Origin of the sequence: Arabiibacter massiliensis (genome assembly GCF_902386925.1) — a bacterium.
GTDB lineage: Bacteria > Actinomycetota > Coriobacteriia > Coriobacteriales > Eggerthellaceae > Arabiibacter > Arabiibacter massiliensis.
The window spans coordinates 1-57,671 of sequence record NZ_LR698996.1 but is presented as its reverse complement, the minus strand read 5'-3'; the positions used below and the strand labels follow the sequence as shown (position 1 = coordinate 57,671).

At 61.3% G+C, this 57,671-nt stretch carries 41 protein-coding genes, 3 tRNA genes, 3 rRNA genes, 1 other RNA gene and 1 riboswitch (1 of these 49 running past the window's edge); of the genes, 15 read left to right on the top strand and 33 right to left on the bottom strand.

The window, feature by feature from the left end:
* Positions 1–656 carry the 5' portion of an acyltransferase family protein gene (locus tag FX134_RS00245; RefSeq protein WP_172623318.1) on the bottom strand. The gene continues 583 nt to the left of window position 1, outside the view, so 656 of the gene's 1,239 nt are visible here — the first part of the coding sequence; the start codon lies at positions 654–656; its stop codon lies off the left edge, out of view.
* Positions 657–805: 149 nt separating this feature from the next.
* Between FX134_RS00245 and tagD the strand changes: the two genes are divergently transcribed.
* Entirely contained in the window at positions 806–1,198 is a 393-nt protein-coding gene (gene tagD, locus FX134_RS00240) for a glycerol-3-phosphate cytidylyltransferase (protein ID WP_080796989.1), read from the top strand.
* Between the two features lie 101 nt (positions 1,199–1,299).
* Here tagD and FX134_RS00235 read toward each other — a convergent pair whose 3' ends face one another.
* The gene (locus FX134_RS00235) at positions 1,300–4,602 is read right to left on the bottom strand and encodes an N-acetylmuramoyl-L-alanine amidase (protein WP_080796988.1); all 3,303 of its coding nucleotides are present in this window, start codon (positions 4,600–4,602) and stop codon (positions 1,300–1,302) included.
* Between the two features lie 134 nt (positions 4,603–4,736).
* Between FX134_RS00235 and FX134_RS00230 the strand changes: the two genes are divergently transcribed.
* On the top strand, positions 4,737–5,594 hold the full coding sequence (locus FX134_RS00230) for a LicD family protein (RefSeq protein WP_080796987.1): 858 nt from the start codon (positions 4,737–4,739) through the stop codon (positions 5,592–5,594).
* A gap of 11 nt (positions 5,595–5,605) precedes the next feature.
* Here the strand turns inward: FX134_RS00230 and FX134_RS00225 are convergent, their stop codons facing one another.
* The 7 genes from FX134_RS00225 to FX134_RS00195 form a co-directional block, all read right to left on the bottom strand.
* The gene (locus FX134_RS00225; protein ID WP_080796986.1) at positions 5,606–7,153 is read right to left on the bottom strand and encodes a lipopolysaccharide biosynthesis protein; all 1,548 of its coding nucleotides are present in this window, start codon (positions 7,151–7,153) and stop codon (positions 5,606–5,608) included.
* A gap of 5 nt (positions 7,154–7,158) precedes the next feature.
* On the bottom strand, positions 7,159–8,274 hold the full coding sequence (locus FX134_RS00220; protein WP_080796985.1) for a glycosyltransferase: 1,116 nt from the start codon (positions 8,272–8,274) through the stop codon (positions 7,159–7,161).
* Between the two features lie 7 nt (positions 8,275–8,281).
* Positions 8,282–9,313, bottom strand: coding sequence for a glycosyltransferase family 2 protein (locus FX134_RS00215; protein ID WP_080796984.1), 1,032 nt, complete (start codon positions 9,311–9,313; stop codon positions 8,282–8,284).
* 3 nt (positions 9,314–9,316) lie between these two features.
* Complete coding sequence (locus tag FX134_RS00210) at positions 9,317–10,708, bottom strand: Gfo/Idh/MocA family oxidoreductase (protein WP_080796983.1); 1,392 nt, start codon at positions 10,706–10,708, stop codon at positions 9,317–9,319.
* Positions 10,709–10,722: 14 nt separating this feature from the next.
* Positions 10,723–11,775 carry a pyridoxal phosphate-dependent aminotransferase gene (locus FX134_RS00205; RefSeq protein ID WP_197735955.1) on the bottom strand — a complete coding sequence of 351 codons (1,053 nt, stop codon included), beginning with the start codon at positions 11,773–11,775 and terminating at the stop codon, positions 10,723–10,725.
* Between the two features lie 17 nt (positions 11,776–11,792).
* Entirely contained in the window at positions 11,793–12,632 is an 840-nt protein-coding gene (locus FX134_RS00200; protein WP_143412100.1) for a LicD family protein, read from the bottom strand.
* 225 nt (positions 12,633–12,857) lie between these two features.
* Positions 12,858–14,573 (bottom strand): O-antigen ligase family protein, encoded by a 1,716-nt coding sequence (locus tag FX134_RS00195; RefSeq protein ID WP_172623317.1) that lies wholly within the window; start codon positions 14,571–14,573, stop codon positions 12,858–12,860.
* Between the two features lie 299 nt (positions 14,574–14,872).
* Between FX134_RS00195 and FX134_RS00190 the strand changes: the two genes are divergently transcribed.
* From FX134_RS00190 to FX134_RS00155, 8 genes are all read left to right on the top strand, one after another.
* The gene (locus FX134_RS00190) at positions 14,873–16,687 is read left to right on the top strand and encodes an aminotransferase class I/II-fold pyridoxal phosphate-dependent enzyme (RefSeq protein ID WP_080796979.1); all 1,815 of its coding nucleotides are present in this window, start codon (positions 14,873–14,875) and stop codon (positions 16,685–16,687) included.
* Positions 16,688–16,739: 52 nt separating this feature from the next.
* Positions 16,740–17,804, top strand: coding sequence for an NAD/NADP-dependent octopine/nopaline dehydrogenase family protein (locus FX134_RS00185; protein WP_080796978.1), 1,065 nt, complete (start codon positions 16,740–16,742; stop codon positions 17,802–17,804).
* A 28-nt stretch (positions 17,805–17,832) separates the two neighbouring features.
* Positions 17,833–19,395: an amidohydrolase gene (locus FX134_RS00180; RefSeq protein WP_080796977.1), complete on the top strand. Its 1,563-nt coding sequence runs from the start codon at positions 17,833–17,835 to the stop codon at positions 19,393–19,395.
* 87 nt (positions 19,396–19,482) lie between these two features.
* Positions 19,483–21,276 (top strand): NTP transferase domain-containing protein, encoded by a 1,794-nt coding sequence (locus tag FX134_RS14705; RefSeq protein ID WP_232050791.1) that lies wholly within the window; start codon positions 19,483–19,485, stop codon positions 21,274–21,276.
* Positions 21,263–22,072: a sugar phosphate nucleotidyltransferase gene (locus tag FX134_RS14700; RefSeq protein ID WP_232050790.1), complete on the top strand. Its 810-nt coding sequence runs from the start codon at positions 21,263–21,265 to the stop codon at positions 22,070–22,072. The genes FX134_RS14705 and FX134_RS14700 overlap by 14 nt, the downstream gene beginning before the upstream one ends.
* Before the next feature lie 105 nt (positions 22,073–22,177).
* A complete protein-coding gene (locus FX134_RS00165; RefSeq protein ID WP_080796976.1) occupies positions 22,178–23,701 on the top strand; it encodes an MBOAT family O-acyltransferase in 1,524 nt (507 codons plus the stop codon).
* 22 nt (positions 23,702–23,723) lie between these two features.
* Complete coding sequence (locus tag FX134_RS00160) at positions 23,724–24,995, top strand: DHHW family protein (RefSeq protein ID WP_172623316.1); 1,272 nt, start codon at positions 23,724–23,726, stop codon at positions 24,993–24,995.
* A 26-nt stretch (positions 24,996–25,021) separates the two neighbouring features.
* Positions 25,022–26,263 (top strand): glycosyltransferase family 4 protein, encoded by a 1,242-nt coding sequence (locus tag FX134_RS00155; RefSeq protein WP_232050789.1) that lies wholly within the window; start codon positions 25,022–25,024, stop codon positions 26,261–26,263.
* 54 nt (positions 26,264–26,317) lie between these two features.
* Here the strand turns inward: FX134_RS00155 and FX134_RS00150 are convergent, their stop codons facing one another.
* From FX134_RS00150 to FX134_RS00135, 4 genes are all read right to left on the bottom strand, one after another.
* Entirely contained in the window at positions 26,318–28,147 is a 1,830-nt protein-coding gene (locus FX134_RS00150; protein ID WP_080796974.1) for a polysaccharide biosynthesis protein, read from the bottom strand.
* Between the two features lie 203 nt (positions 28,148–28,350).
* A 5S ribosomal RNA gene (rrf, locus tag FX134_RS00145) occupies positions 28,351–28,465 on the bottom strand.
* A gap of 128 nt (positions 28,466–28,593) precedes the next feature.
* Positions 28,594–31,561 (bottom strand): 23S ribosomal RNA (locus FX134_RS00140).
* A gap of 298 nt (positions 31,562–31,859) precedes the next feature.
* Positions 31,860–33,367 (bottom strand): 16S ribosomal RNA (locus FX134_RS00135).
* The 16S, 23S and 5S rRNA genes sit together here, the layout of an rRNA operon.
* A 277-nt stretch (positions 33,368–33,644) precedes the next feature.
* Between FX134_RS00135 and FX134_RS00130 the strand changes: the two genes are divergently transcribed.
* The 3 genes from FX134_RS00130 (at position 33,645) to FX134_RS00120 (ending at position 36,263) form a co-directional block, all read left to right on the top strand.
* Positions 33,645–33,926: a hypothetical protein gene (locus FX134_RS00130; RefSeq protein WP_143412099.1), complete on the top strand. Its 282-nt coding sequence runs from the start codon at positions 33,645–33,647 to the stop codon at positions 33,924–33,926.
* Positions 33,927–33,989: 63 nt separating this feature from the next.
* Positions 33,990–35,408, top strand: a complete 1,419-nt coding sequence (locus FX134_RS00125) for a CCA tRNA nucleotidyltransferase (protein WP_080796973.1) — start codon at positions 33,990–33,992, stop codon at positions 35,406–35,408.
* Positions 35,409–35,513: 105 nt separating this feature from the next.
* Positions 35,514–36,263, top strand: coding sequence for a CDGSH iron-sulfur domain-containing protein (locus tag FX134_RS00120; RefSeq protein ID WP_080796972.1), 750 nt, complete (start codon positions 35,514–35,516; stop codon positions 36,261–36,263).
* Positions 36,264–36,340: 77 nt separating this feature from the next.
* Here FX134_RS00120 and FX134_RS00115 read toward each other — a convergent pair.
* Positions 36,341–36,417, bottom strand: a tRNA-Glu gene (locus FX134_RS00115).
* Positions 36,418–36,448: 31 nt separating this feature from the next.
* A tRNA-Gln gene (locus FX134_RS00110) sits at positions 36,449–36,522 on the bottom strand.
* A gap of 358 nt (positions 36,523–36,880) precedes the next feature.
* Between FX134_RS00110 and FX134_RS00105 the strand changes: the two genes are divergently transcribed.
* Positions 36,881–38,527: an amidohydrolase gene (locus tag FX134_RS00105; RefSeq protein WP_080796971.1), complete on the top strand. Its 1,647-nt coding sequence runs from the start codon at positions 36,881–36,883 to the stop codon at positions 38,525–38,527.
* 17 nt (positions 38,528–38,544) lie between these two features.
* On the opposite strand, the gene thiD is transcribed toward FX134_RS00105, so the two are convergent.
* The 14 genes from thiD to FX134_RS00035 all read right to left on the bottom strand — a co-directional run bounded on the left by thiD (position 38,545) and on the right by FX134_RS00035 (position 52,752).
* Complete coding sequence (thiD, locus tag FX134_RS00100; protein WP_080796970.1) at positions 38,545–39,330, bottom strand: bifunctional hydroxymethylpyrimidine kinase/phosphomethylpyrimidine kinase; 786 nt, start codon at positions 39,328–39,330, stop codon at positions 38,545–38,547.
* Positions 39,327–39,989 (bottom strand): thiamine phosphate synthase, encoded by a 663-nt coding sequence (thiE, locus tag FX134_RS00095; RefSeq protein ID WP_080796969.1) that lies wholly within the window; start codon positions 39,987–39,989, stop codon positions 39,327–39,329. The genes thiD and thiE overlap by 4 nt, the downstream gene beginning before the upstream one ends.
* An 8-nt stretch (positions 39,990–39,997) precedes the next feature.
* Positions 39,998–40,834, bottom strand: coding sequence for a hydroxyethylthiazole kinase (thiM, locus tag FX134_RS00090; protein WP_080796968.1), 837 nt, complete (start codon positions 40,832–40,834; stop codon positions 39,998–40,000).
* A 166-nt stretch (positions 40,835–41,000) separates the two neighbouring features.
* Positions 41,001–42,299, bottom strand: coding sequence for a phosphomethylpyrimidine synthase ThiC (gene thiC / locus FX134_RS00085; protein WP_080796967.1), 1,299 nt, complete (start codon positions 42,297–42,299; stop codon positions 41,001–41,003).
* A riboswitch (TPP riboswitch) is annotated at positions 42,288–42,416 on the bottom strand. It overlaps the preceding gene by 12 nt.
* A gap of 134 nt (positions 42,417–42,550) precedes the next feature.
* Positions 42,551–42,626 (bottom strand) — tRNA-Glu (locus tag FX134_RS00080).
* Positions 42,627–42,634: 8 nt separating this feature from the next.
* A complete protein-coding gene (gene hemL, locus FX134_RS00075; RefSeq protein ID WP_080796966.1) occupies positions 42,635–43,933 on the bottom strand; it encodes a glutamate-1-semialdehyde 2,1-aminomutase in 1,299 nt (432 codons plus the stop codon).
* Complete coding sequence (ahbB, locus tag FX134_RS00070) at positions 43,930–44,976, bottom strand: siroheme decarboxylase subunit beta (protein WP_080796965.1); 1,047 nt, start codon at positions 44,974–44,976, stop codon at positions 43,930–43,932. Before ahbB ends, hemL begins: the two co-directional genes overlap by 4 nt.
* Positions 44,966–45,958 carry a porphobilinogen synthase gene (gene hemB, locus FX134_RS00065; RefSeq protein ID WP_080796964.1) on the bottom strand — a complete coding sequence of 331 codons (993 nt, stop codon included), beginning with the start codon at positions 45,956–45,958 and terminating at the stop codon, positions 44,966–44,968. The genes ahbB and hemB overlap by 11 nt, the downstream gene beginning before the upstream one ends.
* A gap of 22 nt (positions 45,959–45,980) precedes the next feature.
* Complete coding sequence (ahbC, locus tag FX134_RS00060; RefSeq protein WP_080796963.1) at positions 45,981–47,180, bottom strand: 12,18-didecarboxysiroheme deacetylase; 1,200 nt, start codon at positions 47,178–47,180, stop codon at positions 45,981–45,983.
* A gap of 10 nt (positions 47,181–47,190) precedes the next feature.
* Entirely contained in the window at positions 47,191–48,759 is a 1,569-nt protein-coding gene (cobA, locus tag FX134_RS00055) for a uroporphyrinogen-III C-methyltransferase (protein WP_080803584.1), read from the bottom strand.
* 8 nt (positions 48,760–48,767) lie between these two features.
* Entirely contained in the window at positions 48,768–49,751 is a 984-nt protein-coding gene (gene hemC / locus FX134_RS00050) for a hydroxymethylbilane synthase (RefSeq protein ID WP_080803581.1), read from the bottom strand.
* On the bottom strand, positions 49,739–51,154 hold the full coding sequence (gene hemA / locus FX134_RS00045; RefSeq protein ID WP_080796962.1) for a glutamyl-tRNA reductase: 1,416 nt from the start codon (positions 51,152–51,154) through the stop codon (positions 49,739–49,741). Before hemA ends, hemC begins: the two co-directional genes overlap by 13 nt.
* Positions 51,151–51,819, bottom strand: coding sequence for a precorrin-2 dehydrogenase/sirohydrochlorin ferrochelatase family protein (locus tag FX134_RS00040; RefSeq protein ID WP_080796961.1), 669 nt, complete (start codon positions 51,817–51,819; stop codon positions 51,151–51,153). The genes hemA and FX134_RS00040 overlap by 4 nt, the downstream gene beginning before the upstream one ends.
* A gap of 303 nt (positions 51,820–52,122) precedes the next feature.
* Positions 52,123–52,752 (bottom strand): thiamine diphosphokinase, encoded by a 630-nt coding sequence (locus tag FX134_RS00035; protein WP_080796960.1) that lies wholly within the window; start codon positions 52,750–52,752, stop codon positions 52,123–52,125.
* 356 nt (positions 52,753–53,108) lie between these two features.
* On the opposite strand from FX134_RS00035, the gene rnpB reads away from it, so the two are divergent.
* An RNA gene (rnpB, locus tag FX134_RS00030) (RNase P RNA component class A) lies at positions 53,109–53,456 on the top strand.
* 60 nt (positions 53,457–53,516) lie between these two features.
* Here rnpB and FX134_RS00025 read toward each other — a convergent pair.
* The 4 genes from FX134_RS00025 to nirJ2 are packed head-to-tail and all read right to left on the bottom strand — an operon-like array spanning position 53,517 to position 57,383.
* A complete protein-coding gene (locus FX134_RS00025) occupies positions 53,517–54,320 on the bottom strand; it encodes an ABC transporter ATP-binding protein (RefSeq protein WP_232050788.1) in 804 nt (267 codons plus the stop codon).
* Positions 54,313–55,320 (bottom strand): FecCD family ABC transporter permease, encoded by a 1,008-nt coding sequence (locus tag FX134_RS00020; protein WP_080796959.1) that lies wholly within the window; start codon positions 55,318–55,320, stop codon positions 54,313–54,315. The genes FX134_RS00025 and FX134_RS00020 overlap by 8 nt, the downstream gene beginning before the upstream one ends.
* 16 nt (positions 55,321–55,336) lie before the next feature.
* The gene (locus FX134_RS00015; RefSeq protein ID WP_232050787.1) at positions 55,337–56,338 is read right to left on the bottom strand and encodes an ABC transporter substrate-binding protein; all 1,002 of its coding nucleotides are present in this window, start codon (positions 56,336–56,338) and stop codon (positions 55,337–55,339) included.
* 40 nt (positions 56,339–56,378) lie between these two features.
* Positions 56,379–57,383, bottom strand: coding sequence for a putative heme d1 biosynthesis radical SAM protein NirJ2 (nirJ2, locus tag FX134_RS00010; RefSeq protein WP_080796958.1), 1,005 nt, complete (start codon positions 57,381–57,383; stop codon positions 56,379–56,381).
* Positions 57,384–57,671 lie beyond the last annotated feature (288 nt).

The window sequence follows — 57,671 nt, the reverse complement described above, 5'->3', positions numbered from 1 at the left end:
GAAAGAATAACTGGCGCAAAAAGAGCGAGAACCGAGAGGACGAGCACACCCGCTATAGACTTCGTCGTGAGAGAAAGCGGGTGGAGTCGAAAGTATGCCGCAAGAAAATAGCAATAAAGCAGCCATGTGACGGGGTAGGATATCCAAGGCGTATCAAACAGCGTCTTGGAGATTGAGAGGAAGAAGAACGCTACCCCGAGGAATACTCGATACGCATCGCGAGAAAGCGCCCTTGCCAATTTATTGAGAAAAGGAGAGAGGGCGTAAATGATCACGTAGACAAGAACGAACCACGAGGAGGCCGTCAGAATAGGGAACACCGAACCGATTATATCGGACGAGTCAACTGCATGATAATCCAGCAGCAAAACCACCGCCAAGATGGTGAAAGAATAGAGCCATACTTCGAGGAGGAGTCGCAGAAGCGAGCGGATTTTAAACGACGAGGAAACTTGGAAGTAACCCGTCAGCATGATGAAGCAAGCCACGCCCGCACGCGAACCCAGCTGCATTGCATCAAGGACGAACCGCATCGAAGGATCTGTCGTAGCCGTCCAAGGCCCATGTACCGAAAAATGAGAAAGAACGATGGCAAGCATACTCAAGATTCTCAGTAGCTCAAGCCCCGACTGCCGAGGCATCCGCTTATCCACCATATTCCCCTCCATCACTCGACTTAACCTCCCGTTATCTTCGATCTACCGAAAAACGCATGAATCTGTAGTTTGCAGACATAGCGTATGCCGCGATCAGCTTTATATGTTAGCCTATAGAATCTCGTTACCTTTCAAAATCGAGGAGCCCTATGAGAAGAGTAATTACATACGGAACTTTCGACTTGCTACACTACGGCCACATAAATCTTCTTCGCAGGGCCAAGGAGTTTGGCGATTATTTGATCGTCGCATTGTCCACCGACGAGTTTAACTGGAGCGAAAAGCAGAAGAAATGCTACTTCCCCTACGAGAAAAGGAAGATGCTCCTCGAATCCATCCGCTATGTCGATCTCGTCATACCCGAATGCTCATGGGATCAAAAAAGAACCGACATCCACGAGTATCACGTTGATACGTTCGTTATGGGCGATGACTGGAAAGGGAAATTTGACTTTCTAAGCGAAGAAGGGTGCGAGGTAAAATACCTTTCTCGCACCCCCGAGATCTCAACAACGCGGATTAAAGAGGATCTCAATGCTTAAAACCTTAGGAAAGCACTGATCATGCAGGGGTGCGCCCGTTTTGCCGCACTCCCCCAGACGAACCTCAAGGATCTGCAAGAACCCTTCTCAACCTCCCGTTCCTAGGTTGCTGCGAGTTCCACCATAAGCTTGGCGATACTTATGCCGTAGGCAGCATTGCTGGCCCATTTGCCTGACAGCTGCTCAACGGAAGGCGCACTCCCGCGTTCAACGTATTTGAAGCGGACGTCGACGAGATCGTTAGCGAGCGGTTCCGTGGATGCATAGGCTTTCAAATGCTGAACCTGCGCCCTTAGACCGATGCGGACGCCGTTTGCGCCGTAGGAGGAGAAGTCGTTCCCACCTTTTCCTTCACCTACTGCGCCCAGCCCTCCGAAATTGCACTGCTCGGCCAAGACATCATTCCCGAATTGGAGCCACCCGGTCTCATGCATAGCCTGACAAAACAGCACCTCCGCTCGAACTCCCTCAGTCCTTGCCTCTTCGTACACCAGTTGACAGAAATCTTTCAGCGTGGGTGCGCCGTAGCGCGAGTACGTCGACGACGGGTACGCTTTACCCTTCCCGGTGTAATAACGTACCATCTGGTCAACGGAGGCGATCGTCGCTCCCATTATGGGTGAGTTCTCCACCCGAAGCCTCACGTCGGATGACTTGGTGCTCTCGCCCGTCGCACGGTCGATGACGTCGCACCACACGACGTAGTCGCCGGGGGCCGGCGGCGCCCACGACACGCTCGAGGCCGGGACGGGGTCGTCGCCCTGCTGGAGGTGGCCCCAGCTCTGCCACGAGGGCAGGTCCGTGCGCATCCAGCAGTAGTTGTACAGGAGCCCCTGCGAACCGCCGGAAGCCGTGGCCGCGGCCGTCACGGACTGGCCGGACTTGATCGACGAGGCCGACAGGGAGAACGACGAGAGGGTCGGGGCGTTGCTCTCCACCCGAAGCCTCACGTCGGATGACTTGGTGCTCTCGCCCGTCGCACGGTCGATGACGTCGCACCACACGACGTAGTCGCCGGGGGCCGGCGGCGCCCACGACACGCTCGAGGCCGGGACGGGGTCGTCGCCCTGCTGGAGGTGGCCCCAGCTCTGCCACGAGGGCAGGTCCGTGCGCATCCAGCAGTAGTTGTACAGGAGCCCCTGCGAACCGCCGGAAGCCGTGGCCGCGGCCGTCACGGACTGGCCGGACTTGATCGACGAGGCTGACAGGGAGAACTCGTCGAACGCGAACGTTGCGCCCACAGATACGCGCACATCGTCAGATTTCGTCGCTTTTCCGGCAGGGTCAATAGCATCGCACCACAGAACATACGTGCCACCAGATACGGGAGTCCACGTGATCGTAGATTCCGTCGAGTACTCCCCCTCTTGGATATGCCCCCATTGCTCCCATTTCGGCAGGTCGGTACGCATCCAGCAGTAGTTGTACTTGAATCCTCTCGTAGCACCGGACACAGGCATGGAGACCCGTATGGTAGATCCGGCAAGATCGATAGAACTCGGCGAAACGGAAAGTTTGCCGACGTTGTAATCTCCAACTCTAACCGTAAGCTTCGCCGAGGCGCTCGTTTTCGTCAATCCCGACGGCTCGACGGTATCGCACCAGATCGAATAAGTGCCCGGCTCGGGGGGCTCCCAAGAAATCTTTGACGACGGGACGAAGCCGTCTCCTGTCTGAATGTGACCCCATTTCTCCCAAGCAGGCCGGTCAGTGCGCATCCAGCAGTAGTTGTAGAGAAGATCGGCGACGTCACCGCTTGCGTTTGCCGTCACATCGATAGACATGCCGTACTCAACAGCAGAGGAGGACAATTGCACCTGGCCGAGTGTGTAATTCGGCCGAACGACATAAGCCACATCGTCCGTCTTGATTGTACGACCCGAGGGGGCAATCACATCGCACCAGAAAACGTAGTTCCCCTTTACAGGAGGCGTCCACGTAATGTTCGGGGAGGAAGCGTAGCCGCCCCCCGATTGCAAATGACCCCAGCTCTGCCAGGCAGGCAGGTCGGTGCGCATCCAACAGTAATTGTACTTGAACCCTTGCGTTTGATTAGCATTGACAGAAACGGTGACGGAATCCCCTTCTGTACAGGAGCCGTTCGGCGAGACGGAAAGACTCGCCTTTCGAAGTATCCCAGAATCCAAAATCCCAGCAGCATCCGCTTCGCCCAAACTCTTCAAGAACGACTCTCTGCTTAGTTTCTGGGCGTCTTCATAGCGGTCAATGAACGCATGCTCGACGATTATCCCCGGGATGCCGTATTCGCGAGAAGTGGCTATAACCGTATAATAGTCCTCCAGGGATCCATCCTCGTATCTGGCGTCGTTCGTACAATCCTTCACTTTCTTGCCACGGTTATGCAGCCCCAGGGCAGAAAGCTTTTCAAGGATCTTATCCGCAAGGTTCCCGCCAGCAACATGGGTCTCCTCGTACTTCCAGCTGCTCCCGTTCGGATACCAGACCTCTGCGCCCGTCCCCCCGCCAGAATTGTTGTGAATGCTGACAAATAACTGCGCCCCATGAGAGACAGCCCGTTCAACTCGTTCATTCAAATCCGGACACTCGTCTTCCGATCGCGTCAAGCAAACAGATACCCCATTCGCTTCAAGCGCACTCTTGCAGTAATTCGCGATTTTCCAATTCAGGTCCTTTTCCAAGAGGCCATACCCCGTCGCTCCAGAATCGTATCCGCCATGCCCAGGGTCCAGCGCCACGACGGATGCGCCGGACGACGACATGCTTCTGAAGGAAAAGCGGGAGGCGGGGGCGGCGGCTTCTGCCGAATCCACGGCGTCTTGGAAGCTCGATGCCTCAGTCATCTCGCCATTTTCCCCTAAAGTGAGGATGGTGGCGTCGGCGCTCGACAGCGGCTCTGACGCCTCAGGCATCCTCTCGAGCGATCCGATACCCTCAACTTCAAAGTCGACGACCTCAAAGCCACACGGCTCCACGTCATCGGAGGCAAGGTCGATATGAATCGAACGCTGATCCACTCCGGAGCTGTACGTCACATCCATGCCGATAATCCGGCAATAGCCCGTGCGCACATCGTAAGCGCTTGGGAGGAACGCGAACAGAACAGCGTTCTGCGACACAGTCTCGGCTTCTACGGCGAAAATACGCGAATCAGAAACCTCCACTTGCAAGGAGGCAGTCAGCACCGTAACGGCCTCGTCATTCAGGATGACCGCGACGTTCTGTAGCGCCTCCGCAGCCACCTGAGCCTCGTCCACATAGACGTACGCAACTGACTCGGACGCCTCTTCGGCCAACATTTGACCTTCAACCTCATGACCAGCGGCACCTTCCGCGCCGAATGCCTGAAGAGGGAGGGCGAGTGTGCAAAGCGCAATTGAAAGCATTATGCGCACAAGCATCCCGACGCGTGTTGAGGTATTCATAGCACTTTCCTAGCGTGTTCAAGCTGCCATTGTATGTGATAGTATAACGCAGAACAAAGAGGGGCGGCAGATACCATCCTGCCAAACATCTAAAAACGAGCCATGAGGACAAGCTTAGAAGGCGGAAACCAGCCATGAACACTATCAGCCTTGAAGAGACGAAATCACTCCAACTTGACATCCTTCTCGCTTTCGACGAGTTTTGTAAGAAAAACGAGCTTTCATATTGGTTGATTTATGGCACGCTCCTGGGAGCCGTCCGACACGAGGGGTTCATTCCTTGGGATGACGACATCGATGTCGTCATGCCTTACGGCGACTATCGCCGGTTCATCGACATAGTCAACGAGATGGGCACAGGCGGGATGATGACCCAACGCTACCGAGTCGCGGATTACTTCATCGACAGCCCGATTCCTTACCATCAGATTTTCACTAAGATATATGACACGCGGACGATCGCGACCAAGTCGACTCTATCCCGGTCGCTGGGTTTCAAAGAGGGAATTTTCATTGACGTGTTCGCCCTGAAAGGCGTGCCGGAAGACGCCGAGACATGGAAAGCGCAGCAGGAGCAGCTGCAATATCTCGCTGACAAGGTATTCTACGCAACTGAGTCTCTTGCCAACATAGGGATCAACCATCCAAGAACGCTGCTCAAGCATGCAACTGCAAAAGCCGCGTCGCTTAGAAAGCCCTACCGCGAGTGGATAGCAGCTTTCAAAGAGCTTGAGTCGGGGCTTCCCGATCCGCATCCCTCGAGGAAGACCGTTGAGGCCGCTTCTTCTTGTTACTCGATGTATGCGAAGGGCTTTGTATACCCGGCAGCAGAATGGCTGCCCACGCTTCGAGTTCCTTTCGAAGGGCACGACCTTCCCGTCCCCCACTGCTATGACGCGCTTCTCAGGACAAACTACGGCAATTACATGGAGCTTCCCCCGGAAGACAAGCGGAAGCCGAGCCACACGCAGGATTTCATTTTTTGTGAATAAAGACAGGCGCATCACTGGCGGGCATTGCGGGCTCGAGCCACTTTTCCTACAATTCGCGAGACTATCGAAGAAAGTTCCTTGAACTCCCTCGTTCGATGGAAGAGCGCGAGAAAGGACGCTACCGCGACGCCGACACCTATGCAGCCCTGAGCGAGAAAGCCTGCAACTCCGCCGAAGGGCACAAACTGGCATAGCCAGAAGGAAAGTCCTGAGACAGCAACCACCAGACAGAGGTAAAGGCCGAACTTGAGCAAGTAGCGCCGCAAAGGCTTCCGGAAGCCGTGACGATAGACGGCCCAACCCTCGTAAGGGGTAGAAATCATCACCGAAGAGATCGTACCCGCAAGCAGCACACCGGCAACCCCGAAGGGGAAAACGAGGAGCAACGAGAGTAGCGGCAAAAACACTGCTTCGAGAACCGCCTTCCAACGCGTATACCAAAACAAACCGTAAGCATTTGTGAATGCCATAGCCGCAGAGCGCATGCCCTTCACAAAGAACAGCAGGACTATCAAGGCGACGATATGCGCAGGGAACTCCCACGACTCACCGAAACACAGCGCGATGAAGGGATTGAAGGCGCAAAACAAACCCGATGACATCACGGTGTACAGAAACGCATCGATGAAAAACGTCGTCTGAAACACCTGGTATTGCCGATCCTCCGATTCTTTGACGCCGAGATTGCCCACGCTCGCCACAATCGAATCGAACACCTTATCGAGCACGCGCGTGACAGCGTTGATGACCAGAAGGTAGTTGCCGTAGAGCGAGGTAGCCGCCAAGCTGACGAAGTTCGTTATGACGAGGTTGCTCACCGGCGTAGAGGCGACGCCGGCCACCTTATGCATCATAAGACCGATGATGTTCTTCTTTATCTGAGACAGCACGCCTTTATCAATCGGCTTGACATCCTTCTCCTTGAGGTACGGGTACATCCTGTTAGCCTTGTATGCGATGCAAACGTTCTGCAGCAACGTGGAGCAGATCATGCAGACGAGAAAGAGGAGGTAGTCATGGGTCGCCAGCAAAACGACCACCTGAGCGCAACACATGAGTATCTGGAAGGCATACTGGATCACGTACACGATATAGTTCTTCTGATCGGCCATGATCAGAGAGCCTTTGTACGAGAAGAAATACGATATGCCTGTGTTCAACACGAAGCAGAAGAAATACAGTTGCAAGTGGGGAATGTCAGGAGGGTCCTGTCCAAGGAATATCTCGATATTAGGCGCAAGGATCAAGCCTATGCATATGATGGCTATGCCAATTGCCACATAGGCTCGCTTGAAGAGCCGCATAAGCGACTTGACAAGCTCCTTGTCGTGCTCGGCCAACGGCTTGTAAAGGCTGAACACGATGGCGCTGCCCACTCCCAGGTCAGCGAGCGAGAGGATGGTCAGCAAGCTGGAGAACAGGCTCTCCAAGCCCACGTACTCCTGCGCCAATACGGACACGAAAACCGCTCGAACGACGAACGTTCCGACAGCGTAAACAACCTGCCCTCCCCAAGCGGCGAAGACGTTCCGAATTGAGTTTTCCACCCGCGTAGCCATGAAGATCAGCCCTCGATCCGAAGCTCGTCCACGAGACGGCACCATAACCCGTATACCTGACCCTCAGAAAACCGTTCTATCGTCTCGGGATTAGCCTCTGACATCCGCATGCGCAGGGCATCGTCCTCCATAAGAAGAGCGAGCTTACGCGCATACTCCTCGCAATCGTACGGCTCGATCAAATACCCATCCACCCCGTCTTCGAGTATCTCACGAGGGCCTGTATCCACATCGAAGGAGATCAGCGGAAGCCGGCTCGCTTTTCCTTCGAGCAGGAAGAGCGGCAATCCCTCCCGGTACGAAGTGAGCGTACCGATGGAATAATCGGCATACCGCTCGTAAAGGTCGTTCGTGTTGCCGAGAAGATTCAGTCGACCGACCAAGCCGGCTTCTTCGACCGCTTTCTGAAGGTCGAACCCTCCCGTGCCCAGAATGGCACTACCGAACACATCCCAAGACCATCCCTCGTGACTCGGAAGGACCCTCTTTGCCACATCGAAGAGAAGGTCAGTGCCCTTTTCCCGATCAAGTCGGCCAGCCCATAGTATTCTTTTGATCGATGGGTCGTACGAGCAAGCCCGATTCCTCAAATCGTCCGGGATCCAATTTGGAATGCAGACGACCTTCTTTTCAGGAAGGTGGAAGATCCTCAAATAATCCCTTTTCGACGCCTGCGTGAGCACAACGGTTCGATTGCATATTCGTGATAAAGCGAATCGCAAGAACGTGGTCTTTTTCTTGTCGATCTCGTTTATCAAAGCACCGTGATCGCAGAACACGAGCTTCGTTCCCGCTGCTTTCGCAGGGAGAACCGCAGCACATGTCTCGTCGACGGCAATCCCGAAGAGCACGTTGACCTTATGCTCGCGCAGGCATCTTGAAAGAGGAACACGAAGAGCTTTGACTTTCTCCGCGATACTCTCGGCCTCCACCCCCAAACCGATCCTCGCCACTCGATCATCCAGCGGAAAGAAGCTCTCCCCTCTCGATGAAAGCTCGACGAACACCACCCGATAGTCTTCGCACAAACGGTTTGCCAGCTGCGTGGCCACACGAACGGAACCCCCCATGTCGGACAAGGATGAGACTATGAAAGCGAGGGTTGTCACCGCGTCTGCCACGAAACTCCTAATTGTAGTAGTTCGTTCTTTTGCCTTGCGCCACCACGAGAAGGCGGTACAACCGCTCGCTCACCAGCAGCGCGAGGAGAGAGAGCTTGCGACCCTTCGTCAATACCGAATGGCGGAGAATGCCCGAACGATTATCCTTCAGATATTCAATCACTTCCCTTTTCCGCTCGGGATCGACCTTCCCTTTCTCTGCGACGACCATCTTGTCGAGGACCTCGAAACGGGATCGATAGCAACGATACGCAAGCTCCTCGCCCAACCCTGGAAAGCGCTCTCTGACAAGCTCAGAGTTCCTATTCCACGCCTCGATGAGATCATCGTCGCGGGGCCCATACGGCGCAGAGGTGATGGTTCCCTCGTTGTGCCAATAGTGATACAACGGACGCGAGTCCACGACGACTCGTTCGATTCTCATGAAAAGATCCACGACCATGAAAGAGTCTTCATGAGCCTTGCCAACCGGGGAGGGCACCTCCCGCATAAGGGAGGTCGGGTAGAGTCGGGCCGGAATGCAAACCATCATGCTTCTATTGACGAAAATATCCGAAAGAGCTTCGGAAGGCGACATGACCGCGTACACCGTCTCTTTAGGACCTTCGGAGCGATTGACGAATTGATCGCATATGCCGCAAACGGAGATATCGGCATGCTCTTTGACGAGGTTGCCGTACAGAACCTCGATCATGCACTCGTCGATGTAATCGTCGCTATCGACGAAGGTGACGTACGGCGCCTTCGCCTGTGCGACCCCTGCGTTCCGGGCATCGCTTAGTCCGCCATTCGCCTTATGCACCACGACGATGCGCGAATCCCTCTTCGACCACTCGTCGCAAAGCTCGCCGCTCCCATCGGTCGACCCGTCATCAACAAGCAAGACCTCGATCGATGGAAACGTTTGACGGCAAACGGACTCGAGGCACCTATCGAGGTATTCCCGCACGTTGTAAACAGGGACGATCACTGAAACGAGCGGCGATGCACCGGAAACCTCTACCTCAACCGCCAACAATTCATTCTCTTCGCTTCCCATGCACTACTCCTTGACTGCCTCTCCCCCGCCGAAGCAGAAGCGGCCAGTAGAAAGCCGAACCACGTCGTTCGAGGAGAACCGCTCCACCAAACGCGAGACGGCGCGGACCCTTTCCACCTCTTCAAGCTGCGATGCAAGGCAGTCTTCCCCACTGCCAATTCGTCGAACAAATTCATGAAGCTCGTATCGCATGCCTTCGCCGCAGCACTCGTAGTAGTATTTCCTCGTATCCCTCAAATCTTCAGATCTGACCTCGAAATATTCGGTTTTCCACCACGGAGCGGGAACGTACACGTAACCGTCCTCGCCGGTGATCGTCATATCCCCTTCGGTCTTCATGCCGCGGCCAGCGCGAACCGTCGCCGAAGCAGTGGGATAGAGAAGCTCGCACTTGGTCCAGGCGCAGAAGTCCCCCCGATAGCTCGCGATCAGGCGAGCGTCCGAAAAATCGGTGCCAACGAACTCCAACACCGGCAAAAGGATATACGATGCCATGTCGTAAAAGCTTCCCTGATACTTATTCGTCACGTCAAGATCGGGGATCACCTGACTGAAAGACGCATCAATGTCCTTCACTTCACCCACGATGCCGCTTTCGAGCATGAGCTTTAAATGAGAAAAGGCTGGATAGTACTTGGTTTTGACGCCCTCCATAAGGACGACGCCCTTGTTCTCCGCCAACCTGAAAGCCTCGTCGGCATCCTCGGGCGAGAGGAACAGCGGGCTCTCACACAGGACGTGGCGTCCTTTGCCCAACGCGCTCAATATCAGCTCTTTATGTTTGTCGATCGATTGCGCAATGTAGACAGCATCGCACGATTGAAACAGCTCATCGCGCGTCTCACACAGCTCCAGTCCATGCGATCGGCAGAACACGGCAGCTAGCTCATCATCCTCGTCGAATCCACATGTCACATCGATGCCGCCGACCGATTTGCTGTCCTTCGCAAGACGATGTGCCAGGTAGTTCAATCCGATGCAGCCAAGCCGCAGCTTCGCCGAACGCTCGGCGCGAAGTTCGGTACTCGACACCCCCTGGGTCCGATCAAGATACACCACATCGCAGTACTTCCGGAGGTAATCGAACTTCCCCTCCCAATCGGAACCGACCGTGAATACGTCAACGCCGTATTTCACAATATCGGCGATCTTCTGGCCTTTGTACTCCTCGACGATGACCTTGTCAGCAAGGCCCAACTCTTCAACTGCACGGAGTCGCTCGGGGAGCGATTGGTGCACGTTGAGCTTCCCGCGCTCCTTATCGAAGGCGTCAGACGTCACCCCTACGATAAGGTAGTCGCCAAGCTTCTTTGCACGCTCCAAGAGGGCGACATGCCCATAATGGAGCAGGTCATAGGTTCCGTATGTAATAACAACCCTTTTCCGCTCGCCCATCAACCCACTCCCGTCTAGGCTTGCTCGTCGGATTCGAGGAAAGCCTTGAGGAAAAGCTCCATGGCGCTTCGAGAACCGACCGACACTCGAAGATACGGGGCTAGGAGCTCATTGCCAAACGAGTGGACGAGCACCTTCTTCTCCTCCTTCAAACGACGAGCAACCTCGCTTGCGTCGTTGCGGGGCCGCACGAACACAAAGTTCCCACGGCAATCCCTCGTCTCGTAACCGCACTCGCCAAGCTCATCGAGCAAATACTTCTTCCCCTCCTTCTCGGAGGCGATAAGCTGTTGAGTGAGATCCGGATTGTCGAGAATCCTTTCGCCGAACAGAAGGGCGATCGCGTTCGTGTCGAAGGTAAGCCGAGCTTTCTTGACGTATTCGATAATCTGCTCGTCGGCGATCACCACTCCAAGGCGGCACGCGGCTATAGAATATAGTTTGGAGAACGTGCGCAAAACTACGACGTTTTTCCTCGACAGCGCATACTCGAGGAACGTTCCGTCGTAAAAATAATGGTAAGCTTCGTCGACGACAACGACGGCGCCCGCGCTTTCCGCAGCTTGAATCACCCTCTCGACTTCGGAGCGAGTGTACACGTTGCCGATAGGATTGTTGGGGTTGAGGAGCACGACGACCCGCACGTTCTCGTCGATGGCGGAAACAATATCCTCGACATCGATCGTCAGGTCGGAAGAGTACGCGACGGGAATGTGTTCGAGCCCCAAGATCGAGCAGTTGACTCGATACATTTCGAAAGAGGGGGATACCGTGACAACGCCCTTCCCCTCCTCGCCGAAAACTTCGAGAATGTAACGAATAGCCATATCGGAGCCGTTGGTTGCAAGGACATTCTCGAACTTCGCGCCAATGAAATCGGCGTATTTGCGGAGAAATCGGTCCGGTTCCGGGTAGATGGAAAGAAATTCCGGGGTGATCTCCTTCAGCACAGAATCGACGAACTCCTGGGGCAGCCCCTCGGGGTTTTCATTCATGTCATAACGGAGGAAACCGTATCTCCCTTGGTCGGGGAACACGCGCGCGGTGCTCCTGACGTGCTCGTTCACGTAATATCCTGGCTCGTTCATTCCATCGACTCACTTTCTTCCAGCACCTCTGTATTATGCCAATTCCGTTCACTCTCCGGAGGAGGCGTCATATAGCCCGGTCCGTAAATCGCTTGGAGCACCGGATCGGGGTCGAGCGGCCCCCAAACTTGTCGGCCCTCAAACAAATACAGGCGCCCCTCCCCATAACATGCGCGAGGGAACTTCTCGGAAAAGCCAATACCCCCGTCGTAGTTGATTGCGATTTTGGACTCATCGTAGCCATACGCCTTCAGGGCGTGGTCAAGGTTTTTGAAGTAGCGGTTGTAATCTGAAAAGCAGCGAAAAACCGGTAATGCGGCGCATCGGACAAGGAGGGACTCGAAAAAACCCCTCTTGCGCGTCACATCGACAGCGTCCTCGAACTGGGCGACCCGGCTCATCGCCCTCCAGAAGAATAGCCTGAGTTTATGCGGAGCGCCCAAAATAGGGTTTGAAGGAAACCCGTCAAGAGGAAACACGTCGATCCAAGCATCATCGATCCGCTCATTCGAGATCGCATGATTCAGCACCCGCATCTCGCTCGTGCAGAGACGCGCGAACCCGCTCCTATGGGCAACGTTGTTGTAGATACTGGAGAAATACATGCCCTCAGGCAACTCGCCCTCAACTACCTCGAGGAACTTTTCGTAATCCTCGCGAGGCATGCACATATCCACATCATCATCCCACGGAATGAACCCTTGATGGCGCACAGCTCCCAAGAGCGTGCCACCGATCATGTAATGCCTCAACTCATGTTTTTCGCATATGAAATTAAACTCGTCGAGCAAACGCAGCTCAACAAGTTGCAAATCCCGTAATTTCGAAGAACTCACGAAAACCAGATCCTCCAAGGTAGAAGCATTGCGGATAACAATCGGATCATTTTATAGCAAACACGGCCAGCTAAATGCCCTGCCACAATTAATCCCTTTTCATTCAGCTTTTCCCTAGCGCAAGATCAGACAACCAAGCCCAAGGATGTCCGTAAGCAACAGACGGTGTCCTAGATGCTGCGCAATGCAGCTTGAGGAGGCGGATGCCGCACTCGCCCCCCCCCGCTAACGCATTGTTTTTGCTCTTCTCGACTCCCGGACCTCACTGTTGCTTGCAATAAAGCCACCCAACATCCAAAACACGACAGAAGTGCTTGTCATCCTAAAGAACAGATCTGAATCGAAGAACACGGCCACAAGAATAAACGCCAAAGCCGATATCATCACAAGCAACGATGCGTCCAGTGCTTCGCGATGGAAATAAGCCCGCAAAGCGTCGGAGATCAGCCGATACAGGAAAATGAAAACGAGCACGAAACCAATAAGGCCCGACTGCACCAAAATGCCCAGATAGCCATTATGGACATCGTAAATCAGCCCCTGCTCAATCATCTCCGGGTAATTTTCTTCAATATAATCGATAATATACAGGTTTTCACTTTCATATTGGCTGTATATGACAGGCATATACCCGCCAGGCGATAAGCCGATAAGAGCATTGCCGATAGACCCGGTAGCAATGGTGAGATAATCGCGCCATATGGGGATCCGGCCGTTAGAAGCTTCCGCAGACTCCCCCACATCCGAACGCCTCGTGGTAAGTGACGACGAATAATCGGGATTGTCATGAATATTCACGAAAGTCGCGCCATCGAGCCCTTTAAAATAGTCCAAGCTGCGCTCATCGAATGGAGGGTTGCTACCCTCCACCAAACCAAGCATCAGCTTCCCATCGAGGTACGATGCGACTATCGGGTACGATGACTTGTCTTTCCCTCCCGACGGATCGTACAAGACAAAAGTTTTTGACGATGAGTCATCTGGGTTATTCTTATTTTTTGCGCTAGCCGACTGCTCGGCAGCATTGCCCTCGGGAATCATCTGCAGCAAGTTGCCCGCCACCAGATAGACGCACGAAACCCCTAAACATATAGCGAGGGAGAGGGTCATAGCCGAGACAAGATAACGAGCTTTTCCCTTCTTGCGACCCCGATAAGACAGCAGTAAAAAAGCAAAGATGAAACTCGCTGCAATCAAGGCAACAAAAACGCTACGCGTTCCTGAAAGAATTGCGTACAAGGCGTAAATCAGTCCCAAAATGGAGTACAGCACTTTACCGCCAATCATTTTCGCGCGCACGGCAAAATAGATTGAAGCGGCAGACAGAAGCATCGACATCGTTCCCGCCGCAAAAGCCCCCATCATTAATCCAAATAGGCGACCCCCCTGAAAGCCCTGTCGCGTTGCGGTAAAAGACGGGCCGTAAATGGCATCGTAGCCGATCGAGAAACCGTATTGGTATAACGACACGATCAAGCACGGAATGAACGCTATAGAAACAAGCCAGAAGAGGATTCGCGTCATTTTTTTAATTTGTGGCTTTTGCATGCTTGCGCAAAATGGAAAAATCACGAGCATTTGGTCGATTTGCCATAAGATGATTTTTGCATTTGCAACTATGCTCGATCCGGCATCAACAGCCGAGCCAAACCTGAACAAACAGAGCGAGGAGACCGTGAGTGTGATTACAATATAGACGAGCCAGCGGGAGTATCGTTTCTCTAAACACCGTCTCGTTGTCAGCAAATCAACAATTAGTAGCAGAACACCAAACGCTCCCAGCACTTCTGACACAACATTAAAGCGATACTCGACAAGCAGAAAAGCAAACGGAAATGTCAAATACAGTAATCGGCAAAAAACCATTGACACAACGTAGATGAAAACGACTCGGTTCATCCAAGTTAAAAATGCATTCGATTTTGACAGTCTTTCAATCATGAAGCGCTCCATTGCTTGTCTCAGCTCACCACGCATATGCAAAAAATGCTTCTATGGGGACGTAAGAACCCAGCCCTGCCCATCCAATCTTCAAGCTAAGGAATATAGCACACACTTTTTTCACTGGAAGGATTCTGTACCGAAAATCTGGTTTTCGACACTAGACAGCGCTTGCCGATTCACCGCCCATACCCAACTCAAGCACAGTCCGCTCATGGTTATAGGGAGCGTGTCAATATAAAACAAGTTATACTTTGAAGACACAGGGATAAAAAACGAGGCACGGAGGAGCGCGGCGAATGCAAGCAATTATCTTGGCTGCAGGCATGGGTAAAAGGTTGAAGCACCTGACGGCAAGCAACACGAAGTGCATGCTGAACGTCAACGGCATCACGCTCATAGAGCGGTTGCTGGCTCAGCTCGAAGGCCTCGAACTCAAGAGGATTGTCATTGTGGTAGGCTACGAGAGCGGCAAACTCATTGATTTTATTGATGAACTCGGCATCTCAACCCCTATCGAGTATATCGTCAACCCCATTTTCGACAAAACCAACAACATCTACTCACTGTTCCTTGCAAAAGATCGTTTAATAGAAGATGACACTCTGTTGCTCGAATCGGATCTCATCTTTGAGGACGGCATTCTGCAAGAACTAGTTGATGACCCCCGACCCACCCTCGCACTTGTCGACAAGTACGAAAGCTGGATGGACGGCACTGTCGTTAAAATCGATGAACATGACGACATCGTTGCCTTCATTCCCGGAAAAAAGTTCGTATTCGACGACATATCCGAATACTACAAGACGGTCAACATTTACAAATTCTCTCGTTCCTTTTCGCGCACTCATTACGTTCCTTTCCTTGAAGCATATTCACAAGCCCTTGGAAACAACGAGTATTACGAGCAAGTCCTGCGAGTCATCACCATGCTCGACGATGCCGAAGTCAAAGCAAAAAGGCTCGCTGGCAAGCTTTGGTACGAGATCGATGATTTGCAGGATCTTGATATAGCGGAATCCATGTTCGCTCCGAACGACGAGGAGAGACTCTCTCTTCTTCAAAACCGCTTTGGTGGATATTGGCGCTATCCAAATCTTATAGATTTCTGCTATTTGGTAAATCCGTATTACCCTCCCCAACGACTCATGGATGAGATGAAGAGCAATTTCGAGAAGCTGTTGACGCAATACCCCTCCGGAATGAGGGTGAACGCACTGCTGGCTGCTAAGAATTTCGGTGTCAATCAAGATTGCATACTCGTTGGCAACGGCGCAGCCGAGCTCATAAGGTCTCTGCTGAGCGTCATCACGGGCCGTATCGGTATCGTTCGTCCGACGTTCGAAGAATACCCGAATCGTTGCACCGAGGCGTCCGTTGTCGTTTTTCAGCCCGACAACGAGAATTTCTCGTACACCGAAGAGGATCTTATCTCGTTTTACTCTATTAATAAAATCGATATTCTCGTGCTCATTAACCCAGACAATCCTTCGGGCAATTACCTACCGAAAAAGCACGTCGAAAACCTCGCTTCCTGGTGCGAGGACAACAGCGTACGACTCATACTCGATGAAAGTTTTGCTGACTTTTCCAACGAAACTGACTGCTCGTTCATTCGTGACAAGCTGCTTGAACGTTACCCGCATCTCGTTGTCGTAAAAAGCATATCGAAGTCGTATGGGGTACCCGGTGCAAGACTTGGAGTCCTAGCATCCTTTGATAAAATCCTCATCTCCGCCCTAAAGAAGGACTTAGCCATTTGGAACATAAACTCCTTCGGTGAGTTCTACCTGCAGATTGCCGAGAAGTACAAATCTGATTACGCTCAAGGTCTAGATCGATTCAGATCGGCACGCGACCGCCTGACGGGCAATCTTTCCCGCATCGGCAATCTTCGCGTAATACCCTCCCAAGCGAACTACCTCATGGTAGAGGTGCTCGGCAGCATGACGGCGACACAATTAACGCGAAGGCTCCTGAGCGAAAGATCTCTTCTCGTGAAGGATCTTACTGGAAAAATCGACTACAAGGGACGGCAGTATATCAGGGTAGCCATCCGCAATGAAGAAGACAACGACATCCTCGTGGCCGCATTAAGAGAACTGCTCGAGTAAATACGCTGAATCTCGGAGTTGATACGCGAACGATCAGAGACAGGAGCGCTCTATGAACATCACCGTTATTGGCGGGGGAAACGTGGGATCGCTGCTTGCAGCCGACTGCGCAAAAAAAGGGCATGCGGTGACAGTGTTCGCGTCCGACGCCCCAAATTGGAGTGCTAATATGGACGTCTTCGACGCCGATGAGCGCCTCCTTTTCTCAGCCCAACTCGGCTGCGTAACCGACAAGCTCGACGAAGCGGTTCGCAACGCAGACCTCATATGGGTGACGTACCCTCTTAACGCTTTGGGTTCGATCGCCGAAGAGCTTTTCCCTTACACAAGATCAAGTCAAATCATCGGCATTACCCCTGGCGCATGCGGAGAATTCTTTTTCGCCGAACATGTTAGGCGGGGGTGCACCCTTTTCGGACTGCAGCGCGTCCACTCCATCGCCCGAATAAAAGAGCGAGGCCGCAGCGTTTACGAGCTAGGAAGGAAGCCCGAGGTCCAAGTGGCGACAATTCCCTCCAGCGCCGTTGGGGATATTGGAGTGCTTGTAGAGGAGCTATTAGACACGCCAGCCGTTAGGTTGCCTAACTATCTTGTGGAAACGCTTACGCCTTCGAACCCCATCCTGCACACAACTCGCTTAAAAACGATGTTCTCAGATTGGGAGCCCGGCAAAACCTACAATCGAAACATTCTTTTTTATGAAGAATGGGACAATGAGTCGTCTGACCTTCTTATCGCCTGCGACGAGGAGGTTCAGAACATCTGCCAGAGCTTGCCTCTCGACCTTTCCGGAGTCGTGCCACTCACCGAGCATTACGAAAGCCCGAATGCTGAAGCGATGACGAGGAAAATCTCGGGCATACCGGCTTACAGAGGCCTTACTTCACCTATGAAGCAGATCCGCCCAGGGGAATGGGTCCCGGATTTCGACTCGCGCTATTTCAAGGCTGATTTCGGATTCGGCTTAGCCGCTATTCAAAAAATTGCTCGACTGGCCGAAGCCGATACACCCTCGATTGATGGCGTGCTGGACTGGTATCGCCACGTAGCCGAATATGAAGAGGCAATGGAAACGTTCCCGGCAGTGCTTGGCGAGCTCATCAACCTCTATTCTTAGCCAACCGAACTGGAAGAGCCGATTGCATATGAAAGCGTATCACGGAAGCATTATTACCGTTGACCCCTCCGATAGCGAAGTCGCCTGGCTCGTTGAGGAAGAGGGGCGGATCGCTTACATAGGAGATACCCTGCCAAGTCGCTATGCGCATAGCGAGATTGTCGAGCTTGGAGAACGCGCGCTCTGTCCGAGCTTCGTCGACACTCACGAGCATTTCGCCAGCTTCGCCACATTCAACGCAGGGCTCAATGTCATGAACGCGTCTTCGAACTCCATTATCTCAAACAGAGTGAAGGAGTATGCATCCGAATGCTCCGATCAGACAATCATCGCCTTCGGGGCCTCGCCTCATTCTGTCAAAGAAGGCCGCTTGATCACCAAAGCAGAGCTGGATGCAGCCTGCCCTGACAAGCCGGTTATGGTGGTAAAGTACGACGGACATGCTTGCATAGTCAACACCGCGCTTCTCGAAAAGGTGGCGAAACGCATTGACGGACTCCGCGGATTCCACCCCGATACCGGAGAGATGAACCAGGAAGCCTTTTTCGGCGTTTCCAACTATATCACCGGCTCCTTGTCCATTTCACAACTGGTGAAGAACATGCAAAGGGCCATGGATTACCTCGCAGAACGAGGAATAGGGATGGTCCATACGGCAAGCGGCGTTGGATTCGCGGGAAACTTGGACATATCGTTGGAAAAGTGGGTCGGAAAGAGCGCGCAAAACGGCTTCCAGATCCGAGTTTATCCTCAATCAATGGATACAAGGGTCGCAGTCGAGCGAAAGATTCCACGCATAGGAGGCTGTTTCGCGTGTGCTCTCGACGGCTGTTTCGGCTCCATAGACGCCGCGATGAACGAGCCTTATGCAGGGGTCGATGAAAGGGGCGTGCTCTACTACACGGACGAGGAAGTCATCACCTTCTGCAAAAGAGCTAACCGTGCAGGCCTACAAATCGAGATGCACGCGATCGGCGACGCCGCTTTCGACCAGGCTACTCGAGCCATCAAAGCCGCACTTGACGATTTCCCTCGCGTCGATCATCGTCATGGGATCATTCATGCCTGCCTGCCCACCGACAAAGGCATGGCGATTTGCGCTGAGTATGAAATACAGCTTCCGATGCAGCCGTCTTTCATCGATTGGCCCCAAGAGCCCAATTCTTATCTGGATGGAATTCTCGGAGTCCGTTCCCGCAGACTCAACCCGCTTCGCGAACTTTGGGATGCGGGAATCACCCTCTCGTCAGGGTCGGATGCGCCCTGCACCGATCCCAACCCCTTGCTTTGGATTCAACGAGCCTGCAATCACACCGATCCCTACATGTCGCTCAGCATTCGGGAGGCGCTGCGCATGTGCACATACAACGGCTACTGGACATCTTTCGACGAAAAAGAGCGGGGCTCGCTCGAGGAGGGCAAAATCGCTGACATGGTCGTTCTGTCTGCCAACCCTTACAAAACCCCTGTTAAACTTCTTCATACGTTGCGCGTCGAGGACTTGATTCTCGGAGGCTCGCCCTACCAGCCGCAGAGCCAAGGCATCGCAAGAGCCCTCGCGTTGGGAATTGCGAACCGTGCTAAAGTGTAAGCGCACTGAAAATGACGCGGCAATTGTTGATGCAGAAAGCCGCTTGATGCAAACTGATTTTAGAGTCCAGCTCGGATAGGAAAAGAAGTGCTCAACGCCGAAGAATTCGAGTTCCTGTCAAGTCGCGCGACGCCATCGCCTCAACCAAATATCATCTCAGGCGAAACAAAAGGATGTCCAACCGCTCAAGATGAGTCAACGAAAGCAAGGCTTGCCTCTCGCGGGCTCATCGACGAGAATGGGGATATCACCAACCTGGGTTTGTCGGAGCTCTCTCCGTACAAAGTCGAAAGCGCGGTCATCCTGGCCGCAGGTATGGCCACTCGATTCGCCCCACTTTCGTACGAACGGCCAAAAGCCATGTTTGAGATTCGCGGCGAAATCCTCATTGAAAGGCTCATTCGCCAGCTTAAAGAGGCCGACATCAAAAACATCGCCGTTGTTGTCGGATACATGAAGGAAGCGTTCTTCTACTTGGAGGACGAGTTCAACGTTCGGATCATTATCAATCCAGAGTATTCGAACCGAAACAACCATTCCTCCCTATGGGCCGCACGCGAGCACCTTGGAAACTCCTATATCATATCCTCCGACCAGTTCTATTCCAGGAATATCTTCAGGCCATACGAGTTCATGCCGTTTTGCTCAGCTGTACGCCTTGAAAAAGGGCGCTCTGAGCAATTGATCGAGACGGATGAGAACAACCGAATCATCTACATCGGCTCGGAAAGTGAAAGCGCTTATCGGATGCAAGGACCTGCCTACTTCGACAAGGCTCTCTCAAATCGCTTCCTTGCGATTCTTGAGCAAGAATACAACCGTCCCGCAACCATCGGAAAGCTCTGGGACACAGTCCTTGCGGAGCATCTCGACGAGTTTTCCATCGCCTTGAAGCCCTGGACAGAAGAAGCCATTCACGAATTCGACTATATTAGCGATCTCTGCTCTTTTGATCAGGACTTTTTTGAAAACGTCGATTCAAACATTCTTGATAACATCTGCTCGACGATTAAATGCGCTCGCACAGACATCGAAGGTATCGAGCCTGTAAAGGCGGGGCTCACAAACCTCTCCGTGCTCTTTTCGGCTAAAGGAGACCAATACATTTACCGCCACCCAGGAACAGGAACCGACGAAATTATCAATCGCGACGCAGAAGCCCATTCTCTGAGAGTCGCCAAGAAACTCGGCTTTGACGAGACGTTCATTTACGAAGACCCGAAGACAGGTTGGAAGATATCGAGATATATCCCGAACTGCGTCCCTTTCGATTATCGCAACGAAGGGCATGTGACTCGCGCCATGAGAATCGCGAGGAAATTGCACGAAAGCGGAGAAACGTCGCCGTGGTCGTTCGACTTCTACGAAGAGGCCAAGAAAATCGTTTCCCTGCTTATCGAATCCTCATATCCTCTTCCCCCCGATTTTGACGCCATCTCCTCCATCATCGAAGAGCTTGCATGTTATGAGAGAGAGCAAGAAGCGAGTCCCGTGCTGTGCCATAATGACTTCTATGGGCCCAATTTCCTCATAAACGATCAGGTTTTCTACTTGATCGACTGGGAATATTCTGCCATGGGAGATTACGGCTGCGACATTGGCAACTTCATTGCCCAGGGTTCAGGTTATACCGAGGACGAAGCCGTCCGCGTTCTTGATCTGTACTTTGGTCGGCAAGCTACAGATGACGAAGTGCGACACTGCTTGGCCTGCACCGCCATTGTCGGTTATTATTGGTTTGTTTGGGCAGTGTACAAGGAAAGCAAGGGCAATCCCGTTGGGGAGTGGCTGTATACATGGTACACAGCGGCAAAGCGTTTCGGCACTTACGCATTGTCGCTACACACGCATGCAGAAGGAGGCAGCGATGCTATCGTTTGAAGAATTTGAGTCGCTTACTTTGCTCGCAAACGAGGGCAAAGCCTCGGTTGAGCAGCTGGAGCTTTTGGAGCCCTACCGCGCAAAACGCGCGATCCTCCTTGCCGCCGGATTCGGCAGTCGCATGCTCCCACTCACCCTCAACACGCCGAAGCCCTTAATCAGGATCAACGGACGCCGGATCATTGAATCCATCTTGGACAGCCTTATTGCTGTGGGAATCGAAGATATCGTCATTGTGCGAGGCTACCTTGCCGAAGAATTTGAGGTTCTTCTCAACAAGTATCCCATGATTCGCTTCATCGACAACAGCCTCTTCAATACCACAAACAACATTTCTTCAGCACTGGTGGTACTCAAGGATGATCCCGCCGCTTTTGAAAACGCGTACGTGTTCGAAAGCGATCTTTTTATAAAGAACCCATCCATTATCACGCAATACCAATGGCGGTCAAATTACTTGGGCGTACCTGTAAACGAGACCCCTGATTGGTGCTTCGATGTTGAAGGCGATTTCATTCGAGATTTGCACAAGGGCGGCTCGAATTGCTTTCATATGTATGCCATATCCTATTGGAGTCCGAAGGATGCTACGCGTCTTGCCAAAGACATTCCCGAAGCTTTTGCCAGCGAAGAAAATCGGCAGCGCTTTTGGGACGATGTGCCTTGCGTCACCCATCGCGAAAATTACGAAGTGGCCGTACGCCCATGCACGTTTGAAGACGTTGAGGAGATCGACTCACTATCAGAGCTTGCAGCAATCGACCCAGCATACCATTTCGAAAGGTCGCACGATTGACGTCTTTCACGAACGCCCACGGGTTGCCTGATGGCAGCTCCCGATGGGAGCTGCCGACGAAAAGGCGTTGCAATAAGGCTTCTTTGCATCGATAATAAATAAGCTATGGTCTTTTCCTCATCAATATTTCTGTTCGCTTTTTTTCCCGTTGTTCTCATCGGCTACTTTATCGTACCTTCGAGAGCTCTCAAAAACACGTTTCTCCTCATCGCCTCTCTATTGTTTTACGCATGGGGTGAGCCCGTCTACATTCTTTTGATGCTTGCGTCGATCTTCTGCAATTGGCTTCTCGCTCTTCTGATCGAGGACAAAAAATTTGATGAGCATAGAAAGCTTTTGCTCGTAGTCTCAGTGATTTTCAACATTGCCGTCATCGGTTTTTTTAAATACGAGGGGTTTTTAGCCAATATCGTCAATGGAATGCTGGGGTTCACTCTTATCCCCAACCTTGAACTCCCCCTGCCAATCGGCATCTCGTTTTACACGCTACAAGCACTGTCTTACGTAATCGACGTATATCGTCGAGAAGTTCCTGCTCAACGCAATGTTCTGTACCTTGGCATGTACATATCGTTCTTCCCTCAGCTCATCGCTGGCCCCATCGTTCGCTATCAAACTATCGCAGATCAGATCCGCAACAGAAAAGAGTCCTTCTTCGACGTCTGCGTAGGAATGAGGCTCTTCATCGTCGGACTTGCGAAGAAGGTTCTCCTGGCAAACGTCATGGCCATTTTGGCAACCGACATGCTTTCCTCGGGTGGAGAGAACATCGGCGCAATCGGTGCCTGGCTCGGCCTCATCGCGTATACTTTCCAGATCTTCTTTGATTTTTCCGGTTACTCCGATATGGCTATAGGCCTTGGGCGCATGTTCGGGTTCAGCTATTTGAGAAACTTCAACTACCCTTACATTTCCAAGAGCATCACCGAATTCTGGCGGAGATGGCATATATCTCTTTCGACCTTCTTTCGCGATTACCTCTATATTCCCCTCGGTGGGAACAGGGTTTCTCAAAAGCGCTGGGTTTTCAACATCCTTTGCGTATGGACGGTGACCGGCCTATGGCATGGTGCCGCCTGGAACTACATATTGTGGGGAGCGTTTTACGGCGGCATCCTGCTCTGCGAGAAGCTTCTCTGGGGGGGGGTTCTTTCCAAACTCCCTTCGATGCTTCAGCATTCGTACACTATTCTCATATTCATGCTAGGCTGGCTTCTTTTCTGGATCGAAGATACTCAGGCCCTTACAAGCTACGCAAGCGCATTGATCGGATCGTACGGCGCTACAGGCACATCGACATTTTGGCAATTGGGGGCTTGGGAGTACTGGCCCGTGCTCTGCGCCTGCATAGTCGCCTCCACGCCGCTCGTGCCCTTTCTTCGCGCATGGCTTGCCAAGTGGGGACGTGGGGAAAAGGGAAGGCCCGACCATGTGGATATCGTTGATATGAAGCACCTCTCAACCAATACTCTATGCACGTTCGATATAGTCAACACACTTCCCAAACGTCAAGCAGTTCTCAACGCGATCTCTTTCGCAATCGACGCATTACTCATTCTGCTCTTAGTGTTGAGCGCAATATCGATCGTGTCAGGATCATTCAATCCGTTTATCTACTTTAAGTTCTAACCATGTTTGAGGATGTATGACTATGCGCAAACCGGCGAACGTCTCACAGGCCCAATGGATTTCATCGCTTCTACTTATCACCGTCGTCGGGGGGTTTCTCCTTGCAGTCCCGGTGGGCATCCTTGCGTCGAAGATCGCGCCTTGGACCCTCCCTGATGACGCATACCCCGCCTACGACCTTTCTTATTTGGAAGGTAGAAAATACACCTCAGCTCCGATCCCGTCAGGTGAGAGTATTTTCTCAGGAGCATTTCAAAGTGATGCAGAGTCATTCGTCGCAGACAGCATCCCCTATCGAGACACGACTCTCCTCATCAACTCTACCCTTCAGCGTTCTGTGATCGAAGTCGCAGCGAAACCTTTCCGGTTTGAGACGCTACCTGGCTTTTTCGACTCTTCGTACAATCTTTCGGATAACGGGAAATTTTACATAACAGCAGAAAGTTTGACGCCAAGCGAGGAAGAAACGGTTCGCGAGCAAACGCAGGAGGCGGCTTTGGCGTATGCGAATTTCGCAGCACGCCATCCCTCAAGCACCTGCCTCGTCTACCATGTCGCCTACTCCCAAATGAGTCCGGACAATCGCACAATTCCCCTTGTCTCGAACGCCTGGACATCGGAGGATCGCAAAGAATGCTTCGAGCCTTTCATGGGGGACGCTATTTCGTACTCGGACAACACCGACCTCGTTGATGCCGACTACTACTTCAGCACCGATCACCATTGGACGATTCAAGGGGCATATAGAACCTACTGCGACCTCGCCCTCAAACTCGGTTTCTCCCCACTTGCATTCAGCGAAGACGATCTAATGACGTTTGGCACGCCATTTTACGGAACGCTCTCGCGCTACGCCCTTAATGACGCCGTTTTCCCTGATTTCATTAGCGACTATGCGTTCGATTACCCTGATTACGAGATAACCGTCAATGGTAAGCATGTTGAAGAACGCGGAGACAAGAGTCGCTACCAAAGAGGTGAAGCGGATCCCTCGAAATTCATGGATCGTCACAGTGAGTACTTCGGCTCTAGCGAGACCGAAGTGATCTACAGGAATCCCAACAATCCTCAGGGCAAAACCCTGCTTGTCGTAAGGGACTCCTACATGAGCGATATCGAGCCAATGGTCGCCTACCATTACAGCACGGTTCATTTTCTCGATCTTCGAAACGACGATGCTCCACAGCTGGAAACCTTCTTATCCGAGCACCCTGCTGATGATATCCTCTTTATGGGCAGCAGCATGCTCACCTGGGAAAGCGTTATATCAAAGATTAATCTAGAAAACAATTAGCACAGTAAAACGGAAGGCCGCCTCACATGACTGCAGACGTCAGATCAATTAAGAAAATCGCCATCGTCACCATGGGCGTGAAGCTCGGGAACGAGACCAAGGGTTACGACCGCTTCAAGTACCTCGCCAACATGCTCGTCGATCATGGATTCGAAGTGGACCTGATCACTTCCTCGTTTCAGCATTGGGAGAAGAAGCAGCGAAACACGGCTGATCCCTGCTATGCAGACGAGCAGTTCAACGTCGTGTTCATCGACGAGCCCGGCTATCGCAAGAACGTCGACCTCCGCCGCGTGAAGAGCCACGCAATCGCCGCCAAGAACCTCACGGAGCATTTCAAAGTGCACGACGACTACGATCTCATCTACTCGGAGATACCCCCGAACGACGTCGCGCTCTCCTGCGCCCTCTTCGCGGAGGTGAAGGGCATCCCCTACGTGTGCGACGTCAACGATCTCTGGCCCGAGGCCATGCGCATGGTGCTCGACGTGCCTGTTTTGAGCGACATCCTCTTCCACCCGCTCGCGCGCGATGCGAAGGCCGTCTACTCGCGCTGCAGCGCCGTTGTGGGAACATCCGACGAGTACGCCCAGCGCCCCCTCAAAGACGCGCGAGAGGGCATAGAGCACGTCACCGTGTACGTTGGAAACGAGCTTGCGTCTTTCGATGCCGAAGTCGATGAATACGCCGGCAGCATAGAGAAGCCCGATGGCGAGTTCTGGGTGACTTATGCGGGTACCATCGGAACCAGCTACGACATCCGCACCATGGTGCTTGCTGCCGAGGAGCTCAAACGAAGAGGCCGCAGCGAGATCAAGATGATGATCCTCGGCGGCGGCCCTCTTAAGGATGAGCTTGAGGAACTCGCACGCAGCTTAGATTGCCGCGTCGACTTCCTCGGTTACCTTCCGCACGGTGAGATGGCGGCGTATCTATCGAAATCCGACATACTCGTCAACTCTTTCGTGAAGAAGGCACCGCAAAGCATAGTGACCAAAATCGGAGATTATCTTGCGGCTGCCAAACCGATGATCAACACATGCGTCAGCCCCGAATTCAAAGCGAAGGTCGAGCATGACGCCTTCGGCATCAACATCGAGCCGGAAGATCCTTCCATCCTCGCCGATGCGATCGAGGCGCTGGAGGCCGATCCTCAACTGCGCTCCGGCATGGGCGTAAACGCGAGAATGATCGCAGAAACCCAGTTCGACAGGCCGAAGTCGTATTTGAAGATAGAGGAGCTGATTAACCGCCTCCTCTCTAACTAGTAAAGAGGGCGTCTTCTAAACGCCACAGGCCTCCATTCGAGGAGGCCTGTGGCGTTACCGGTTGTGCACCGTATGCCGGTACGTCGGCACGGCCTCCTCGAGGATGCGCACCGCGTCCTCGTCGCAGCATGAGAGGGCCTCCTCCAGCTCGTCGAGCTTGGCCGCGACCTCCTCGTAGCTGATCTCCTGGCCGGTCGATATCATGATGGACTTGCTGTCCGTGGCGAGCGTGCTCTCCTCGTCCATGAGCAGCTCCTCGTACATCTTCTCGCCGTCGCGCAGTCCCGTGAACGTGATCTCCACGTCGGCGCCGGACAGGCGGATGAGGTTTTTGGCCAGATCGACGATCTTCACCGGCTCGCCCATGTCGAGGATGAAGATCTCGCCGCCGTGAGCCATGCCGCCGGCTTGGATGACGAGGCGCGTGGCTTCAGGGATGGTCATGAAGAACCGCTCGATGTCAGGGTGCGTCACCGTGAGGGGGCCTCCGGCGGCGATCTGCTTCTTGAACAGCGGGATCACGCTGCCGTTGCTGCCGAGCACGTTACCGAAGCGCACCGCCGAGAACACCGTCTTCGAAGCACGCGCGTAGTACTGCATCACCATCTCGCCCATGCGCTTCGTGGCGCCCATCACGCTCGTGGGATTGACGGCCTTGTCCGTAGAGATGAAGATGAACCGCTCGGCGCCGTAAGCATCGGCCGCGCGCGCTACGTTGAGCGTGCCGAATACGTTGTTCTGCACCGCCTCGCGCGGACAGGCTTCCATGAGGGGCACATGCTTGTGGGCGGCGGCATGGAAGACTGCCGAGGGATGATGCTTCTCGAAGAGCTCGTTCACGCGCGGCTTGTCGCACACGCTGCCGATCTCGATGATCACGTCGATGTCGTCGTACTCGCGGATGAGCTCCTGGCGCAGCATATACGCGTCGTTCTCGTAGATGTCGAAGATGACGATGCGCGCCGGCGCCACCTTGGCCAGCTGCCGGCAGAGCTCGCTGCCGATCGACCCGCCGCCGCCGGTGACGAGCACCGTCTCGCCCGCGATGTAGCTCGAGGCTATGCGCGTGTCGAGCACGATCTCCTCGCGGCCGAGCAGGTCGGTGACATCGACGTCGCGCAGGGCTACGTCGCCGAGCTCGTCGATGCGCAGCTCGCGGATGTTCGGCAGGGTGCGGAGCTTGCAGTCCGTCTCCGTGCAGATGGCGTAGATACGCTTGCGCTCCGCAGTCGTTGCCGAAGGGATTGCCACGACGATCTGCTCGATGTCGTAGCGGTCGACGAGCGAGATGATGTCCGCGCTCGAACCCGCTACCTTCACGCCGTGTATCCGCGAGCCGCGCTTGGACGGATCGTCGTCGGTCGCGACCACTGGAATGCCCGGCATGTTGGGATCCTTCGAGGCCATGCGCGTGACCGTGAGCGAGCCCGTCTCCCCCGCCCCGACAATGAGCGTGCGCGGCCGCTCCACTTCAACCTGAGCATGAAAAGGCCTCTTGCGGCGCAGAATTCGCCACACCATGCGCACACCGCCCAAGATGAGAACCAGGAGGATGGCTGAGGCAATGAACACGCGAATGGGCAGACGAACGTCGATGATCCAGAGGAACACGGCACCCGCCAACGTCGAAAGGACCACGGAGAGCACGATCTGGATAGCCTCATCGATGCTCGCGTACTCCCACAGGTTGTTGTACATGCGGAACAACGCCAAGCCCGCGACGTTGAACATCGCGAGGATGCCGAGCATGAAGAAGATCTCGTTGTTGACGAACACCTCGTCGTACACGTTCGTGAGAAGCGACGCAAGCCAATAAGCGGCATAAGTAGCCGCCACGTCGAACAGCAGGAGAAGAGCCGTACGCTTCGCTATGTGCAAATCCATGGATCCCTCGCTCGCTTGAGAGTTTTATAGCCGATCAGATATTGTAATTGAAGCGTTGGAGGAATGGAACGAATTATCGCAACAACGCGGTCATCTCCACTTTAAGCCCAGGTAGAAGCCACAAGACAGCTTGTCCCAAAAATGCGAGAAGCTCCAGAATCGCAAGGAATCTGGAGCTTCTCATCATGTGAAAACGCCCTCCGCGAGCGCGACGCCCTATCCTCCCACAGCCTGACGCTGCAGTACTTTCGGCGATGGCGGGCTTAACTTCCGGGTTCGGAATGGGACCGGGTGATCCCCGCCTCCATGGTCGCGCTCGCGGGGGGCGTTCCCCCGCGGCCTCTCTGGGCCGCCTCGGGCGGATGCGGCCCCCCCCCGCGCCACCCTGGCGGTTGCACAGCGCTTCGACGAGCGATCGCGACGGATCGATTTGGATGAAGAATAGATCCAAGAAGAGCTCGGGCTATTAGTACCGCTCGGCTGAGGCGATCGCTCGCCTTGCACCTGCGGCCTATCGACCAGGTGTTCTGCCTGGGCCCTTACCAAAAAGAGGACTCATCTTGGAGACGGCTTCCCACTTAGATGCTTTCAGCGGTTATCCGTGCCGGACGTAGCTAGGCAGCCGTGCCGTTGGTCGACAACTGCTGCACCAGAGGTCCGTCCACCCCGGTCCTCTCGTACTAGGGGCAGACCTCCTCAATCCTCTTGCGCCTGCGGAGGATAGGGACCGAACTGTCTCACGACGTTCTGAACCCAGCTCGCGTACCGCTTTAAATGGCGAACAGCCATACCCTTGGGACCGACTTCAGCCCCAGGATGCGATGAGCCGACATCGAGGTGCCAAACCTTGCCGTCGATGTGGACTCTTGGGCAAGATCAGCCTGTTATCCCCGGAGTACCTTTTATCCGTTGAGCGACGGCCATTCCACTCTGAGCCGCCGGATCACTAGAACCGACTTTCGTCTCTGCTCGGCTTGTGGGCCTCGCAGTCAAGCCCGCTTACACTCTTGCGCTCTCGGGACGATTGCCAACCGTCCTGAGCGGACCTTTGCGCGCCTCCGTTACGTTTTGGGAGGCGACCGCCCCAGTCAAACTACCCGCCTGACACGGTCCTCCCGCCGGATCACGGCCGGGAGTTAGATCGCCGGAACGACGAGGGCAGTATTCCAAGGCCGGCTCCACGGGAACTGGCGTCCCCGCTTCGAAGCCTCCTGCCTATCCTCTGCGCGCCGAGCCAACGATCAATGTCAAGCTGCAGTAAAGGTTCACGGGGTCTTTCCTTCCTTCCGCAGGTAATTCGCATCTTCACGAATAATACAATTTCACCGGGTCCATGGTTGAGACAGCGCCCAAATCGTTACGCCATTCGTGCAGGTCGGAACTTACCCGACAAGGAATTTCGCTACCTTAGGACCGTTATAGTTACGGCCGCCGTTTACCGGGGCTTAGTTTCAGAGCTTCGCGTTTCCGCTGACCCATCCACGTAACCTTCCGGCACCGGGCAGGCGTCAGACCCTATACTTCGCCTTGCGGCTTGGCAGAGTCCTGTGTTTTTGATAAACAGTCGCTTGGGCCGTTTCGCTGCGACCCCCGGCCGCTCCGGACGCGAGGTCCTTCACCGCCAGGGGCACTCCTTCTCCCGAAGTTACGGAGTCAATATGCCGAGTTCCTTAACCATGGTTCTCCCGATCGCCTCGGTATGCTCTACCCGCCCACCTGTGTCGGTTTTGGTACGGGCGCCGATGTCGCTCCCTAGAGGTTTTTCTCGGAAGCATGGGCTCGACGGCTTCGGCTGATGCCTTCGTCTCGCGTCTCGGGCTTATGTGCGGAGCTGATTTCCATGCTCCGCGCCCTACGCGCTTTCACGGGGACGTCCAGAACCCCGCCCGTCTACCCTTCTCCGTCACCCCGTCGGTGATGACGCTCCATCGGCGGTACAGGAATGTCCGCCTGTTGTGCATCGGCTACGCCTCTCGGCCTCGCCTTAGCTCCCGACTGACCCTGGGAGGATTAGCCTTGCCCAGGAACCCTTAGGCTTACGGCGGCGGCGTTTCTCGCGCCGCTCTCGTTACTCATGCCAGCATTCTCACTTCCCCGCGCTCCACGGTCGGTCGCCCTTCCGCTTCGCCGCGAGGGGAAAGCTCCCCTACCACTAGAAATCTAGTCCGCCGCTTCGGTACCATGCTTAGCCCCGTGAATTGTCGGCGCATGTCCACTTGACCAGTGAGCTGTTACGCACTCTTTAAATGCATGGCTGCTTCTAAGCCAACATCCTGGTTGTCTAGGCAAACGCACATCCTTTGCCACTCAGCATGGATTTAGGGACCTTAGCGGGCGGTCTGGGCTGTTTCCCTTTCGAGCACACAGCTTAGCCCACATGCTCTGACTCCCGGACTCTGATCCGACGGCATTCGGAGTTTGGTTCGCGTCGGTAGGCGGTGAAGCCCCCTCGACGATCCAGTGCTCTACCGCCGTCGGAGAACGTCCGAGGCTAGCCCTAAAGCTATTTCGGGGAGAACGAGATATCTCCGGGTTTGATTGGCCTTTCACCCCTATCCACGGGTCATCCCCTCCGTTTTCAACCGAAGTGGGTTCGGCCCTCCACGGGGTCTTACCCCCGCTTCAGCCTGCCCATGGATAGCTCACCCGGCTTCGCGTCTGCGGCAAGCGACTCATTCGCCATCTTAAAGGCTCGCTTTCACTGCGGCTCGGTTCAAACCTTAACCTCGCCGCTTACCGCAACTCGCTGGCTCATTCTACAAAAGGCACGCCGTCACCCCGCTGGGGGGCTCCGACTGCTTGTAGGCGCACGGTTTCAGGTACTGTTTCACTCCCCTCTCGGGGTGCTTTTCACCTTTCCCTCACGGTACTGGTTCGCTATCGGTCACAGGAGAGTGTTCAGCCTTGGAGGGTGGTCCCCCCTGCTTCGCACCGGGTTTCACGTGCCCGGCGCTACTCGGGTGCCGTCCTCGGGGTCCGCGCGGTTCAACGTACGGGGCTCTCACCCTGTTCCGCCGGCCTTCCCAGGCCGTTCCGCTACCGCGCGGATTTGTAACCCCGTCCATGGTCTGAGGCCCATGGAGGAGACGGTCCCACAACCCCTCATGCAGCAACGCCCTCAAGCTTACACATGCATGGGTTTGGGCTGGTGCGCTTTCGCTCGCCGCTACTCGCGCAATCTCGGTTGATTTCTCTTCCTCCGGGTACTTAGATGTTTCAGTTCCCCGGGTTGCCTCCTCGCATCCTATTCTATTCAGATGCGGGTGACTGGGCATGACCCCAGCCGGGTTCCCCCATTCGGAGACCTGCGGATCAAAGGGTGTTTGCCCCTCCCCGCAGCTTATCGCAGCTTGCCGCGTCCTTCGTCGACTTCCTGTGCCAAGGCATCCGCCGTGCGCCCTTAACATCTTCTTGGACAGATGTTCTCGGGTATATCCATATCGATGATATCGCGATCGTTTCAGATGCCCCCTCCCCCGAAGGGGAGGGGAGATAGATCTGTTTTCTCGTTGATAACGCTATGCAACTGTCAAGGTGCGCGGCGGGGCGCCTATGCGCCCGCGCCCGGGGCGGGAGCCCCGGGAGCCGGATGCTGAGAGAGCAAGCAGGCCAAGCCTGCCGATGTCGACGGCGGCTTTTCATAAGAATTGGTCTTCTTCCAGGCGAGGGAGCTTCTCGCTCGACCTCGTCGGACACTCATGTGTCTCCCTAGAAAGGAGGTGATCCAGCCGCACCTTCCGGTACGGCTACCTTGTTACGACTTCACCCCCCTTACCCTCCACACCTTCGACGCCTCCGCCCCTTGCGGGTTCGGCCGGCGGCTTCGGGTGCAGACGACTCGGGTGGTGTGACGGGCGGTGTGTACAAGGCCCGGGAACGTATTCACCGCGGCATGCTGATCCGCGATTACTAGCAACTCCGACTTCACGGAGGCGGGTTGCAGCCTCCGATCCGAACTGGGGCCGGCTTTGAGGGATTCGCTTCCTGTCGCCAGGTCGCAGCCCGTTGTACCGGCCATTGTAGCACGTGTGCAGCCCAGGGCATAAAGGGCATGATGACTTGACGTCGTCCCCACCTTCCTCCGGCTTGACGCCGGCAGTCTCCTGTGAGTCCCCAACCTAATGCTGGCAACACAGGACAGGGGTTGCGCTCGTTGCGGGACTTAACCCAACATCTCACGACACGAGCTGACGACAGCCATGCACCACCTGCGCTGGCTCCTCTCGGCCACGGCGTTTCCGCCGCTTCACCAGCATGTCAAGCCCTGGTAAGGTTCTTCGCGTTGCTTCGAATTAAGCCACATGCTCCGCTGCTTGTGCGGGCCCCCGTCAATTCCTTTGAGTTTTAGCCTTGCGGCCGTACTCCCCAGGCGGGATGCTTAATGCGTTAGCTGCGGCACGGAGGGTGCATCCCCCCACACCTAGCATCCATCGTTTACGGCTGGGACTACCAGGGTATCTAATCCTGTTCGCTCCCCCAGCTTTCGCGCCTCAGCGTCAGTTGCGGCCCAGAGGACTGCCTTCGCCATCGGTGTTCTTCCCGATATCTGCGCATTCCACCGCTACACCGGGAATTCCATCCTCCTCTACCGAACTCTAGCCCCCCAGTTCGGAACCCGGCTCCGGGTTGAGCCCGGAGGTTAGAGGTTCCGCTTGAGGGGCCGCCTACGCGCTCTTTACGCCCAATGAATCCGGATAACGCTCGCTCCCTACGTATTACCGCGGCTGCTGGCACGTAGTTAGCCGGAGCTTCTTCTGCAGGTACCGTCGCTATCTTCCCTGCTGAAAGCGGTTTACAACCCGAAGGCCTTCATCCCGCACGCGGCGTTGCTGCGTCAGGGTTGCCCCCATTGCGCAAAATTCCCCACTGCTGCCTCCCGTAGGAGTCTGGGCCGTATCTCAGTCCCAATGTGGCCGGTCGGTCTCTCAACCCGGCTACCCGTCGTCAGCACGGTGGGCCGCTACCCCGCCGTCTACCTGATGGGCCGCGACCCCATCCCCTACCGCCTGGGCTTTCCCGGGCGCCCCATGCGGGGCTCCCGGAGCATCCGGTATTAGCCTCGGTTTCCCAAGGTTGTCCCGGAGTAAGGGGCAGGTTGGTCACGTGTTACTCACCCGTTCGCCACTCTATGTCCATCCGAAGATGGTTTAATCGTTCGACTTGCATGTGTTAGGCACGCCGCCAGCGTTCATCCTGAGCCAGGATCAAACTCTCCGTTGAAAGAGATGCGGCATCGCTGCCGCGCCTGATCTTGGTTTTCCCGCCGGCCGCCGCATACCCTTCAGGTGGGCGCGGCCCCGGCGGATCCGTCATCGAAATCGACGTCTCGCTTGGCTTATTCCTTGCTTCTCAGTATCCGGTTCTCAAGGTTCCCGCGGGGCCCCTCCGGGCCCCTCCGCGGCCGGCCGGAGCCGAACGCGCAAGGAGATATGTTACCCTTCCGTTCCCCCGCCGTCAAGAACTTTTTTCAGATTCTTGGAAGGTTTTTTCGATCGATTTGATTGGCATCTCTCTCGAAAAAGCCGGGGATCCGGCGCTGCGTCTCTCTCCCCGAAAAATGCAGCTCGAATATAATACTCACCTGCCCCCTGGCGCGCAAGACCCAATTTTCGATTTTTCCGAAAAAGTTGGCAGCCGCGCGGGCGGATGGCTCCTGAAAAAGCATATGAACAGGCAGTACGGCAGCAGCGAAAAGATGTGTGGAAACTTCGGCGCGGGAAGGGTGGCGAAACGTCGCCGGTCGGCGATCAGGGAGGCCTCGGACTCCGGTTTCGCCTGACCGCAACGTCCGCATATATTAGTATAGGGAATGACGGTAAACGATGCGGGATGGGAGCGGGCCATGGCCGAGGCGAACAAGGCGGATGGGACGGGAGCGGGCGGCGGCGCGGCCGTCCTCGATCTGCCGCGCTTCGCCGTGCGGGTGATAGGGGCGCTCGAAGCCGACGGGTACGAGGCGTGGGTCGTGGGCGGATGCGTGCGCGACGCGCTGCTCGGCCGCGCGTGCGCCGACGTGGACGTAGCCTCCTCGGCATCCTGGCGGGAGGCGCAGCGCTCGTTTCAGGCGCGCGGCATCCGGACGCACGAGACGGGGACGGCCCACGGCACCATCACCGCGGTGGCGGACGGGCACGCGGTGGAGGTGACGACGTACCGTTTCGACGGCGCCTATGCCGAGGACGCCCGGCACCCCGAGCGCGTGACGTTCGTGCGCAGCGTGGAGGAGGACCTCGCGCGGCGCGACTTCACGATGAACGCGATGGCCTACCATCCCGCGCGCGGGCTTTTAGACCCCTTCGGCGGGCGGGCGGACCTCGAGGCGGGCGTCGTGCGGGCCGTGGGAGACCCGGCGCAGCGCTTCTCCGAGGACGCGCTGCGCATTCTGAGGGCGTGCCGCTTCGCCGCGCAGCTGGGCTTCCGCATCGAGGAGGCGACGCTGTCGGGCATGCTCGCGAACAAGGGGCTTCTGCCGCGCATCTCGGCCGAGCGGGTGACCCACGAGCTGGACCGGCTGCTGACGGGGCCGTTCGCCGGATCGGCCCTTCTCGAATGCGTCGATGCGCTGGCCGCGGTGCTGCCGGAGCTCATGGCCATGAAGGGGTTCGAGCAGCGGACGCCCTACCATATATACGACGTGCTCGAGCACACGGCGCGCGTGATCGACGCCGCGCCGGCCTCCCCCCTCGTGCGCTGGGCGGCCCTGCTCCACGACATGGGCAAGCCGGGCATGTTCTTCGTCGACGGGCGGGGCGTGGGTCACTTCTACGGGCACGCGCTGCTGAGCGTTCAGATGGCCCGCGGCGTCATGGCGCGCCTCGCGCTTTCCTCCGCGTTCCGCACGCGGGTGCTCGAACTCGTGCGGCGCCATGACGACGACCTCTTCCCCACGCCGAAGTCGGTGAGGCGCATGCTGGCGAGCCTCGAAGGCGACGTGGAGCTGTTCCGCGCGCTCTGCGACCTCAAGCGCGCGGACGCGGCGGGCCAGGCGCCGCGCTGCCGCGGGCGCATCGCCGAGATCGACGAGGTGGAGGCGGTGCTCGACCGGGTGCTCGCCTCCGACGACGCCTTCACGCTCAAGCGGCTGGCAGTGGATGGGCGCGATGCGATGGAGCTCGGCGTGCCCGAGGGGCCCCTGGTGGGCGAGGCGCTTAAGGCGGCCCTCGCCGCCACGGTGGACGGCGTCGTGGCGAACGAGCGGGGCGCGCTCAAGGCGTTCCTCACCGGATGGCTCGCCGAACGGGTGGACGAAGCGCGCGGGTGACGGCCTTCTGACCGGACGCTGACGGTTCCTCGGCGGGAGGGCGGGGCCACGAGGCGCTTCCTATACTGGCCCGAGCGACTCCACCGACGAAAGCGAGGAACCCCCATGCCCTCCCCCTCCGCACCGACCGCGACGCGCGCGGCCGCCGAGGCCGCCGACGCGCCCGCCTCCTCCCAAAGCATCACGATAGCCCTGAACGGGCCCTACCTCGTGCGCGGGGGCGTGCCCCTTATCCAGCAGGCCATCGTGCCGGTGGGCGGGCATCGGGAGTACCGCCTGGTGCGCGAGTTCCCGCATCAGGAGACGTATGCGCTCTGCCGCTGCGGCCGCACCAAGACGCCCCCGTTCTGCGACGGCTCGCACCGCGAGGGATTCGACGGCACCGAGACCGCCTCGCGCGCGCCGTTTCGGGAGCGCGCGGACGTCTACCCCGGCCCCGGCGTGACGCTGCTCGACGACAACCGCTGCGCATTCGCGCGGTTCTGCCATCGCGAGGACGGCGACGTGTGGACGCTCACCGAGCTGTCGGGCGACGAGCGGCTGAAGCGCGAGGCCGTGAAGGCGTCGTCCGACTGCCCGGCCGGGCGGCTCGTGCACGTGGATGCGCGCGAGGGGACGGTGTACGAGCCGCGGCTCGGCCCCTCGATCACGCTGCTCGAGGATTCCGAGGAAGACGTGAGCGGGCCTTTGTTCGTGCGCGGGGGCGTGCCGCTTGTGGGAGCGGACGGCGAGGAGTACGAGCTGCGCAACCGCTACGCGCTCTGCCGCTGCGGCGCGTCGCGCAACAAGCCCTTCTGCGACGCCATGCACGTGAACGTCGGGTTCGACGACGGATTGGGCGGCCGCGAGGCCTGATGGCACGGATCGGCACGCAGCTTCCGACGGCCAAAAGAAAAAGGCCAGGGGCTTTACGTCCCTGACCTGCAAGTTCTTGGTAGCTCCGACCGGATTCGAACCGGCGACCTCCGCCTTGAGAGGGCGGCGTCCTAAACCGCTAGACGACGGAGCCACATAGGTCACGCTGCGCAGTAGCCGTTGAATGGCTGGGGTGGAAGGAGTCGAACCCTCACATACGGCACCAGAAACCGCTGTCCTGCCATTAGACGACACCCCATCGGATCTCCGATGCGCATCCTGCCGTTTGAAGGGCAAGGTGCGAGCGCGAGTGAGTATATTACGGGGTGTCGGCCGGTTCGTCAAGCCCTGTTCCCCACTTTTTTGGAAAAAGTCGAGGATCGAGATCGGGGAATACCGGGAATGCGACTCGGGCGCGGCGCATCGCGGGAAATCGACCGCTCGTCCGCGCGGGCGGCCGTTAGCGGCCGGCTTGCCGAAAAGCCGCCATGCATGCGTTTCCCTCTGCGAACCGGCAGGCGTACAATGGCGGCGAACCCATGCGGGCGCCTTCGCGGCGCGCTACGGCAAGAGGAAAAGCGACGGACGCGGCGGCGCGGCCGGGAAGGAGACGGACGATGCGCATCGACACCATCATCGAGAGCGAGCGCGTGTTCACAGGGACCGGCGATGCGGCGCGGCCGGCGGCGGTGGCCATCGCGGGCGATCGCGTCGCGGCGGTGGGCCCCAAGGAGGACGTGCGCGCCTTCGCGCGCGAGGCGAACGGAGGGACAGGCGCGCCCGAGGTGCGCGACTTCGGCGACGCGCTCGTGGTGCCGGGATTCCACGACTCCCACCTGCACTTCTTCCATTCGGCCATCTACTCCTCCCCCTTCGCCACCACGTTCACCGGCGAGAGCGAGGCCGACTGCGTCGCGCGCATGCGCGCCTACGCGGAAGGGCGGCCGGACGGCTGGCTTCTGGCCCAGGGGTGGCGCGAGTACCGCTGGAACCCGCCCGTCATGCCGACGAAGCGCTCGCTCGACGAGGCGTTTCCCACGCGTCCCGTGGCGCTGTACTCGGGCGACGCGCACACGCTGTGGCTGAACTCCGTCGCGCTGCGCGAGCTCGGCCTCACGCGCGAGAGCGTCCCGCCTTCGGGGGGCTCCTACGACCGCTTCGAGGACGGCGAGCTGACCGGCGTGGCGCGCGAGGCGGCGGCCATGGAGCTCATGCCGCGCATCATGGGCGCGTTCAGCGACGCGGAGGTGGCGGACGCCTACCGCGGGTTCTTCGCCGAGCTGGCGCGCAACGGCGTGACGAGCGTGTGCGACCTGTCGCTCATGGCGCACCCCGGCCTCGACTTCATCCGCGACGACATCCACGCCGCGCTCCTCGCCTCGGGCGAGCTGACGGCGCGCGTTCACCTGTTCCCCACGCTGCTGGCCGACCTGGGGCGCTTCGAGGCCATGCGCGAGAAGTACACGGGGCCGTGTTTGCAGGCGCCCGGGTTCAAGCAGTTCTTCGACGGCGTGTCGAGCCAGCACACGGCCTGGGTGACCGAGCCGTATTCCAACGCGTACTTCGCCGGCGACTGCGGGCGGCCCACGGTGGACGCCGCCACGATGCGGGAGTACGTGCTGGCCGCGGCCGCGAAGGGCTATCCAGTGCGCATCCACACGATCGGCGACGCGGCCATCCACGCGGCGCTCGACATCTTCGAGGAGGCGCGCACAAAGTTCGGGCCCCTGCCCGAGGGGCGGCGCAACTGCCTGGAGCATCTGGAGAACTTCCTGCCCGAGGACGTGGAGCGGCTGGCGCGGCTGCAGGTGGTGGCCGCGGTGCAGCCGCCGCACATGACGCTCGACCCCGGCGGCCCCGAGCGCGACCTGGGGCCGGAGCGCGTGCGGCTCATGTGGCCGTTCAGGACGCTGCTGGACGCGAACGCGGTGCTCGCGTTCGGCACCGACTCGCCGGTGGTGGGCGTGAACTCGATGGACGTGCTGTACGCGGCGGTGGCGCGCCAGGATCCCGCGACACACGAGCCCGCGGACGGCTGGCTGCCCGGCGAGCGCATCGGGCGGGCCGAGGCCCTGCGCGCCTACACGCAAGGCAGCGCCGCTGCGGCAGGGCGGCCGCGCGAGCTGGGGACGCTCGAGCCGGGGATGCTCGCCGACGTGGCCGTGCTCGACCGAGACGTGCTCGCGTGCGACGCCGACGACATCCAGAAGACGCGCGTCCTGGCCACCTTCATGGGCGGCCGCTGCGTGCACGGAATGGCATAAAAGGGGACAGTCCCCTTTTATGCCATTTTCCACATGTGGTCGAGGGGGCCGTTGCCGCGGCCGAGGTCGAGGCCGGCGGCGAGGGCTCCGTGGACGTAGTCCTTGGCGTTGCGGACGGCCTCCTCGAGCGGGAGGCCCTCGGCGAGGCCGCAGGCGATGGCGCTCGAGAGCGTGCAGCCGGTGCCGTGGGTGTTTCGCGTGTCGATGCGCGGGGCGCGCAGCCACATCACGGCGCCGTCGGGCGCGACCAGCACGTCATCGGCGCGGTCGACGCGATGGCCTCCCTTCACGAGCACGGCTCCCTTCCCCGCCCCCGCGAGAACGCGGCCGGCGCGCTCCATCGACGCGTCGTCGCAGACGGAAAAGCCGCAGAGCACCTCGGCCTCGGGCATGTTGGGCGTCGCGACGTCCGCGAGCGGCAGCAGGCGCTCCACGAGGGCCCGCACCGCGTCCTCGTCGATGAGGCGCGAGCCGCTCGTGGACACCATGACGGGATCGACCACGATGTTGCGCGCGCCGCGGGCCTCGAGCCGCTCGGCGATGGCCTCGATGATGGCTGCGGACGACACCATGCCGATCTTCACCGCATCGGGCCGGATGTCGTCGAACACGGCGTCGATCTGCGCCGCCACGAACGCGGGCTCGACGGCGAGCACGCCGGCCACGCCGAGGGTGTTCTGGGCCGTGAGCGCCGTTATGGCCGTCTCGGCGAACAGGTGGTGCGCGGCGATGGTCTTGATGTCGGCCTGGATGCCGGCCCCACCGCTGGAGTCGGAGCCCGCGATGCTGAGGACCGCCTTCATCGCCCCTCCTCCAAATCGAGCGCCTTTGATGCGAGCGCGCGCAGCTCCTTTGCTGCCGCGCGGATGTCGTCGGCTGCGAACAGAGCCGACACCACGGCCACGCCGTCAGCGCCCGTGCCGGCGAGCGTGGGGATGGTGGCGGCGTTCAGGCCGCCGATGGCGACGACCGGGATGTCCACCGCGGCGCAGATGGCCGCGAGGCCGTCCGCGCCGGTGACGACGGCATCCTCCTTCGTGGGCGTGCCGAACACGGCGCCCACGCCCAGGTAGTCCGCGCCGGCTGCCTGCGCGGCGAGCGCCTGCTCAACCGTCTGCGCAGACACGCCGACGATGGCATCGGGGCCGAGCTGCGCGCGCGCCTCCTCGACGGCGGCGTCGCTCTGGCCAACGTGCACGCCGTCGGTGCCCGCGATACGAGCGGCCTCCACGTCGTCGTTCACCACGAACGGCACGCCCGCCTCGCGGCAGAGCAGCGCGAGCGCGCGAGCGCGCAGTACGATTTCGGCCCGAGGGGCGTCCTTCTCACGCAGCTGCACGAACGTGGCGCCGCCGGCGAGCGCCTCCTCCACGCATTCCACGAGGGTGCGGCCGTCGAGCCACGCGCGGTCGGTGACCGCGTAGAGCGCCATCGCGCGGCGCAGCTTGTCTTTCGGGTGCATGGGGCCTCCTATCCGAGCTCTTCGACGCGCGCGCCGGCTTCGAGCGCCTCGCCGTCCAGGCGGAAGAGGGCGTCGATGAGGTAGGTACGGAACGACGCGTTGCCGTCGAGGCCGCCCATGCGAGCCTGCGCCTGCTGTCCGGCCAGGCCCATCGACGCCACGGCGGCAACCGTCGCCTCGAGCGGAGAGTCCGGGTTCGCCACGGCGAAGGCGGCCACGAGGCAGGTGAGCATGCAGCCCGCGCCCGTGATACGGCCCATGAGGGGGCTTCCGTTGCGCACGGCGAAGGCGCGCTCAGCATCGGCCACGATGTCGATGGCCCCGGTGACGGCCACGATGGCTCCCGTCTTGGCGGCCAGCTGCCGCACGAAGGCGGCGCTCGCGGCCAGGTTGCCCTCGGTCACCGCGTCGTCGGGGTTCGCGTCCACGCCGCGCGTGGCCGCTGCGGCACCGGCGAGCGCCTTCACCTCGGACATGTTGCCGCGCACGATGCCCACCGGCAGCTTATCGAGCAAGTCGCCCGCCGTCCACGTGCGCAGCGCCGAGGCGCCCGCCCCCACCGGGTCGAGCACGATGGGGTGCCCCAGCTCGCCCGCGCGCTCCCCCGCCGCGAACATGCCGGCGATGGTGCGCTCGTTGAGCGTGCCGATGTTGAGCACGAGCCCGCCGCAGATGGACGTGATGTCGGCCACGTCGGCCGGCTCGTCGCTCATGATAGGGCTCGCCCCGATGGCCAGAAGCGCATTCGCGCAGTCATTCACCGTCACATAGTTCGTGATGCTGTGCACAAGCGGCGACCCCGCCCGCACGTTATCCAAAGCCCTCTTCAAAGCGAATGGTTGCATGTTGAATCTCCTTCTTCCAAGCCGGCCGGCGCATCATTGCCGGTCGAGTGTGTTTTCAACAGGGATTAAACCAGGCAGCGGCTCGGCGTTGCCCACCAAGCGAGTTCCGCAGCGAAGCGAGGACTGTCCGAGCGACTGGGCAACGCCGAGCCGCTGCCGGACAGGTTTATTGCGCGCTCAAGTCTACCGTCAGCCCATCCATGATGCGACCGACCGTGCGCATCGCGCACATCTTGCCGCACATGGTGCAGGTGCCGTCCGTGGAGGGCGGGGCGCTCTCGAAGTAGGCGCGGGCGCGCACCGGGTCGATGGCCTCGGCGAACATGCCCTCCCAGTCCACGCGGCGGCGCGCGTCGCTCATGCGGTTGTCACGGTCGCGCGCGCCGGGCACGCCCTTGGCGATGTCGGCCGCGTGCGCTGCGATGAGCGTGGCGGCCAGGCCCTCGCGCACGTCGTCGGCGTCGGGCAGGCGCAGGTGCTCGGCCGGCGTCACGTAGCATAGGAAGTCCGCACCGGACGAGGCGGCAACCGCCCCGCCGATGGCGGCCGTGATGTGGTCGTAGCCCGGCGCGATGTCGGTGACGAGCGGCCCGAGCACGTAGAAGGGCGCGTCGTGGCACAGGCGCTTCTCCAGCTTCATGTTGGCGGCGATCTCGTCGAGCGCCATGTGCCCCGGGCCCTCCACCATCACCTGCACGCCCGCGTCCCACGCGCGGCGCGTGAGCTTGCCGATCTCGATGAGCTCGGCGATCTGCCCCGCGTCGGTGGCATCGTAGGTGCAGCCGGGGCGCATGGCGTCGCCGAGCGAGATAGTGGCGTCGTGCTCGTGCAGGATGGCGAGCACCTCGTCGTAGAACTCGTAGAAGGGGTTCTCGTTGCCGGTGGCCTCCATCCACGCGAAGATGAGCGACCCGCCGCGGCTCACGATATTCGTGAGGCGGCCCGTCTCGCGGAAGCTCTCGAGGGCGCGGCGGTTCATGCCGGCATGGATGGTGAGGAAGTCCACGCCGTCGGCGGCATGCGCGCGCACGACGTCGAGGAAGTCGGCCGCCATGATATCCACGAGCGGCTTCTCCAAGTAGCCGATGGCATCGTACATGGGCACCGAACCGATCATGGCCGGCGACTTCTCGATGAGCGCGCGGCGGAACGCGGCCGTCTTGCCGCTGTTCGACAGGTCCATGATGGCGTGCGCGCCCAGCTCGAGCGCCACGTCCACCTTCCTCCACTCCTCGGCCTCGTCGGCGACGTCGCCCGAGATGCCCAAGTTGACGTTCACCTTGGTGGAGAGGCCGCCGCCCACGCCCTCGGGGCTCAGGCTCTCGTGATGGATGTTCGCGGGGATGGCGATGCGCCCGGCAGCCACGCCCTCGCGGATGAACTCGGGCTCGCGGCCCTCCTTCTCGGCGACGATCCGCATCTCGCGGGTCACCGTGCCGGCGCGCGCCGCGTCGATCTGCGTCATAGAACTCCCTTCGTTGGCATTACCCATGTCAGGTTCGTCGGGTCGAAGCGTGGTCGGCGCTTCCTCTCAGCCTGCCCGGCCGCGCACGCGCGGCTGCAAGCTCCCCGGTATGAAAAGGTACGCAGGACAGTATAGCCGCATCGAGGCCGCAAAAGGCGCCGTGACGGGCGAACGGCGAAAATGGCATAAAAGGGGACTGTCCCCTTTTATGCCAAAAAGCCCCGGGCGCGGTGCCCGGGGCGGTGGATTCTTGGTGCCCCCAGGAGGATTCGAATCTCCGTTTCCGGCTTGAGGAGCCGGCGTCCTTGGCCGCTAGACGATGGGGGCGGGTTGGCTTACAGCGCGGTGAGCACCTCGGCGGCCGCGTCGGCGAAGGCGTCGATCTCGTCGTTCGTGTGCGCGAGCGAGAGGAACAGGCCCTCGAACTGGCTCGGCGCGATGAGGAAGCCGCGGTCGGTCATTCCGGCGAAGTAGCGGGCGAACGCCTCGGTGTCGCACGCCTTCGCGCCCGCGTAGTCGCGCACGGGCTCTGGCGAGAAGAAGAGCGTTGCGAGCGAGCCCGAGCGGTTCACCGTGCACGGCGCGCCGCTTTGCTCGATGGCGCGCGCAAGGCCCGCCTCGAGCCGCGCGCCCTTGGCCTCGAGCGCCTCGTAGACCCCCGGCTGCTCGAGCGCCTCGAGCGTGACCAGGCCCGCCGCCATGGCCACGGGGTTTCCCGAGAGCGTGCCGGCCTGGTACACCGGGCCGCACGGCGCGAGCGCCTCCATGACGTCCGCGCGCCCCGCGAAGCACCCCACGGGAAAGCCGCCGCCGATCACCTTGCCCAAGGTGCACAGATCGGGCGTCACGCCGTAGCGCTCCTGCGCGCCGCCGAGCGCCGCGCGGAACCCGCTGATGACCTCGTCGAAGATGAGGAGCGCGCCCGCGCGGTCGCAGAGCTCGCGCAGGCCCTCGAGAAATCCGGGCTCAGGCGGCACGACGCCCATGTTGCCCGCGATGGGCTCCACGATGACGCAGGCCACCTCGCCCTCGTGCGCGGCCAGGATGCGCTCCACCGCGTCGAGGTCGTTGTAGGGCGCGACGAGCGTATCGCGCGCGGCCCCCTCGGTCACGCCCGGCGTGCCGGGGATGCCGAACGTGGCCACGCCGCTGCCGGCATTGGCCAGAAGCGCGTCGGAATGGCCGTGGTAGCAGCCGTCGAACTTCACGACGATCGGCCGGCCGGTGAATCCGCGCGCGAGGCGCACGGCGCTCATCGTGGCCTCGGTGCCCGACGACACCATGCGCGCCATCTCGGCGCACGGCACGAGCTCGCACACCTTGCTCGCCATGCGCACCTCGGCCTCGCAGGGCGCGCCGAACGACAGGCCGCGCTCGAGCTGGGCGCGCACCGCCTCGAGCACCTCCGGCGGACGATGCCCGAGGATCATCGGACCCCACGAGCCGATGAAGTCGACGTACTCGTTGCCGTCGGCGTCGACGACATGGCTGCCCTCGGCGCGCTCGTAGAACACCGGCTGCCCGCCGACGCTCGCGAACGCGCGCACCGGAGAGTTCACGCCGCCGGGGATGCGGCGACGCGCCTCGGCGAACAGGGCGGCCGACCGTTCATGACTGAAGTTGGAGCTGGTCATAGGTCCTCCTCGAAGTAGCGCATGGATGTCTTCTTGAACTCGCGGGTGGAGAGAAGGAGGCGCGGCGGGGCCACGTCGATGCCGGCGGCGGCCAGGTCGGCGTGCAGCTCGGCGGCCACGCGCTCGCAGGTTTCGCGGTCGCGGCCGTGGATCATCGTGTAGAGGTTGTAGGGCCACCGCTCGCTGCGAGGGCGCTCGTAGCAGTGGCTCACCGCAGCCGGGCGCGCGAGCACCTCGCCCGCCGCGAGCGCCTGCTCCTCGGGCACGTCCCACACCCCCATCGCGTTGCTCGAGAAGCCCATGCGGCGATGGCGCACCATCGCCCCGAAGCGGCGGATGGCGCCGGCCTCTAGAAGCTCGCGGGTGCGCGCGACGGCCCACTCCTCGGAGAGCGCGCGGCCCGCGTGCCCGCTCGCCACCTTCGCCGCAAGCGCGAAGGGGCGAAGTGTGCCGCCGAGGTCGTCCTGCAGCGCGCGGATGAGCGCCCTATCGGCGTCGTCGAGCGGCACGGGCGCAACCTGCGCGGGCTCGAGGGGCGCGCGGGCGGGCGCGGGCGCGGCCCCTTCGGCATCCGCCGCCTCGCCCTTCTCGCGCACGTCGAAGGCCACCTTGATCTTGAACAGGCGCACGGCCGGCAGCACGAGCAGATCGTCGCAGCCCGAATCGCTCACGATGCGCGCCAGCTCCGCATCGCGCGCCTCTTTGCTGCGCGCGACGAGCGTGAACCACAGGTTATAGCGGTCGTCGCGCTCGTAGTTGTGCGTGATGCCCGGATGCGCGCCCACGAGCGCCGCCACCCGATCGATCTCCTCGGGCGGCACGGCCAGCGCGGCCAGCGTCGAGGCGTAGCCGATGCGCGACGACTCGAAGCTCGCGCCGATGCGCCTGATCAGCCCCTCGGCCCGCGCGGCCTCAACCGCGGCGAACGCGCCCGCCTCGTCGGTGCCGCACGCCTCACCCAGCGCCCCGTAGGGCCGCTCGCACACGGGAAGCTCCTGCTGCACGCGCGTGAGCACCGCGCGCGCGGCCGCGTCAGCGCCCATGATGGCCCTCGATGATCCAGCGCGCCGCGTCCTTGGCATGGTACGTGATGATGGCGTCGGCGCCCGCGCGCTTCATGGACAGCAGCGTCTCGAGCACCACGCGCCGCTCGTCGATCCAGCCCTGCGCGGCCGCGGCCTTCACCATGGCGTACTCGCCCGACACGTTGTAGGCCACCGTGGGGAACGCGAAGCGCTCCTTCACGCGGCGCACGATGTCAAGGTAGGCGAGCGCCGGCTTCACGATGACGAGATCAGCTCCTTCTTCCAGGTCAAGGGCCACTTCACGCAGCGCCTCGTCGCTGTTGGCGGGATCCATCTGGTAGGCCGAGCGGTCGCCGAAGGTCGGCGCCGAGTCGGCCGCGTCGCGGAACGGCCCGTAGTAGCCCGAGGCGTACTTCGCCGAGTAGGCCATGATGGGCACGTGCGGGAATCCCGCCTCGTCGAGCGCCGCGCGGATGGCGGCCACACGCCCGTCCATCATGTCGGAGGGCGCCACCATGTCGGCTCCGGCGCGCGCATGGCTCACCGCTTCAGCCGCCAGAAGCTCCAGCGTCTCGTCGTTGATCACACAGCCGTCCTCGTCGAGCACGCCGCAGTGGCCGTGGCTCGTGTACTCGCACAGGCACACGTCGGTGATCACGTGGAAGCCCGGCGCGTGCTGCTTGATGGCGCGGATGGCCTGCTGCACAATGCCGTCGTCGGCGTAGGCCTCGCTGCCGCGCTCGTCCTTGCGCGCGGGCAGGCCGAACAGCATGAGCGAGTTCACGCGGCAGCGCGAGAGCTCGTCCACCTCGGCCGCCAGCTGGTCGACCGAGAGCTGGAACACGCCAGGCATCGAGGGCACCTCGTCGCGCACGCCCTCCCCCGGCTTCACGAACAAGGGATAGATGAAATCGCTCGGCTCCACGGAGGTCTCGCGCACGAAGGCGCGCACCACCGGGTTCGCGCGCATGCGGCGCGGCCGATAGGCGGGAAACGCCATGGTCCAGGCTCCTTTCCGGCGCTTACGCGGCGCCGATCTCCTCGTCGGTCAGGTAGCACGCCGGGTCCGGGCCCCACAGGTCTCCCGTGGCGGCCTCGCTGCGCACGCGGAAGTTGCCGTTGCAGATGTCGAGCCAGCGGCACGTTTTGCAGCGGCCCGTCACGAAGGGGCGCTTGTCCTTCAGGCGGAACATGAGCTCGCTTTGCGGCGTGGCGCGGCTCACGTCGGTCCATATCTCGGAGAACGGCCGCTCGCGCACGTTGCCCAGGGAGAAGTGGCGCCAGAACTGATCGGCGTACACCTCGCCGTCCCAGCTCACGCACCCGATGCCCGCGCCGGTGGAGTTGCCGCGGTTCCATTGCAGCAGCTGCAGCACCTCCTCGGCGCGCGCGGGGTCCTCGCGCAGAAGCTCCAGGTAGACGAAGGGCCCGTCGGCATGGTTGTCCACGGTGAGGATCTCCGGCGCGCCGCCGCGGTCGAACCAGTCGCGCGTGCGGTCCATGATGAGGCGCACGGCGGCCCGCGTCTCCTCGTGGTTGAGGTCCTCGTCCATGAGCTCGGTGCCGCGCCCGGTGTAGACCAGGTGGTAGAAGCACGCGCGCTTCACGCCCTCGGCCTCCATGATGTCGAACACGTCGTTGATCTCGCGCCAGTTGCGCTTGTTGATGGTCATGCGCAGGCCCACCTTGATGCCGGCGGCCTTCGCGTTGCGGATGCCCTCGATGGCGCGCTCGAAGCTGCCCGGCAGGCCGCGGAACTCGTCGTGGGTGGCCTGCGCGCCGTCGAGCGACACGCCCACGTAGGAGAGCCCCACCTCGGCGAAGCGCGCGGCCAGCTCGGGCGTGATGAGCGTGCCGTTGGTGGACAGCACCACGCGCATGCCGGCGTCTTTGGCGTACTGCATGAGCTCCACCACGTCGGGGCGCATGCACGGCTCGCCGCCGGAGAACAAGAGCACCGGCGCGCCGAACGCGGACAGGTCGTCGATCATGGCCTTGGCCTCGGCGGTGTCCATCTCGTTCTCATACTGCTTGCACTCGCTGCCCGCGTAGCAGTGGACGCAGCGCAGGTTGCACGTCTGCGTGCAGTTCCACACCACCACGGGCTTCTTGTCCTTCGAGAACTGCAGAAGCTCGCTCGGCAGCTTGGCCGAGTCGCGGTTGTAGCGCAGCACGTCGGCCGGCTCCACGGCCCCGCAGTACAGCTTGGAGATCCCTATCATCAGCGTGTTCTCACTTTCCCTCGGCGCGCTTCGCGCGATGCTCGACTATGGCGTCCACCAGCCCCGCCACCGTGTACTCGGACGCCTGCGCGGCGATGGGGAACCCCAGCTCGCGCGCCGTGTCCGACGTGATGGGACCGATGGAGAAAAACGACAGGCCGCAAGGCGGGGCGAACTCGCCGCCGGCGTGCTCGCGCATGAGGGCCGCGAAGTTGCGCGCGGTGGACGAGGAGGTGAACGTCACCGCGTCCACCTCGCCCGCCACGATGCGCGCGAGCCCCTGCTCGACCGAGCGGCGCGCGGGCGGCACCGTGCGGTACACCGGCGCCACGTCCACGCGGACGCCGCGCGCCTTCAGCATGCGCGGCAGCACGTCGCGCGCCTCGAGGGCGCGGGGCACGAGCACCCAGTCGCCCTCGGCCACGCCCGCTTCGAAGAGCTGTTCGGCCACGGCCTCGGCCCGGTACTCGTCCGGCACGAGATCGGCCCGGATGCCGCGCGCGGCCAGCTCGTCGGCCGTGGCGGGCCCGATGGCGGCCACCCGGGCGCAGGCGAGGGCACGCGCATCGAGGCCCGCCTGCTCGAGCCGCGCGAAGAACCCCTTCACGCCGTTCGCGCTGGTGAACACCACGAAGCGGTAGCCCGCGAGCCGTGCGATGGCGGCGTCGGTCTCGGCGAACGAGGGCGGCGGCGCGATGTCGATGGTGGGCAGCTCGAGCACGCTCGCCCCGAGCGCGCGCAGGCGACGGGCGGCGTCGCTCGCCTGGGCGCGCGTGCGCGTGACGGCGATCGTCATGCCGGCGAGCGGCCCGGGCTCGAACCACGCGAGCCGCTCGCGCAGGGCGGCCACCTTCCCCACCACGATGATGGCCGGGGCCTGGAAGCCCGCCCGCTGCGCGCGCTCGGCGATGTCGGCGAGCGTGCCTTCGAGCACCTCCTGCTCGGGCAGCGTGCCCCAGCGCACGAGGGCGACCGGGGTGCCCGGCGCGCGGCCCGCCTCGATGAGCCGCTCGGCGATGATGGGGAGGTTGCGCACGCCCATGTAGAAGCACAGCGTGTCGGCCCCGCGGGCGATGCCCTCCCAGTCGATGGCCGTCTCCGCCTTGGTCGGATCCTCGTTGCCGGTGATGAACGCCACCGACGAGGCCAGCCCGCGATGCGTGACGGGGATGCCCGCGAACGCCGGGGCCGCCACCCCGCTCGTGACGCCGGGCACGATCGAGCACGCGACGCCGGCTTCCGCGAGCGCGAGCGCCTCCTCGCCGCCGCGGCCGAACACGAACGGGTCGCCGCCTTTGAGGCGCACGAGCGTCCCGCCGCCGCGCGATGCGAGCTCGCGCGCCTTCTCCACGAGCAGCGCGTTGATCTCGTCTTGCGTCACGTGCTGCGAGAAGCCCTTCTTGCCCACGTAGATGCGCTCGGCCGACGCCTTCGCCCCTTCGAGGAGCGCGGGGTTGGCCAGGTAGTCGTACACGATGATGTCGGCGCGCGCGACGAGCTGCGCGCCCGCGACGGTGAACAGGCCCGGATCGCCGGGACCCGCGCCCACGAGATGGACCTCGACGGGCCGCGTCCTCATCGGCGCGCTCATACGAGCGGCCTCTCGTCGCCCGTGGCGCGCACCTCGTCGAGCACCTCGCGCGCGCCGGCGGCCAGAAGCTCGCCCACGGCGCGCTCGGCGAGGGCGCAGGCCACCTGGGAGGCGGCGGGGGCGTCGTCCAGGGAGCGCGGCGCGGGCAGCGGCTCGGATGCGCGGCTCTTCAGCAGGAGCGTGCCGTCGAGGCGGCCGACGAACGCATCCAGCGCAAGCTCGCCGCCCTCGAAGCGGGCGTAGGCGCCGATGGGCACCTGGCAGCCGCCGTCGAGCAGGTGCATCACGCGCCTCTCGGCGGCGACGCACGCCTCGGTTTCCGCGCAGCGCACCTTCGCGCAGAGCTCCGCGGTGCGCGCGTCGCCCGCGCGGGCCTCGAGCGCGATGGCGCCCTGCCCCACGGCCGGCACCACCTGCTCGACCGGAAAGGCCTCGGCGATCTCATCCTCCCAGCCCATGCGGCGGATGCCGGCGCTCGCCAGCACGATGGCGTCGAGCGCGCCGCTTCGCACTTTGCCGATGCGGGTGTCCAGGTTGCCGCGCACCTCCACGTAGTCGAGGTCGTCGCGCAGGGCGCGCAGCTGGGCGAGGCGGCGCAGGGCTCCGGTGCCCACGCGCGCGCCCGCCGGCAGCCCGGCGAACGTCGTGCCCGCCGGCGCCACGAGCACGTCATGCGCGTCGGCCCGCGCCAGGCACCCCGCGATTTCCAGGCCCTCGGGCTGCACGGTGGGCACGTCTTTGAGCGAGTGCACGCACACGTCCACGCGCCCGTCGAGGAGCGCCTGCTCGAGCTCCTTGGTGAACAGGCCCTTGTCGCCGATCTTGGAGAGCGCGACGTCGAGGATCTTGTCGCCCTTCGTCTTGATCACCTCGACGGCCACCTCGAGGCCCGGCCACGCCGCGCGCAGGCCCGCCGCAACGTGCTCGGCCTGCCAGAGCGCGAGCTTGCTGCCGCGGGTTCCGATGATCAGGCTACGCATGAGCGCTCCTCTCGATTGTGGGGGCAGGCGCCGCCGCCGTGGCGGGCGCAGGGGGTGCCCGAGGCGAGGCGGCAGGAGCGCCCCTCGTCGCTGCGGCACGAGAAGCCCTGCGGGTACGCGTCCAGGCCGAACAGGTAGCGCGCGGCCTCGGTGTAGCGGTAGCCGTCCGGGTCGGAGGCCTGCTTGCGAAGGCGCGCCGTCGGGCCGTGCAGCAGCTTCTTCGCGATGGCGGACGCCATGGCCTCGAGCGCGGCGCGCTCGGCATCGCTCACCGCCTCGCCGCGCTGGGCGGCGAGCGCCTTCGCCGCGCGCGCCACCTCGGCGTCGCAGACGGTGCGGGCCTTGCCGTGCATCTGCTTGACGGTGGGGGCCACCTCGCGCTCCTGCAGCCACGCGAGGAAGGCGTCCGTCCGCTCGGCCACAAGCGCCTCGGCCTTCACGGACTCGGCCGCGCGCAGGCGGGCGTTCCTCTGCGCGACGTCCCCCAGCCCGTCCAGGTCGTGCCAGGCCACGCCGGGCAGGTCGGCCACTTCGGGCTCCACCGTGCGCGGCAGGGCCACGTCCACCACGAGCAGCGGCCGCTCGCCGCATCCCCGGCGGGCGCGGCGCAGGAGGGCCTCGGTCACAAGCGGCTCGTCGGCGGCCGCCGACGCGATGACGATGTCGGCCTCGCCGAGACGCGCCTCCAGCTCGTCGAGCCCGCAGGCCTCGCCGCCCACGCGCGCGGCCAGCGCCTCGGCCCGCGCGACCGTGCGGTTTGCCACGGCCACGTCGCGCGCGCCCTGCTCATGCAAGTAGCCGAGCGCGAGCTCGCCCATCTCGCCCGCGCCGATGACCAGCACGCGCCGTCCCTCGAGCGTGCCGAACATCTCCTTCGCCAGCTCCACCGCCGCCGTGGACACCGACACCGAGCGGGCGCCGATGCCCGTCTCGCTGCGCACGAGCTTGCCCGTCTCGAGCGCGCAGCGGAAGAGGCGGCTCAAGAGCTCGCCGGCGCTTCCCGCCTCCTCGGCTGCGGCGAAGGCGCGCCTCACCTGGCCGATGATCTGGGCCTCGCCCAGCACGAGCGAGTCGAGCGACGACACGACGCGCAGCAGGTGCTCCACCGCGCCCGGCCCCTGCTTCACGTAGAGCGCGCTGCCGAGCGCGCTCGCGGCCGCGCCGTCCATGCCCGGCAGCGCGCGCAGCTCGTCCACGACGGCGCGCACGCCGTCGGGCGCGGTGAGGGCGACCGCGTACACCTCGGTGCGGTTGCAGGTGGACACGATCACGGCCTCGGATATGGCCTCGCAAGCGCACAGGGCCTCGAGCACGCCGGGCAGCCGGTCGGCGGGCACGGACAGCTTGCCGCGCAGATCGGCCGAGGCGGTCTTGTGGCTCGCGCCGATGGCGATGAGCGTCATAGCGCGCCCCCTTTCCGCACCTCGGCGTACAGCTCCTCCGCGTCGCGCAGCCCGCCCGCGCGGAAGCGCTCGAGCATCTCCGGCGCGCAGGCGGCCTCCAGAAGCGGGGCGCGCTCGGCCTCGCCGCCGCCGACGCGCTCCTTCACGAGCGCCCGCGTCGCGGCCAGAAGCTCGACGAAGCCCGCGAGGTCCTCGGGGTAGCGCTCCTCCAGCTCACGCCGCAGCCGCTTCGCGTAGGCCGGAGCCGCCCCGCCCGTGGACACCGCCACTTGCAGCGCGCCGCGGCGCACCACCGAAGGCACGATGAAGCGGCAGCGCGCCGGGTCGTCCACGACGTTCACCAGCACGCCCGCCGCCTCGGCCTCGGCGAACACGGCCTCGTTCACCTGCGGGTCGTCCGTGGCGCAGAACACGACGAACGCGCCTTCCACGTCACCCGGGCAAAACACCCGCTCCTCGAGCTCGACCAGGCCTTCATCGGCCCACGACGCCAGCCGGGCGCAGGCCTTTGCCGCCACGACGCGCACCTGCGCGCCCGCGTCCAGAAGCCCGACGACCTTCCGCGCGGCCACCTCGCCGCCGCCGACGACGAGGGCGCGCATGCCCTGCAGGTCGAGGAACACCGGGTAGTACGCCCGCCGGGCCCCCGCGCTCGGTTCCGCCATGCCAACCTCCTCAGACCGCCGAAGCGCGCGCCCTTCCGCCTCATGGCACGCGACGGCCCGCACCGGGGCATGCGTGCGCCCGGCCCTTGTCCGTTTCCGCGTGTCTTTCGATGGTGGTGCGCAGTCCGCGTCCGGCCGTGCGGCCGTCGCGCGCTTCGATCTCTCGTCTCGTCTTCGCAGCCGGATGCACCTCGCCCCCGGCCGTTGAAAAGCATACGAGATGACGTAGCGTCGCCGTCAACGACGATGCCGCAAGTTATGGAGGAATCGAGGGGAAACCCCTAGTCGAATGCCCGGGAAACCCTACCCGAGCGGGTAGAACACGTAGAGCGTGCCCTCTTCGACGGCCACGGTGGCCTCCTCGTCGACCAGTTCGTTGGACAGGCCGCGCGAGGTGCGGTTGGACAGGGGCTCGTCGTCGAGCGAATACTCCATGCCGCGCTCGATGACGCCGCGGGCGGTGTCGTTGGCCGAGAACACCGACACGGTGCCCTGGCCAAGCGGCGGCAGCTCGAACACGTCGGGGCCGGTGAGCAGGCGCACCGCGTAGGTGTCGGCCACGGCGGTCACGGTCACGTCGCGCTCGGAGAACCTCGCGAACAGCTGGAGGTTCGCGATGGTGTGGTCGAGCCGGCCGCCGAGCGCCCCGTAGATCACGAGGTCGTCGTGGTCCCAGTCCACGGCCTTCTCCATGGCCAGCTCCATGTCGCTTTTGTCCTTCTTCACGGGATGGCGCGACACGCGCTTGCACTTGGGCACGTAGCCGAGCGAGTCGAAGTCGCCCACGGCCATGTCGGGCCTCACGCCAAGCTCGTCGAGGAAGGCGAAGCCCGCGTCCACGGCGATGACGAAGTCGAACGCCCCGGCAGCCCGGCGCGCCTCGAAGTCCTCCGCGTTGAAGTCGACCGCCCCCACGAGCGCGCATGTGGCCATATCCCTGCGTCCTTTCCGCCGTTTCCCTTGTTCGACGTCGTAGGATACCACAAGCGCCTGCGGGAGCCTCCGTCGCGAAATCCCCAAGAACATGCATGTTATGACGGTTCTGCGCAGGATTTCGTTGTTTTCACAACGCGCTTGGAGAACGATCGGCGGGGCGCACGGCCACCAGCTGAACGCGGCCTGGGCAAACTCCGTAAACACCTCGAGAGGCGTGGCGAAATCCTGCGCAGAACCGTCACTCGATGCGTTCTCTCAGGGATTTCGCGCCATCGGCAGATCCGCGTCGGTTTTTCGCGAGGGTTGGCGTTTCGCGGGCGCGGGCGGGGCGGGGTTTGCTAGAATACGCTCTGCGAGCGGGCCAGGCGATCGCGCACCTGCGGGTGTGAGGAAAGTCCGGGCTCCACAGGGCAGGATGCCAGCTAACGGCTGGGCGGGGCGACCCGACGGAAAGTGCCACAGAAAAGAAGACTCCCCCGCGTCCTCGGACGACGGGAGAAAAGCTGAAACGGTGCGGTAAGAGCGCACCAGCGCGTCGGCAACGGCGCGGCTTGGAAAACCCCATCCGGAGCAAGCGCAAATAGGAACGCGACACGGTGGCCCGCCGTACGTTCGGGTTGCGTGCTTGAGGCGCCTGGCGACAGGCGCTCGAGATAAATGGTCGTCCACGACAGAACCCGGCTTATCGGCCCGCTCGCACGCTTCCTAAAACGATCGGTCAACTTTTTCAGCCTCGGACCTTCGCGGCTCCGCCGCTCCGCTCAGGACGACAGGGGAGCCGGGAACAGCGTGTAGGCGCGGCCGGCGTCGGCTTCGTGGGGCTGGATGCTCACGCCGAAGGCGCGCTCGATGGCTCCGGCGGCGAGCACCTCCTCCACCCCGCCGGCGCACATGGCCCGCCCGCGCTCCATGACGAGCAGCCGGTCGGAGTAGCGCAGGGCCAGGTCGAGGTCGTGGATGACCATGACGATGGTCTTGCCCGCCTCCTCGTTGAGCTTGCGCACGAGCTGCATGGTCTCGTGGCAGGCGCGTATGTCGAGGTAGGTGGTGGGCTCGTCGAGCACGATGAGGTCGGTGTCCTGCGCGAGCGTCATCGCGATGAACGCGCGCTGCCGCTCGCCGCCGGAGAGGCGGCGCAGCTCGTGCGTGCGGAATCGCTCGATGCCCGCCAGCTCGAGCGCGCGCTCCACATGCTCGCGGTCCTCGCGCGAGAGCCGGCCCTGGCGCGCCTGGTACGGGTAGCGCCCGCACGCCACGAGCGCCTCGACGGTCATCGCCGGCGGCCGCGACGCCTGCGCGAGCACCGCCACGCGGCGGGCGCGCTCCTTCGCCTTCATCGACAGCGTCGGCACGCCGTCCACCAGGACCTCCCCCGCACTCGGGCGCAGAAGGCCGTCGACGAGCTTCACCATCGTGGACTTCCCGCAGCCGTTCGGCCCCACGACGCTCGTCACCGCGCCGTGCGGGAACGCCGCCGAGAGCCCCTCGATGAAGGGCAGCTTCCCATAGGAGAACGACACGCCGCGCAGCTCGATGGCGGGCGCGCCGCCGTTTCCGCTAGTCAAGGCCGTTCCTCCTGTTCTTCAAGATGAGGTAGATGAAGAAGGGTCCGCCGAGGAACGCCATCAGGATGCCCACCGGCACCTCGTAGGGCGCGAACATCACGCGCGCGAGCAGGTCGCACACCACGACGAACGCCGCGCCCGACACCGCCGACAGCGGCAGCACGAGCCGGTTGTCGTGGCCCACGAAGAACCGCACGAGGTGCGGGATGATGAGCCCCACGAACCCGAGCAGCCCGGCGAAGCTCACGGCCGCGCCCGCCAGAACGGCGGCAAGGCCGAGCATGGCAAGGCGCGTCGCGCCCACGTTCATGCCGAGCGCGTGGGCCGTGTCGTCGCCGAGCGCCATGATGTTGAGCTTGCCCGCCGCGAGCAGCGCCGCGGCCAGGCCTCCCACGATGTAGACGGCCGGCCACACGAGGTCGTCCATGAGCACGCCGGCCAGGCCTCCCACGAGGAACGCCGACGAGCCGATGTAGGCGTCGGGATTCACGATGAGGATGGTGTTCATGCCCGCGCCGAACACCGACGTGATGGCGATGCCGGCCAGCACCACGGTGAGCCGCGACGTGCTGGCCCCGAGCGAGATGCCGAAGATGATGAGCGCGGTGACGAGCGCGCCCGCGAAGGCCGCGAGCGGCGGGAGCCACAAAGCGCTGGGGAACACGCTGGCCGCGATCAGCACGAACAGCCCCGCTCCCGAGTTGATGCCGATGATGTTGGGGCTGGCGAGCGGGTTGTCGAGCACCGCCTGGATGATGGCGCCGGCCACGGCCAGCGCCCCGCCCGCCAGAAGGGCCGCCAGCACGCGGGGCAGGCGCACGTTCACGAGGATGCTCTTCGCCGACGCGCTTACGTCGCCGCCGGTGGCCCAGGCGATAAGGTCTCCCAAGCTCACCGACGACGAGCCCACGAGGAACGCCGCCGCCGTCACGCCCACGAGCACGACGGCGGAGACGATGATCGCAAGCGGCGCGGCCTTCTCACGGCTGAACGGACTCACCGGACGGCCTTCGCGCTCACGCGTACAGGGCGTCGAAGAGCACCTGGTAGCTCTGATCCCAGCGCTCGTTGGGCTTGTACTGGAACAGGTGCGGATCGAGCGTGACGTAGCGGCCGCTCTGCACCGCGTCGAGCGTGGACCACGCCGGGTTCGCCGCCGTCTGGTCCTCGAGGGCCTTCATGGCCGCCGCGTCGTCGTTGCCCATGGGCACGACGAAGATGAAGTCGGGGTTCATCTCGATGATCGACTCCAAGCTGAAGTCCTTGAGCAGGCTCGGGTTCTCGTCGGCCAGGTTCTTCGCACCGAGGTCGGCCAGCATGGAGCCCGTCATGGTGGAGGACGCCTGCACGCGGGTGCCGCCCGAGAACGTGGTCAGCACGAGGGCTGTGGGCGCCTCGCCAGCGGGCACCTTCGCCGTGATGGCCGCGATGCGGTCGGCTGTGGCCTGGGCGTTCTGCTCGTAGAGGTCGTCGCGGCCCGTGATGTCGCAGAGCGTGCGCATCATGCGCTCGTAGTCGGAAAACGTCGTCACCTGGAAGCACGCCACGGGGATGTTCGACGCGGCGAGCGCGGCCTTGAGGTCGGCCTGGTTCGAGTCGCCGCCGCGGCCACCCGAGCCGCTGGTCATGATGACGAAGTCGGGCTCGAGGGCGATGATGGCCTCGAGGCTGGGGTTCGAGAAGTCGCCCACCTTCTGCACGTCGGGCGAGACGAGGTCGTAGTCCGACAGCGTGAACGCGTCGTCAGAGGCGCCCACGAGCGTGCCGCCCGCGAGCTCCCACATGCTGGCGAAGCTGCCCATGCACGCCACCACGCGCTGCGGGTTCTCCACGGTCACCTCGGCACCCGTGTCGTCGGTGAACGTGACGGCGGCGGGCTGGGCGGCCTGCGACTCGGGCGCGGCGGGAGCCTCCGCCTCGGCCGTCGGCTCGCCCGCGCAACCCGCGAGCAGCATCGAAGCCGCGAGCGCCACCGCGCATCCGGCAGCCGCCACCTGCTTCATCGTCTTGAATCTCATGGATATCCTTTCCAGTGTCGCCTTGTACAGGGGGATGCCGTTAGACCGCTGCCGCCACCAGGTCGTTTCCATGGGCGCAGTAGTCGTCCTGGGCGAGGATGTCGCCGTCGTGGTAGTACGCGGCCCGCGCGCGGCAGCCGCCGCAGCCGTCGCGGTAGTCGCAGGTGCCGCACGAGCCGGAGTACGCCTGGGTGCGCAGGCGCTCGAACACCGGGCTCGTCTTCCAGATCTCGTCGAAGGGCTGCTCGCGCACGTCGCCGGCCTCCTCGGTCATGTAGGCGCAGGGGCGCACGATGCCCTCGCTGCCGATGACGCAGTACGTGAGGCCCGCCAGGCACCCGCGGGAGAAGCGCGTCTCCACGTCGAGCTGCTTCGCCACGCGCGTGAACTGCGGCGCGCAGGTGGGCTTCACGTCGATGGGCACCTCGGCCGCCTTCTTCATGAGATCGGTGAGCAGACGCTCGTTCTCGAGCACCTCAAGCGACGTCTCCTGGATGAACTTGCCGCGCCCCACCGGAATGAGGAAGAACACGTAGTGCGCGATGGCGCCGATCTCCACGGCGAAGTCGGTGATGTCGCACACCTCGTCGCGGTTCCAGTCCACCACGGTGGTGTGCAGCTGGAACGGCAGGCCCGCCTGCTTGCAGGCTTCGATGCCGGCCATCGTGAGGTCGTAGGCGTTGGGAAGCCCGCGGAACTTGTCGTGCTTGGCGGGAACCAGGCTGTCCACGCTGATGCCCATGGCGCAGGCCCCGGCCTCCTTCAGCTTGCGCGCCACCTCCGGCGTGATGAGCGTGCCGTTCGAGCCGAACACCGGGCGCAGGCCGTTGCCGGCCGCGTGCGCCACCAGCTCGTAGATGTCCGGGCGCATGAGCGGCTCGCCGCCGGAGAAGATCATCACCTTGAAGCCGGCGCGCGCGATCTCGTCGATCAGCTTCTTGCCCTCCTCGGTGGAGAGTTCCTTGTCCGTCGCCTCCTCGGCGTCCTGGTAGCAATGCACGCACTTGAGGTTGCACTTGTTCGTCGTCATCCACGACACGAGCATGGGCGTATCCTTTCTGTCTGCGGCGGGCCGTCGGGGCGTCCGCCGTCATTGCCGTATGGAGTTGGGGAAAGGGCCGGTCGGGCGGTGCGTCGAGGGGTTAGGAGAGACGACGCAGCGCCCGTTCGGCGTCTTAGAGCGGCTCTTCGGCCGCGTCGGGGTGGGCTCGGTAGGCGGCCACGACGGCCTCCAGGTAGTCGAACACCGACTGGCGCAACTCGTCGAACGAGCCGTCGCCGTGGGCGTGCGGCGCGATGTTCTCCATGAGGATGAAGTTCTCCTCGGCGCGCG

Excerpts from the sequence above, each read along its gene's own strand:
- FX134_RS00210 (WP_080796983.1), bottom strand. The coding sequence starts at position 10,708 with ATGGGCGAGCGGAAAAGGGTTGTTATTACATACGGAACCTATGACCTG.
- FX134_RS00150 (WP_080796974.1), bottom strand. The coding sequence starts at position 28,147 with ATGGATTTGCACATAGCGAAGCGTACGGCTCTTCTCCTGCTGTTCGAC.
- FX134_RS00230 (WP_080796987.1), top strand. The coding sequence starts at position 4,737 with ATGAACACTATCAGCCTTGAAGAGACGAAATCACTCCAACTTGACATC.
- hemB (WP_080796964.1), bottom strand. The coding sequence starts at position 45,958 with ATGGCGTTTCCCGCCTATCGGCCGCGCCGCATGCGCGCGAACCCGGTG.
- FX134_RS00165 (WP_080796976.1), top strand. The coding sequence starts at position 22,178 with ATGGTCTTTTCCTCATCAATATTTCTGTTCGCTTTTTTTCCCGTTGTT.
- cobA (WP_080803584.1), bottom strand. The coding sequence starts at position 48,759 with ATGAGGACGCGGCCCGTCGAGGTCCATCTCGTGGGCGCGGGTCCCGGC.
- FX134_RS00125 (WP_080796973.1), top strand. The coding sequence starts at position 33,990 with ATGGCCGAGGCGAACAAGGCGGATGGGACGGGAGCGGGCGGCGGCGCG.
- thiE (WP_080796969.1), bottom strand. The coding sequence starts at position 39,989 with ATGCACCCGAAAGACAAGCTGCGCCGCGCGATGGCGCTCTACGCGGTC.
- FX134_RS00225 (WP_080796986.1), bottom strand. The coding sequence starts at position 7,153 with ATGGCTACGCGGGTGGAAAACTCAATTCGGAACGTCTTCGCCGCTTGG.
- FX134_RS00040 (WP_080796961.1), bottom strand. The coding sequence starts at position 51,819 with ATGGCGGAACCGAGCGCGGGGGCCCGGCGGGCGTACTACCCGGTGTTC.
- FX134_RS00120 (WP_080796972.1), top strand. The coding sequence starts at position 35,514 with ATGCCCTCCCCCTCCGCACCGACCGCGACGCGCGCGGCCGCCGAGGCC.
- FX134_RS00190 (WP_080796979.1), top strand. The coding sequence starts at position 14,873 with ATGCAAGCAATTATCTTGGCTGCAGGCATGGGTAAAAGGTTGAAGCAC.
- hemL (WP_080796966.1), bottom strand. The coding sequence starts at position 43,933 with ATGACCAGCTCCAACTTCAGTCATGAACGGTCGGCCGCCCTGTTCGCC.
- FX134_RS14700 (WP_232050790.1), top strand. The coding sequence starts at position 21,263 with ATGCTATCGTTTGAAGAATTTGAGTCGCTTACTTTGCTCGCAAACGAG.
- FX134_RS00105 (WP_080796971.1), top strand. The coding sequence starts at position 36,881 with ATGCGCATCGACACCATCATCGAGAGCGAGCGCGTGTTCACAGGGACC.
- FX134_RS00180 (WP_080796977.1), top strand. The coding sequence starts at position 17,833 with ATGAAAGCGTATCACGGAAGCATTATTACCGTTGACCCCTCCGATAGC.
- FX134_RS00035 (WP_080796960.1), bottom strand. The coding sequence starts at position 52,752 with ATGGCCACATGCGCGCTCGTGGGGGCGGTCGACTTCAACGCGGAGGAC.
- FX134_RS00195 (WP_172623317.1), bottom strand. The coding sequence starts at position 14,573 with ATGATTGAAAGACTGTCAAAATCGAATGCATTTTTAACTTGGATGAAC.
- thiC (WP_080796967.1), bottom strand. The coding sequence starts at position 42,299 with ATGACGCAGATCGACGCGGCGCGCGCCGGCACGGTGACCCGCGAGATG.
- FX134_RS00155 (WP_232050789.1), top strand. The coding sequence starts at position 25,022 with ATGACTGCAGACGTCAGATCAATTAAGAAAATCGCCATCGTCACCATG.
- FX134_RS00015 (WP_232050787.1), bottom strand. The coding sequence starts at position 56,338 with ATGAGATTCAAGACGATGAAGCAGGTGGCGGCTGCCGGATGCGCGGTG.
- thiD (WP_080796970.1), bottom strand. The coding sequence starts at position 39,330 with ATGAAGGCGGTCCTCAGCATCGCGGGCTCCGACTCCAGCGGTGGGGCC.
- ahbC (WP_080796963.1), bottom strand. The coding sequence starts at position 47,180 with ATGATAGGGATCTCCAAGCTGTACTGCGGGGCCGTGGAGCCGGCCGAC.
- thiM (WP_080796968.1), bottom strand. The coding sequence starts at position 40,834 with ATGCAACCATTCGCTTTGAAGAGGGCTTTGGATAACGTGCGGGCGGGG.
- FX134_RS00215 (WP_080796984.1), bottom strand. The coding sequence starts at position 9,313 with ATGGGAAGCGAAGAGAATGAATTGTTGGCGGTTGAGGTAGAGGTTTCC.
- tagD (WP_080796989.1), top strand. The coding sequence starts at position 806 with ATGAGAAGAGTAATTACATACGGAACTTTCGACTTGCTACACTACGGC.
- nirJ2 (WP_080796958.1), bottom strand. The coding sequence starts at position 57,383 with ATGCTCGTGTCGTGGATGACGACGAACAAGTGCAACCTCAAGTGCGTG.
- FX134_RS00235 (WP_080796988.1), bottom strand. The coding sequence starts at position 4,602 with ATGAATACCTCAACACGCGTCGGGATGCTTGTGCGCATAATGCTTTCA.
- ahbB (WP_080796965.1), bottom strand. The coding sequence starts at position 44,976 with ATGGGCGCTGACGCGGCCGCGCGCGCGGTGCTCACGCGCGTGCAGCAG.
- hemC (WP_080803581.1), bottom strand. The coding sequence starts at position 49,751 with ATGCGTAGCCTGATCATCGGAACCCGCGGCAGCAAGCTCGCGCTCTGG.
- FX134_RS00160 (WP_172623316.1), top strand. The coding sequence starts at position 23,724 with ATGCGCAAACCGGCGAACGTCTCACAGGCCCAATGGATTTCATCGCTT.
- FX134_RS00185 (WP_080796978.1), top strand. The coding sequence starts at position 16,740 with ATGAACATCACCGTTATTGGCGGGGGAAACGTGGGATCGCTGCTTGCA.
- hemA (WP_080796962.1), bottom strand. The coding sequence starts at position 51,154 with ATGACGCTCATCGCCATCGGCGCGAGCCACAAGACCGCCTCGGCCGAT.